Origin of the sequence: Agrobacterium deltaense RV3, assembly GCF_900013505.1 — a bacterium.
In the GTDB taxonomy this organism is placed as follows: Bacteria; Pseudomonadota; Alphaproteobacteria; order Rhizobiales; family Rhizobiaceae; genus Agrobacterium; species Agrobacterium leguminum.
In genome coordinates, this window is the sequence record NZ_LT009745.1 from 2,517,351 (window position 1) to 2,575,021 (window position 57,671).

Below are 57,671 nucleotides of genomic sequence, written 5' to 3' on the forward strand. Positions count from 1 at the left end.
ATCCGCTCATCAACTTGATTTCTTCAGAACGAAAGTCGCCGTCGCCAGCAGCGCCGCCGCCCTCGTTCAGTGAGCGGACTTATAAGAGATCACCCTCAAACAAGTCAACACACCCATCGTCAAAAAACTGACATTTTTATCAAGCTATTGATTTTATTATGTAGTTTCGTATTTCTAACGGGAACCGGAGAAAAAGGCAGCCTTCATGTCGCGACTGGCCCTGTTCCAGGAAACATGCAATAGGAACGGACGAGAGTTTCAGAAGACTTGAGGCGTCCAACGCCTCTTTATAAAGCCAAGAATTGGAGAGCCCGTGCGCATTCTCGATGAAGCCGTCATTTCCGAGCTGCCGAATTATTACCGTGGCAAAGTGCGGGAAAACTACGATCTGCCCGACGGCAACCGCATCATCATATCGACCGATCGCCTTAGCGCCTTTGATCGTATCCTCACCTGCATACCTTATAAGGGACAGGTACTGACCCAGACGGCACGCTACTGGTTCGAACAAACGAAGGATATTTGTCCGAACCACGTCGTGAGCTATCCCGACCCAAATGTCGTCATCGGCAAGCGGCTGGACATATTGCCGGTCGAGGTGGTGGTTCGCGGTTATCTGGCCGGCACCACCGGCACGTCGATCCTGACCCTTTATAAGAAGGGTGAGCGGCAGATGTACGGCATGAGCCTGCCGGACGGGATGAAAGACAACCAGATTCTGCCCGAACCGGTGATCACACCGACGAGCAAGGCCTTCGATGGCGGCCATGACGAACCGCTGACGCCGGCCGAGATCGTGGAGAAGAAACTGCTGACGCAGGAGCAATGGGACACGCTTTCCCGTTACGCTCTGGCGCTTTTCAAGCGCGGGCAGGAAATTGCCGCAAAGCAGGGCCTCATTCTCGTCGACACGAAATATGAATTCGGGACGGATGAAAACGGCACAATCATCCTGGCCGATGAGATCCACACGCCCGATAGCAGCCGCTACTGGATGGCCGACAGTTATGACGAAAGCTTCCGCAACGGAACACGGCCGGCAAGCTTCGACAAGGATTTCGTGAGGGCCTGGGTTGCCGAACGCTGCGACCCTTATAAGGACGACGTTCCCGAAATTCCGCAGGACCTCGTCTTGCAGACTTCGAAGGTCTATATTGATGCTTACGAGCGCATTACCGGACAGAGCTTCGTTCCCGACGATAGCGGCGAGACGCCGCTTGCAAGAATACGCCGGAACCTGGAGCCGTTCTTCCCCGGAGTCTGACCGTGAGCAAAACGATCGAACAGGCGAGAAAGGCCGACAGGAAGAGTGACCGTCCTGTCAGGCGCCGGCCTCGCCGTTCCGCCGAGGAAACGCGGCGGGACATTCTCGCCAAGGCAGAAGAGCTTTTCCGGGAGCGCGGTTTCAATGCGGTGGCGATTGCCGATATCGCCGCGGCGCTCGGCATGTCTCCCGCCAACGTCTTCAAGAATTTCAGCTCGAAGAACGCGCTCGTCGATGCGATCGCCTTCGAGCAGATCGGCGCATTCGAACGGGACATCCAGCCGCTGGATAAAAGCCACGCGCCGCTTTCGAGACTGCGCCATCTCGCCCGCACGCTGATGGAACAGCACCACCAGGATCTAAACGACAATCCCTACATATTCGAAATGATCCTGATGACGGCAAAGCAGGACATGAAGTGCGGCGACTATTATAAAGCCGTCATCGCCAACCTGCTCGCCGAGATTATCCGCGATGGTATCGATGCGCGAATCTACGCGCCGGCCGAGATTTCTCCTCTGGCGGAAACCGTGCTCCACGCGCTGACAAGCGTGATTCATCCCGTCCTCATTGCCCGGGAAGATATCGGCAATTTAGCAACACGTTGCGATCAACTCGTCGATTTAATCGACGCGGGATTGCGCAATCCGCTTGCTAAGTGACGATTCCCAATTTACGTCACCTTCTCGCAATTGCTTGCGAAGCGCAAAAGCCTGCGCTTCTATGCGCGTGGCGGTCCGGACAGAATGAGCGAATCGGGTCCTTCCAAGGCCTTCGCCTGTCGTGTCTGTTTCCGGACGCGCATCCGCCGAGCGACATTGCGCTTATAGTTGAATGCGATCGATACGCAGGGAAGAACAATGAGCCGACGTATTTTACCCCTATTTGCTTCTCTGTGTGTGACCGCTCTTCTGGCAGGTTGCAGCGATGGCGGCGAGAGCAGCCAGAACGCCGCCCAGAGCGCCGAGCGTCCGCCGTCCCCGGTCAGCATCATCCTGATGAAGACCAGCGAATATCCCTTGACCACGGTTCTGCCCGGTCGCGCCAGCGCGTTCCAGACAGCGGAAATCCGCCCGCGCGTCACCGGCATCATCCGCGAAATTCCCTTCAAGGAAGGCAGCGAGGTCAAGCAGGGCGATATTCTCTACCAGATCGAGGACAATACCTATCTGGCGGAAGTGGCGCAGGCCAAGGCAAACGTGGCGAAGGCGGAAGCAAGCATTCCGAGCGCCCAGGCGAACCTTGCCCGTTACGAACGCCTGGTCAACAGCGGCGCGACGCAGATCGAATATGAAAACGCCAAGGTGACGCTTCTGCAGGCGCAAGCCGATGTGGCCCAGACCAAGGCGGCGCTGGAAACGGCGGAAATCAACCTCGATCTCACCAAGGTACGCGCTCCCTTCGACGGCATCACCAGCGCAACCGCTTTCAGCATCGGCAACGTGGTGACGGCCAACCAGACGACGGCTTTGACGACGCTGCGCCGCATCGATCCGATCTATATCGATCTGATGGAATCCAGCATCAATCTTCTGCGTCTGAAAAAGGCGATCTCGTCGGGCCAGCTTGGCGGCGACACGAAGGAGACCGGCATTCACCTGACGCTGGAAGACGGCACGGAATACAAGCATGACGGCAAGATCGACATGTCGGACATGGCCGTAAGCGAAACCACGGGCACCTTCTCCATCCGCGCCCTCTTCGAAAACCCGGACGATCTTCTGCTTCCCGGCACCTATGTCCGCGCCACGCTGACCATCGGCAAGGAAAAAGGCTTCCGCATTCCGCAGCGCGCCGCAAGCCGGAACGCCAATGGCGAACTGACAGCGAAATTCGTGACGGCGGAAAACAAGGTGGAAACCCGCACCTTCCCGTCCAGCCAGCAGTCGGGCAATGCCTGGCTGGTAACTGAGAACGTCAAGGATGGCGACAAGCTCATCGTCGACGGCTTCCAGTGGATCGCCGACGGTGCGACCGTCGCACCGGTTGAAGTGACCATCGACGATCGCGGTATCGTCGTTATGCCGCAGCAAGCTCAGCCTGCCGCCGCCCCCTCGAAATAAGCATGAGCACGAAACCCTCGGTCGAAGCTCGTAAAAGGTAAGGCAGGACTGCCATGGCCCATTTCTTCATCCGGCGCCCCGTGTTTGCATGGGTTATCGCCATCGTCATCATGCTGGGCGGCGCCCTTGCGATCTGGACGCTTTCCATTTCGCAATATCCCGATATCGCACCGACAACGGTACGCGTCAGCGCGACCTATAATGGCGCGAGCGCCGAGACAGTCGAAAAATCGGTGACAACCATCATCGAGGACGGCATGACCGGCCTTGATGACCTCACCTATATGACATCGTCGTCCTCAACCGGCAGCGCCGAAGTGACGTTGACCTTCGGCAATACCATCCTGCCGGACATCGCGCAGGTTCAGGTGCAGAACAAGCTGCAGCTTGTCCAGTCGCAACTGCCTGACACGGTGCAGCAGCAGGGTCTTCAGGTCAGCCGATCCACATCCAGTATTCTGATGGTTGGCGCTCTGATCTCGACCGACGGCAAACGCAACTCGGCAGATCTCGGTGACGTCTTCTCCTCGCGTGTCGAAGACCAGATCAAGCGCCTCGAAGGCGTGGGCAGCATCAACGTCTTCGGTTCCGAATATGCGATGCGCATCTGGCTGGATCCGTTCAAGCTCAACAAGTACCAGCTGACCACGGCCGACGTGACCAGCGCCATCGAGAGCCAGAACACCCAGGTTTCCGTCGGTTCGCTTGGCGCGGTGCCCGCAGTCAAGGGTCAGCAGCTCAACGTGACGGTGACGGCGCAGAGCCAGCTCACCACTGTTGCCGATTTCGAATCGGTCATCCTGAAAGTCGAAAAGGACGGCGCAACCGTTCGCCTGAGCGACGTGGCCCGCATTGAAATCGGCCAGGAAACCTATGGTGGCGATTCCCGTTCGAACGGCCGTCCCTCTGCCGGTTTCGCGGTCAACCTCGCCACGGGTGCCAACGCACTCGATACGGCAGCGCGCGTAAAGTCGGCGCTTTCCGCTGTCGAAGGTTCGCTGCCCGAAGGTGTTTCGATCGAATATCCCTATGACACGACACCCTTCGTGAAGCTGTCGATCGAGAAAGTGGTACACACGCTGATCGAGGCGATCATCCTCGTTTTCGTCGTGCTGCTGGTGTTCCTGCAAAACCTGCGGGCCACCTTCATTCCGATGATCGCGGTTCCCGTCGTGCTTCTCGGCACGTTCGGCGTCCTTGCGCTGACAGGATATTCCATCAATACGCTCACCATGTTCGCCATGGTTCTGGCCATCGGCCTTCTCGTTGACGACGCTATCGTCGTCGTCGAAAACGTCGAACGAATCATGTCGGAAGAGGGCTTGTCGCCGGTCGAGGCGACCGAGAAGTCGATGGGCGAGATCACCGGTGCGATCATCGGTATCGCGCTCGTGCTCACCGCCGTGTTCATTCCGATGGCCTTCTTCGGTGGATCGACGGGCATCATCTACCGCCAGTTCTCGGTCACCATCGTTTCGGCCATGCTGCTTTCGGCAGTGGTCGCCATCGTTCTGACGCCGGCGCTCTGCGCCACGATGCTGAAGCCGATCGACCATCACAAGAAGCAGCGCGGACCGGGCGCGTGGTTCAACCGCGGCTTTGGCAAGACGACGGATGGTTACGTTTCCTCTATCGGTTATCTGCTGAAGCGGCCTCTCCGCGTGATGATTATTTTCGCGATCGTGATCGGCGGCTGCGCCTGGTTCTTCAGCAAGCTGCCCAGCTCGTTCCTGCCGCAGGAAGACCAGGGCGTGCTGCTGACGATCATCCAGACGCCGACCGGTTCGAACATCGAACGGACCAACGAAGTGGTGAAGCAGGTCGAAAGCTACTTCCGTGAAAAGGAAGCCGCCAATGTCGAATCGGTTTTCGGCGTTCTCGGCTTCAGCTTCAGCGGTTCTGGCCAGAACAACGCCATCGTCTTCACCAAGCTCAAGGATTTCGCCGAGAGAACAGCCCCCGACCAACACGCCGGCGCCATCGTGCAGCGTGCGATGGGCACCTTCTTCGGTTTCCGCGATGCGCAGGTGTTCCCGCTTCTGCCGCCGGCAATTCAGGGCATGGGCACATCGAGCGGTTTCTCGATGTATCTCGTGGATAGCGGCCGCAACGGCACCGAGGCACTGACCGCCACGTCCAAGGAACTGATCGCGCTTGCGACCAGCAATCCGAAGGTCAGCTCGCTCAGAAGCGACAGCCAGGACAATGAAACGCAGATGAAGATCATTCTCGATCAGGAAAAGATGGGCGCCATGGGGGTCGATCTCTCCTCCGTGAACCTCATGCTGTCGACGATCTTTGCCGGCCGGGATGTCAACGACTTCACGCTGAACGGCGAGCTCAAACCCGTTTATGTTCAGGGTGATGCGCCGTACCGCATGCAGCCGGACGATCTCAAGTTCTGGTATGCCCGCAACACCAGCGGCGAGATGGTGCCTTTCTCTTCCTTCAGCGAGGTGAAGTGGATCAATGCTCCGCCGTCTCTCGCCCGCTTCAACGGCACGGGCGCCATCTCGCTCGAAGGCACCGCCGGTGCGGGCGTTGCATCCGGTGACGCCATGGACGAGATGGAACGCCTGACGGCAAGCCTGCCGGGCGGTTACACCGTGGCGTGGCAGGGCATTTCCTATCAGGAACGCCTTTCCGGCTCGCAGGCGCCGATGCTCTATGCGCTGTCGGTTCTGATCGTGTTCCTTTGCCTTGCCGCCCTTTATGAAAGCTGGTCGATCCCCTTCTCGGTCATCATGGCCGTGCCGGTGGGCGTCCTCGGCGCATTGACCGCGGCGCATTTCTTCGGGCAGTCGAACGACGTCTACTTCAAGGTGGGCCTGCTGACGACCATCGGCCTTGCGGCGAAAAACGCGATTCTGATCGTCGAATTCGCCAAGGAAAGACAGGAGCATGGACTAAGCCTGATGGAAGCGACGCTCGAGGCGGCGAAGCTGCGCCTGCGTCCGATCATCATGACGTCGCTAGCCTTCATCCTGGGTGTCGTGCCTCTCGCAATCGCAACCGGAGCGGGTTCTGCCGCACAAAATGCAATTGGTATAGGGGTGCTGGGTGGTATGCTTTCTGCAACACTGCTCGGAATTTTCTTCGTTCCGTCCTTTTTCGTCATCATTCGTCGCCTTTCAAGGCGTTAACAAAACAAAAATGGGCTGTGCCAACCGTTAATACGCTGCTAGAAATGTTGCCGATTTGGCAAATGCACGTTTCTACGGCATATCGACCGCGCAGCCCATTTGTCAGCAAGCCGCGCTCGGTAAGCCAACCAGAGAATTGGGAAAATTACATGCTGTCTATTCGCGCTACTCTTCCCCTGACAATGCTGCTGCTCTCAGGCTGCGTTGTCGGGCCCGACCACAAGACGCCGGAAATTCAATTGCCGGGAAAGTTTGCGGAAGCCGGAAAAACCAGTAATGGCGACATCAGCACCGTTGCGTGGTGGACAGCCTTTAACGATAGCCGCCTCAATGGTTACGTTTCCACTGGCCTCAGCCAGAACCTGACCGTGATGCAGGCGATCGAGCGCATCAATCAGGCGGAAGCCCAGGTCATCTCGGCCGGCGCGGGCGGTCTGCCGAGCCTGACGGCTAACGGCAGCCACACGACCAGCGAGACCAAGGGTAGCTACCGTGATGTTCCCGTCACCAACGTGTCCTCAGGCAGTCTCAGCGTCTCCTGGCTGCTTGACCTCTTCGGCCGCTATCGCCGCGCCACGGAAAGCGCCAATGCATCGCTCGATGCCGCTTACTCCACCGTTGATGTTCAGCGCCTGACGCTGATTTCCTCGGTCGCAGCAGCCTATATCGATGTGCGTTATTATCAGGAGCGCCTGGCAATTGCCCGTCAGAACCTGGCTTCCCGCCGCGAAACGCTGGACCTGACCAAGCTGCAGCTTGAAGCGGGCGCGGCCTCCCGCCTCGATGTCGTCCAGTCCGAAGGTCTGGTCAACTCGACGCTGTCCGACATTCCGGGCCTCGAAACCAACTTCCGCAAGGCGGCGCATCGCATCGCCACGCTTCTCGGCCTGCCGGCCTCATCTCTGATTTCCGAATTGCAGAAGGGCGCACGCCAGCCGGTTGCCCGCAGCATTCCGCGCACCGGCATCCCGGCCGATCTCATCCGCAACCGTCCGGACATTCGTGTCGCTGAACGCAATCTCGCTGCCGCAGTCGCCTCAATCGGTGTCGCGGAAGCGCAGCTCTATCCCAGCATCGAGCTCGGCGGCTCGATCACGCCAAGCTACAACTTCCTGAGCGGTGGCGGCAGGGGAACGGCCAATAGCTGGTCCTTCGGTCCGAGCCTCGTTCTGCCGATTCTCGATGGCGGCAGCATCCGCGCCAATATCGATCTGGCCAATTCCCAGGCACGTGAGGAATATCTCGTCTGGAAGCAGACGGTGCTGACCGCTGTGGAAGAAGTCGAAAACGCTCTGGCCGCCGTCACCCGCGATCAGCGCACGGCCGATGCATTGCGCAAGACCGTCGCGTCCTATCAGGAAGCGTTGCAGCTTTCGACAGCCAGTTACCGCGACGGCGCCTCCTCGCTGCTCGACGTTCTCGATGCGCAGCGCCAGGTTTCCACCGCACAGGCGAGCCTTGCACAGGCTGTGCAGCAGACCGCGCAGGACTACGTCTCGCTGAACGTGGCGCTTGGCGGCGGTTATGCCGTTGGCCAGACCACGGCTCCGAAGAAGGCGCCCGGCCCAACCCGGACCGCGGCAAAGGCCATGTAAGATACGCCGCAAGGCAAAGAAAAGCCCGCGTCTCGACGCGGGCTTTTTTATTATTCGTGACACAAAAAAAGCACCGGTCTCCCGGTGCTTTTGTCTAACAGGCCGTCAGGCTCAGTTCTTGGCGCGCTCGACGTAGGAATTGTCTTCCGTCGCGATGACCACGCGGATACCAGCATCGATATGCGGCGGCACCATGGTGCGGATGCCGTTGGAAAGAATGGCCGGCTTGTAGGAAGAAGAAGCCGTCTGGCCCTTAACGACCGGTTCGGTTTCGGTGATTTCCAGCGTGACGTGGCGCGGCAGTTCGACGGCCAGCGGATTGCCTTCATGAATGGAAAGAATGCAGGTCATGCCTTCCTGCAGATAGGCCTTCTGATCGCCCATCGTTTCGGCATCGACCACAACCTGATCGTAGTTCTCCGGGTTCATGAAGTGGAAGCCTTCGCCATCTTCATAAAGGAACTGGAAGTTCAGGTCTTCAACGAAAGCGCGCTCGACCTGCTCGGTGGTGCGCCAGCGCTCGGAGACCTTCACGCCGTCAACGATGCGGCGCATGTCCACCTGCGTGACCGGCGTGCCCTTGCCGGGGTGAAAGTTCTGCGCGGTAAGAACGACGTAAAGCTTGCCGTCCACGTCGAGAACATTGCCCTTGCGGACGGATGAGGCGATAACCTTGACCATATGACTTCCTTGTAACTCGATGAAATGCGTCGTAAAGGACTGCGCGGCAGCACCGGCCCCGGCAGACGTTTTGTCTTTTTTCTGGGGCGCAACTACCTTAAATCCGCACGAATTGCCAGCCTTCTACAGCAATTCGCGGAAGAGTGCCTAGCGGTTTTCCGCCCGGAATAGCTTTAAATGACGCGATAAGGCGTTTTGCGGGCCGTTTGGCCGCAATTGGGCGCCGCAGAGAAGACGGAAAAGAACAGAGAATGCGCGCAAGCAACGAGACAATGTCGCCATGGTGGACGCCGGACGTCCACGCCGACCGCCGCGCATTTCTCATTGGGCGCAATGCGATCCAGTCAGCTTTTCGCGGCTACTTCGCCAGCGCCGATTTTCTCGAGGTCGACACCGCGACGTTGCAGATTTCCCCCGGCAATGAGGCGCATCTGCATGCTTTCGCAACACAGGGCCTGACGCCGGCCGGCGACGCCGTGCCGCTTTATCTGCACACCTCGCCTGAATTCGCCTGCAAAAAGCTGCTCGCCGCCGGTGAAAAACGCATCACCTGTTTTGCCCATGTTTACAGAAACCGGGAACGAGGCCCCCTGCACCATCCGGAATTCACCATGCTGGAATGGTACCGGGTCGGCGAAACCTATGAGAGCCTGATGAAGGACAGCGCCAATCTTCTGGCGCTGGCGGCCGAAACCACAAAGACGAAGAATTTCACCTATCGCGGCCGCAGCGTTGATCCCTTCCTCGAGCCGGAGCGGGTAAGCGTCGCCGAAGCCTTCGAGCGATATGCGGGCGTCGACCTGCTGGCCACCATCAGCCGAAACGGCGAAACCGACGCTCGCCATCTTGCGGCGAACCTCACCGAGGCCGGCATCCGCGTGGCCGATGACGATACCTGGGCAGATATGTTCAGCCGCGTCATCGTGGAGCGGGTGGAGCCGGAGCTGGGTTTCGGCAGGGCGACCATTCTCGATGAATATCCGACCTGTGAGGCAGCCCTTGCCCGCAAGTCACCCAAGGATGCGCGCGTGGCGGAGCGTTTCGAGCTATATGCCTGCGGCGTTGAACTCGCCAATGCCTTCGGCGAATTGACCGACGCCGCCGAGCAGAGGCGGCGTTTCGAAATGGAAATGGCCGAGAAGCAGCGGGTTTACGGCGAAACCTATCCGCTTGACGAGGACTTTCTGGCCGCGCTGGCAATCATGCCGCCGGCAAGCGGCATAGCGCTCGGTTTCGACCGGCTGGTGATGCTGGCAACCGGCGCGCCCCGTATCGATCTCGTCATGTGGGCCCCAGTCGCGGAATATGGACGATGAAAGGGCTTGAGACCATCAAGACAGCCGAAGCACTTCTAGAAGCGGGGCTTATCGAAGCCGAAGCGCTCGAGACGCTGCGCACTGTGACGCAACGTTACGCGCTCGCCATCACGCCATCGATTGCCGGGCTGATCGACAGCCGCGACCCGCAGGATCCCATCGCCCGACAATTCGTTCCTGACCCGGCCGAACTCGTTCATCTTCCTGAAGAACGGGACGATCCGATTGGCGACGACGCGCACAGCCCCGTCCACGGCATCGTCCACCGTTATCCCGACCGGGTGCTTTTAAAGGCAGTGCATGTCTGCCCCGTTTATTGCCGCTTCTGTTTCCGCCGGGAGATGGTCGGACCGCAGGGCAACGGCATGATGAGCCCGGCGGAACTCGACGCCGCATTCGGCTATATAAAGGCCAATCCCGCCATCTGGGAGGTCATCCTGACCGGTGGCGATCCTCTGGTGCTTTCCCCGCGGCGCTTGTCCGACCTGATGACGCGCCTGAAAGACATACCGCATGTCAAGATCGTCCGCTTCCATACCCGCGTGCCGGTGGTCGATCCCGACCGTATCGACGCTGCGCTGATCGATGCGCTGAAGGCCAGCGGCAAAACCACCTATGTGGCCCTGCACGCGAATCATTCCCGAGAACTCAGCGAAGCCGCAAGACAGGCTTCGGCACGCCTGATCGACGCCGGCATCGCCATGGTCAGCCAGACGGTCCTTTTGAAAGGCGTCAATGACGACCCGGCTGTTCTTGCCGAGTTGATGCGCGCCTTTGTCGAGACCCGTATCAAGCCTTATTACCTGCATCATCCCGATCTTGCGCCCGGCACCAGCCATTTCCGGCTGACGATAGAAGAGGGACAGCGAATCGTTTCCGCCTTGCGGGGGCATGTCTCCGGCCTTTGCCAGCCGACCTATGTTCTCGACATTCCCGGCGGCCACGGCAAGGCGGTAATTGGCAGAAATGCGGCCGAAAAAACCCGCGATGGCTGTTATTCCGTTTCCGACTTCAACGGAAACGATCATGTTTATCCACCACCAGCCACCGGCGACGATTAAAAAATACATAAAAAGCCTGCTACAGCGGGCTTTTCGCGGCGGCAGCCGACGAAAACAAAAATTTCACATTTCCGCCCCTCTCCTGTCATCATAAAGAAAAATATTCTACCTATAACAATCAGCATTGATTTTAGTGCTGGTCTGGATTATCAGTGTGGAACTGGAGAACGAGTCTCCTGATTCCGGGCCAACACCAATACAGGGAGTGTGTCATGTCAAAACATATCAACATCAACGCAATCCTTGGTTTTGAGTCCTGGAACGCTGGATTTAAATCCACGTGTTCCCGCTGCTGTCGAATGTGACTTAACGGTCTCAATTTACTGAAAATCAGTTCGACAACATGCTGTGTGAAGTAGCCACAGCGGGAGTATATCTATGCGGAAGCAAGTTATTGAATTCGCTGGCGAACCCGTCGGCATCGTCATCCCGGATAATGACCGGTTGAAGTTCATCGCGGTGAAGTTCCACGTTCACGACCTGGACGAACAGAAGTTCGACAGCGCAGACGACGTGCGGATTGCGATCCGCGATCTCGTGCGCAACCGGAATCTGGCCGCGGTCGCCTGATGCGGGAAAACTTTCGCCCGTTCACAGAACCGTCAAAACCAGAGCGCGCCAAATATCGGACCCCGAACAGCGGCCCGATGGCGCGCTTTTTTCTCGGTTGACAAGCCATCTACCCGCCTGGCACCAGCCATTCAGGGTGTATCAAAAGCTCTGATGCACTAAGCTAACAAAGCGCCTGAAAGTCAGGATTAGAGCCGAACGCCACGTACGCGGTCTTCCTGACGCACCCCACTCTTCCCTCATTCCTGTGCTCGTCACAGAAATCTAGCCAGACCAAGTCATTGGGCTGAAAGGCCTCTCCCTCCGCGCAGACGCGCGTCGACTGGATTCCCCTGACAAGCACAGGGATGAGGGCCGAGCCCGTATCGAAGGTTCGAATTGCGGGTCAGAATGCAGTAAAGGTCAGCGTCGTCAGCGAACGCACGATTCCGGGAATATTGACGATGTTCTGGTTGATGAACTTGCCGATATCTTCTTCCTGCGGCAGATAGATTTTCAGCAGCAGATCATATTCACCGCTGGTGGAATAAAGCTCGGAAACCAGTTCCGTCTTATAGATGGCGTCGGCGACATCATAGGTCTTGCCGGGCTCACATTGAAGCTGAACGAAAATGGGCTTCACGGACATCTCCCGTATTTGAACTTTCGGTACATGGCTGCTCGCGCCACGCGTCATGGCGCACTATTGGCTGAGCAGCGTCCGTCTTGCAAGACCGCTTACCGGTTTACGCCGAAAACTCCGCGGTACTGCCGTTCGCGCCAGTTGCGGCCTCGGAAACGATCCACCGCCGAAAACTTTCGAGCGGCGCATAACCGGCGCGATCCGGCATGCAGGCGAGGTAATAGGCTTCCTCGCTCTCCACTTCCCCCGCAACAGCCGCAACCAGACGACCGCTTCGCAACTCCTCCTCGATCATGAAAGAAGGAATGAGCGAGGCTCCAACCCCGGCGCTCGCCGCCTCGGCAATCGTCGTAAACTGATCGAAAAGCATGCCATGCACATTGTCGAAACCAATGTCATGGCTGCGAAACCATTGCTCCCAGGCATCCGGCCGTGTCGTCATGTGCAGCAACGGGACATGCAGCAGATCGTCCGGCCTTGAAAGTCCGTGTCGCGCCTTGAAGGCGGGGCTGCATACCGGAATGACCTTTTCATGCATCAGGAAAACCAGCTCGGTACCCGGCCAATGCGGCAATCCGAAATGGATGGCCGCATCGACTGTGTCGGTGCGGAAATCGAACAGCGATGACCGCGTCAGAAGATTGACCGAAACGCCGGGGTGTCTGGCGATGAAATCGGGAAGGCGCGGCACAAGCCAGCGCGTGCCGAAGCTCGGCAGAACCCCGAGGTTTAGCGTGCCGCCATCCGGATTGGCACGCAGGTTGAGCGAGGCCGTCGATATGCGCCGCAAGGCCTCGCGGATTTCCCGCGCATACCCCTCCCCCGCCCTTGTCAGCCGGATCGTCTGCCTCTCGCGCAGGAACAGCGCCAAGCCGAGCTGCTCTTCGAGCGCCAGGATTTGACGGCTGACCGCACCCTGCGTCAGCCCCAGTTCCCTCGCGGCAGCGGTGACGCTGCCCGTCCGGGAAGCGGCTTCGAAAGCCGCCAGCAGCGAAAGCGACGGCAGAAAACGGCGTGGCGGCAGGACCATATTCCCTCACGGAATGAACTCTTGACGATATGTCGATATTCAACAGGCAAGTCCGCTTGTAAAGTCTTATAAACAAGGGCTTGTCACTCATACGAAGAACAAATGAACTGGCCCGGAACACGGTGGAACGATGTATAATGACCCCCGCTCGCACGGCCTCTGGGAAAAGACCGCGCCGCAGCCGCCCGTAACGCCCGCCTTGCGGGGCGCAGCGGTTGCCGATGTCGTCGTCGTCGGAGGTGGCTTTACCGGCCAGTCCGCCGCCCTTCATCTTGCCGAACGGGGTGTGGATGTCGTTCTTCTCGAAGCAAGGGAAATCGGCTTCGGCGGCGCAGGCCGCAATGTCGGCCTCATCAATGGCGGCATGTGGGTCATGCCGAAAGAGCTACCCGGCGTGCTGGGCGAGGTTTACGGCGAGCGGCTTCTAGACCTTCTGGGCAATGCCCCGCTTCTCGTGCGTGAACTGGTGGAAAAACACGCAATTCCCTGCGAGATCGAAAAAAACGGCACGCTCCATTGCGCCGTCGGAGAAAAAGGGCTCGCCGAAATCCGTGAGCGCTGCGAACAATGGGCGGAGAGAGGCGCACCCGTCCGCATCCTCGATGCCGAAGAGACAGCGAGACGCACCGGCAGTACGGGCTATTCCGGTGCGCTTCTGGATACACGCGCCGGCACGATACAGCCGCTTGCCTATGTTCGAGGCCTTGCCGCAGCCGCCCAGAAAGCGGGCGTGCGCCTGCATACCGAAAGCCCCGTGGTAGCGACCGAACGCAGCAACGGAAAATGGGTGGTGAAGACGTCGCAAGGGTCTGTAACCGCCAACTGGATCGTTGTGGCCACTGAAGCCTATAGCACCGGCCCATGGCGGATCGTTCGCGATGAACAGGTCTACCTGCCCTATTTCAATTTTGCGACGAGACCGCTCGGCGATAATCTGCAAAAGACCATCCTGCCTGGCCGTGAGGGCTGCTGGGATACGAAGGAGATTCTCTCATCCTTCCGCATGGACAAAGCCGGCCGGCTGGTCTTCGGCAGCGTCGGCGCCCTGCGCGGCACCGGCACCGCCATTCATCGCGCCTGGGCGAAGCGCTCGCTGAAGCGACTTTTCCCGCAACTCGGGGATACGGAATTCGAATGTGAATGGTACGGCCAAATCGGCATGACCGACAATGCCGTGCCCCGCTTTCACAAATTCGCTGAAAATGTCGTCGGCTTTTCAGGCTATAACGGCCGCGGCATCGCGCCGGGCACGGCCTTCGGCAAGGTCATTGCGCAGCATATTCTCGGTGAAATTGCTGAAGCCGAATTGCCGCTGCCTTTGACGGAGCCGAAAGCGCAGACTTTCCGGACGGTGAAGGAAGCCTATTACGAGGCAGGCGCACAGATCGCCCATTTCGCCGGCGAGCGTTTTTGATCGGACACAGAGTCGCTTCTAATGAGCCACATCATCCTTGGGCTTGCCTCAAGGATTTAATCACATTCAATAAAATGAAGACGTTGCTGATGCGCGGGACAAGCCAGAGCATGACGAGGAGGGCTTTTCGAGCTTAGCCACCCCTCTCCGCAGACACACCGGCAGCCTCTTTTCCTCATCCCATCGATATATCCTTGAAAATATAATGATTGCCCTATAGGCCTATCGATATATTCATCGGAATATCTCGAACCGGGGGTAACAGACCATGAGACTTTTGCGTCGCAGCTTCTTCAAAACCATTGCCGCAGCCACATCCTTCTGGATGGCGGCCTCACTCGCGGCCGTTCCGGCCCATGCCGCCGAAAAAGTCACGGTGTTTGCCGCCGCAAGCATGAAAAACGCGCTCGACGCCCTCAACGCCGAGTGGGCGAAGGAAAGCGGTAACGAAGCAACCGTCTCGTATGCAGCAAGCTCGGCGCTGGCCAAGCAGATCGAGCAGGGCGCACCGGCGGATATCTTCATTTCGGCCGATCTCGCATGGATGGACTATATCGCCGAAAAGAAGCTGATCAACGCTGACACCCGCTCCAATCTTCTCGGCAACCGCATTGTTCTCGTCGCTCCCGCAGACAAGGCAAAGCCGGTCGAGATCAAGCAAGGCTTCGATCTTGCCGCTCTGGTGGGCGATGGCCGACTGGCCATGGGTGCGGTCGATTCCGTGCCGGCGGGCAAATACGGCAAGGCCGCTCTGGAAAAGCTCGGGGTCTGGTCCTCGGTGGAACAAAAGGTCGCCGGCGCGGAGAGCGTGCGTGCCGCCCTGCTGCTCGTCTCGCGCGGCGAAGCACCCTATGGCATTGTCTACCAGACCGACGCCGCCGCCGATCCGGGCGTGAAGATCGTCGGCACCTTCCCGGAAGACAGCCATCCGCCGATCATCTACCCGGTCGCCATTCTTTCGGAAGCCAAGTCCCCGGCAGCAAAAGCCTATCTGGATTTCCTGAAATCGGCCAAGGCAACGCCCTTCTTCGAAAAGCAAGGCTTTACCGTTTTGAAATAAACTGCCTTTCGTGGCCCCAACGTATGGGCCACAAGAGATGACGATTGCAGGATATGGCATTGCATTGGTGGACACTCAGCCCTGAAGAATGGACGGCGATCAGGCTCAGCCTGTGGGTGTCGTCCATCGCCATGCTTGCCAGCCTGCCTTTCGGCATTCTGGTCGCCGTGGCGCTGGCGCGCGGCCGCTTCTGGGGCAAGTCTCTCCTCAATGGCATCGTCCACCTGCCGCTCATCCTGCCGCCCGTCGTCACCGGCTTTCTGCTGCTCGTCCTGTTCGGCCGCAGGGGCGCGATCGGGCAGTTTCTCGATAGCTGGTTCGGCGTCGTCTTTTCCTTCCGCTGGACCGGGGCCGCGCTCGCCTGCGCCGTCATGGCCTTTCCGCTGATGGTGCGTTCCATCCGCCTCTCCATAGAAGCGGTGGACCGCAAGCTGGAAGAGGCCGCGGGAACATTGGGGGCAAGCCCGTTCTGGGTGTTCCTCACCGTCACCCTGCCCTTGACCCTGCCCGGCATCATTGCCGGCATGATCCTGGCTTTCGCCAAGGCCATGGGCGAGTTCGGCGCAACCATTACCTTCGTGTCCAATATTCCCGGCGAGACCCAGACTTTGTCCGCCGCCATCTATACCTTCACTCAGGTTCCGGGCGGCGATGCCGGCGCGTTGCGGCTAACAATTGTCTCCGTCGTGATTTCCATGCTCGCTTTGCTCGTCTCGGAGTTTCTGGCCCGCATCGTCGGCAAACGGGTGAGCATCGAATGATGCTTTCGGTCGCCACCCGCCGTCGCCTCGGTTCTTTCGAACTCGATGCGTCATTCACCTCCGAAGGCGGCGTCACCGCGCTGTTCGGGCGCTCCGGCTCCGGCAAAACCTCGATGATCCGCATCATAGCAGGCCTGTTGCGGCCGGATGAGGGACAGGTTTTGCTTAATGGTGAAGTGCTGGCAGATAGCGGAACACGGCTGTTCCTGCCGGCTCATAAACGCCGCTTCGGTTATGTTTTTCAGGAAGCGCGGCTCTTCCCGCATCTCAGCGTGGCGCAGAACCTGCATTACGGCAGATGGTTCGCCGTGAACAAAACCGGGAGCGCGAATGAAGACCGCATCGTCGACATGCTCGGCATCGGCCACCTCTTGCAGCGCCGGCCGGACAAGCTTTCCGGTGGCGAAAAACAGCGTGTCGCGATTGGCCGCGCGCTCCTCTCATCACCCAGGCTGCTGCTGATGGACGAGCCACTCGCCTCGCTCGACGAGGAGCGAAAAGCCGAAATCATTCCCTATCTCGAACGGCTGCGCGACGAGACGAAAATCCCGATTGTCTATGTCAGCCATTCTATTCAGGAGGTCGCCCGCCTCGCCGACCGCATCGTGGTAATGAAGGACGGCAAGGTGGAGGCGCAGGGAAAAGCGGCCGACGTGCTTTCCAGACCGGATTTCAGCACGCATCTCGAACGACGCGAGGCGGGTAGCATTCTTTCCGGGCACATTGAAAGCTTTGATAAGCGGCATGGACTTGCCGCCGTGAGGCTAAAGACCAAGCTGCTGCATGTTCCGGCAAAAAGGGGAACGGCGGGCAGCCCGGCGCGGGTGCTCATACCGGCGCGCGATGTGATGCTGGCAACCGTAAAACCCGAAGGCTTGAGCGCGCTCAACATTCTCGCGGGCCATGTCGCGACTGTTTCGGCCAGCGAAGATGGCATGGTCACAGTTCAGGTGGATTGCGGCGGCGACATCATCCAGTCGCGCATCACCGATCTGTCACGCGAGAGGCTGCAGCTGGAGCCGGGAAAACCGGTGCACGCGATCATAAAGTCGGCGGCTCTCGATCCCTATTGAGGGCAGCATCGGGATTGCGGTTGGCCTCCAGCCAGTCGATATCCGCGCGCAAGGCCTCGTTCATACGTTTTTCCATGCCGCGGTAACGCTCCAGCACTTCAGTGCCGAAAGCGGTCAGCACCGCACCGCCGCCCTGTTTGCCGCCGCGCTGCGATTCGATAACCGGTTCCCTGAACATATGGTTCAGCGCATCCACCAGCAGCCATGCGCGGCGATAGGACATGTCCATCGCCCGCCCGGCGGCAGAGATGGAGCCGGTCTCGACAATCAGCTCCATCAATTCAATCTTGCCATGGCCGAGACGTTCCCCGGCTGGAAAGTCGATACGAAGAACAGGCTTCAATGGAGAAAGGGCCTCACTCATCGTTCAAAGGCTCCGTCCATGAAGATCGCGATAGGCCTTTTGCGCTCCATCCACCGGTAAGGCCGTCGCCTCATAGACGCCACGCGCGACCGCGCGCGCCATCACGATGGTCGCCAGATGGCAAAGCTCGGCGAAATGAACGCCGCCCTCAAGCGGCTTTTCACCGGTCGCGGCCGCGCACATGGTGTCGCCGTCGCTTGGCAGATGGGCGGGCAGAACGGCGCGCGCCAGCCCGTCATGCGCCATGATGGAAAGGCGATGCGCCTGCGCCTTGGTCAGCGCGGCATCCGTCACCACCGCACCGATGGTCGTTGCCGTGAGATTGACCCCCTTGAGGCGCAGCGCGGTATGATCCGGCTCGAAACGCTCGGGAAAACCGCAATCGCCGTATTCACCCTGCACTTCAAACGGCGCGGACCAGAAATGGCGGCCCGTTCCAACGGTTGCCGAGCCGAGCGCATTGACGGCAACGATGGCGGCCACCTTATAACCGCCGGAACTGACAGCACTTGCCGACCCGAGCCCGCCCTTGAAGGTGGCTGTCGTCGCACCCGTTCCGGCCCCGACCGTTCCAAGCGCGAAGGGCTCCGGACGCGCCGCCTTGAAGGCCGCATATCCCATCTCGCGATAGGGCGAATGCAGTCCCCAGTCCTTGTCGCCGCCATTCAGCAGATCCATCAGGATCGCCTGCGGCACGATGGGAACGCGGGTGGAACCCACTTGCAGGCCGCGTCCGATTTCGCGCAGCCCCGCCTGAACGCCGCCCGCCGCATCCAGCCCGAAGGCAGAACCGCCTGACAGCACGAAGGCATCCACCGTTTCCACCGTCATCGTCGGGTCGAGCAGGCCGGTATCGCGCCCGCCCGGCGCACCACCCAAAACAGAACCGGAAGCGATGGCGGGCTTTTCGAAAACAATCGACGTAACACCGGAGCCGAGGGCAAGATCGGTGACATTGCCGACCGAAACGCCGCCGATATCCGTCAGAAGATTGGTGAGTGCTGCCATGCCGTTTCCCTTTTCTCCCGGTATCCCGCCACCATCAGGCACTGTCAACGCAAAACGTGAGGTGCCTTATGTCGACGACAAGCCGCGATCAGGAAAAAACACCCGTTCCGATCACGGGCGTCGAGGGAACGGCCATGTCCCTCGGCTCCAGCGGCTCGGAGAGATATGCCTGATGGCCGGCGTCTATGGCGCGGGCGAAAGCCTCCGCCATGCCGACCGGGTCTCCCGCGCCCGCCACCGCCGTGTTGAGCAGAACGGCATCGTAACCGAGTTCCATCACCGTGACGGCATGCGACGGGCGGCCGATACCGGCATCGACGATCAGCGGCACATCCGGGAAACGCGCCCGCATGGATTTTAGCGCCGTCAGATTGAGCGGTCCCATGGCGCTGCCGATTGGCGCGCACCAGGGCATCAGGACCTTGCAGCCTGCCTCCAGCAGCTTCTCGGCGACGACCAGATCGTCCGTCGTATAGGGAAAGACCTCAAAACCCTCGTCGCAGAGGATTTTCGCCGCCTCGACAAGAGCGAAGACATCGGGCTGCAGCGTGTCGTGATGACCGATGACCTCCAGCTTGATCCAGTTAGTGCGGAACACATCGCGGGCCATCTTTGCCGTCAGCACCGCTTCCTTGACCGTGTGGCAACCGGCAGTATTGGGCAGGATCTGGCGATCCAGCTCACGGATAAGCTCGAAAAACTGACCGCCCTTCTTGCCAGCCGCCGTTTCCCGGCGCAGTGAAATCGTCAGAATATCCGTATTGCTCGCCCGCACGGCATCGGCAAGCACGGCAGGCGACGGATAGCGCGCCGTGCCGAGCAGGAGACGGGACGAGACCTCGCGGCCATAAAGCGTCAGCACGGTTTCAGCCTCCCTGCATCGGTGAGAGGATTTCGATACGGTCGAAAGCCTTCAGCTTATAATCGGCGCGCTCTTCCGAATGCACCAGATCGCCGTTTACCGCCGTCGCCAGCCACTCACCATCGTATTCGAGGCTGGCGAGCAGGCCGGCCAGCGTCTCGGCGGCGAGATCAAGCTCGTCGCCATTCACCAGAAGTTTCATGATCCCGTTCCTTTTGAGAGAGAGTTTGACAGGCGATTTCAGCCGCCTGCCGCGCCATCGCCGGCGATAGCAGAAAGCCGTGCCGGTGCGCGCCGTTGATGAAAATTGTCCGGCCATCCTGCGTGACCTTCGGCAGATTGTCGGGATAGGCGGGGCGCACGCCGGTGCCCGTCTCGATGATTTCCGCTTCCGCAAAAGCCGGATGCACGGCATAGGCGGCGTTCAGGAACTCCATCATCGAGCGGGCGGAAATGGCGCCCGCATCTTCCGTCTCGATCATCGTCGCGCCCACCATGAAACGACCGGGCTTGCGCGGCACGATATAGAGCGGAATACGCGGATGCAGCAGCCGGACAGGGCGAGACAGGGAAACCTCGCGCGTGGCGAGATAGAGCATCTCTCCCCGCACACCGCGAAGATCGGAAATCCCGCCGATTGCCGCAGAACCAGTGCAATCCACCACCCGGTCGAACGGCTCTTCATCCAACGGGATACCCATATGGAACTGCACACCCATGGTGCAGAGCCGTTCATGCAGCGATTTCAGTGCAAGACGCGGATCGAGATGCCCCTCATCCGGAAAATAAAGCCCGGAACGAAACCGCCCGGCAAGATCTGGCTCCAGCGCGGCGATTTCGCCCTCATCCACCCAGCGATAGCCGGCGGTCCGCAATGCGAAACGCGAAAGCTCCGCCTTGTCGCGGGCCGGCGCAACGACCAGCGTGCCGTTACGGACGACAAGGCCGGGTGTCGCTTCATCCCACCAGTCGAGCGCCGCCCGACCAAGCGTCAGAACCGGCTCTTCAGCGTTTTCACGCTCGCACCAGGGCGCCAGCATGCCGCCCGCATACCAGGATGCGCCGCGAGAGGGTTCGGCATTGCGCTCGCAAACCTCGATGGTAACACCGGTCCGCGCCAGCTCGAAGGCCGCCGTCAAACCGGCGACCCCCGTTCCCTTGACCAGAACGCGCATGCTATTCGGCATCCGCAGGGGTCGCGAGCGGCATGTAAAGCTCACCGCCCTCCTTGAAGCGTGCGGCCATGGCCTCCAGCCCCTCCTTCTGCGCCTCGGCGCGGATATCGTGGGAAATCCGCATCGAGCAGAATTTCGGCCCGCACATGGAGCAGAAATGCGCGACCTTGTGCGCTTCCTTCGGCAAGGTCTCATCATGGAAGGAGCGCGCCGTATCCGGGTCCAGTGACAGGTTGAACTGATCCTCCCAGCGGAACTCGAACCGCGCGCGCGACAGTGCATCGTCCCGCACCTGTGCCGCCGGATGGCCCTTGGCGAGATCGGCGGCGTGGGCGGCGATCTTGTAGGTGATGACGCCGACCTTCACGTCGTTGCGATCCGGCAGGCCGAGATGTTCCTTTGGCGTGACGTAGCAGAGCATCGCGGTGCCGAACCAGCCGATCATCGCCGCACCGATGCCGGAGGTGATATGGTCGTAACCCGGCGCAATATCGGTAGTGAGCGGCCCGAGCGTATAAAAGGGCGCCTCACCGCAGGTCTTCAGCTGCTTGTCCATATTTTCCTTGATCTTGTGCATCGGCACATGGCCGGGGCCTTCGATCATCACCTGGCAATCCTTCGCCCAGGCGATCTGCGTCAGCTCGCCGAGCGTCTCCAGCTCCGCGAATTGTGCGGCGTCATTGGCGTCGGCAATCGAGCCGGGACGCAAGCCATCGCCCAGCGAGAAGGAGACGTCGTAAGCACGGCAAATATCGCAAATCTCGTCGAAATGCTCGTAGAGAAAACTCTCCTTATGGTGATGTAGACACCACTTGGCCATGATCGAGCCGCCGCGCGAAACGATGCCGGTGACGCGGTTGATGGTGAGCGGGATGTAATGCAGCCGCACGCCCGCATGGATGGTGAAGTAATCCACACCCTGCTCCGCCTGTTCGATCAGCGTATCGCGGAACACTTCCCAGTTCAGGTCTTCGGCAATGCCGTTGACCTTCTCAAGCGCCTGATAAAGCGGCACCGTGCCGATCGGCACCGGCGAATTGCGGATGATCCATTCGCGGATATTGTGGATGTTGCGGCCGGTAGATAGGTCCATGACTGTATCCGCACCCCAGCGGATCGCCCAGACCATCTTCTCCACCTCTTCCGCCATGGAGGAGGTGACGGCGGAATTGCCGATATTGGCATTGATCTTGACGAGAAAATTGCGGCCGATGATCATCGGCTCAAGTTCCGAATGATTGATATTGGCAGGGATGATGGCGCGGCCGGCCGCCACTTCCTGACGCACGAATTCCGCCGTGACGTAGTCAGGGATATGCGCCCCGAAGCTTTCGCCGTCGCGCACCAACTTTTCCTTGGCCGCCTCGCGCCCGAGATTTTCGCGGATGGCGATGAATTCCATTTCCGGCGTGATGATACCGGCCCGCGCATAGGCGAGCTGGGTTACGGCTTTACCGGCCGTGGCTCTGAGCGGCTGGTGGCGCACGGAAAATTCAGGCGTCAGGCGTTCGCCGGTGGCAAAGCCGTTATCCTCCGGCTTGACGTGCCGGCCGTCATAGGCCTCGACATCGCCGCGCGCCACGATCCAGTCATGACGCAGACGCGGCAGGCCCTTTTCAATCTGAACGGTATGCGAAGGATCCGTATAGGGACCGGAGGAATCGTAAACCGTCACCGGCGGTTCACCCGCCGTCGGATGAACGGCGATCTCGCGCATCGGCACGCGGATATGGGGATGTAAAATCCCGGCTTTGTGGATTTTGGTAGAGGCGGCATGCGGCCCCGTAGTAACCGACAACGGGATATTCTTGGCAGCGATATTCATCTTGAGGCTCCAAAGTTTGACAGTGGAGACCCAGTTCGAGCCGGAATGATGGAAAATACCGCAGCGCCGACAGCGCAATGCACACGCCAGCCGACCTTCGGTCTTTGCACCGTCCCTACGCCAGTATGAACTGGATCAGGTTCAACGGGTCACTGCGCATGAAAGCAGAATCTCAGCCCCTTGACGGGACACCCCTGGTGAATGGCCACAGCAAAAAACACCGACCGGCATTTGTCAAGGCCGACGATCCATGCTTGGCAAAGGTGCGGGAATGGCGCATGCTGCCGTTAGTTGTAATTAACCTAACGGTTTAGGCGAATATTATCGTTTGCAACGTAACGATAAGCACAAACCATCCTGATGTGAAATTCATGGGAGATACGTCGGAATGAACGCGACTATTCGTGAAATACTGGCCAAATTCGGCCAGCTTCCAACACCTGTCGATACGATTGCAGATGAAGCCGATCTTTATGCGGCAGGCCTTTCTTCCTTTGCATCCGTGCAATTGATGCTCGGCATCGAAGAAGCATTCGATATCGAATTCCCCGACAATCTGCTGAACCGCAAGTCCTTCGCCAGCATCAAAGCCATTGAAGACACCGTTAAGCTCATTCTGGATGGTAAAGAGGCAGCCTGATGAACGTCACCGTAGCGCCGCAGGATGAAACGCTGTCCGCGCGCGCGGGCCGTGTCGCGGCAATTGCCGCCAAACACGCGGATGATGTGGATGTCACCGGCCGCTTTCCGCAGGAAGCCGTTGATGCGCTGCGACAGGAACGCCTGCTCGGCATCCAGGTCCCCTCTTCGCTGGGCGGCGAAAGCGCTTCCTTACAGGAGATCGCCGATATCTGCGCCCGGCTCGGCCAGGCCTGTTCGGCAACCGCGATGATTTTCGCCATGCACCATATCAAGGCATCCAGCCTGGTGGAACACGGCGAGACGAGCGCATGGCATGCCGGCTTCATGAGCCGCATCGCCGGCGAACAGCTTCTGCTCGGCTCCGCCACCACCGAAGGCGGCATTGGCGGCAATCTGCGCAACTCCATCTGTGCAATCGAGGTCGAAGGCGATTTCTGCCGGCTGGAAAAGGACGCCACCGTCATTTCCTATGGCAGCAATGCCGATGCGATCCTCATCACCTCGCGCGCCCACAAGGATGCCGCGCCCGCCGATCAGGTGATGACGGTCTTTCTGAAAAACCAGTACACGCTCGAAAAGACCCATGTCTGGGATACGCTCGGCATGCGCGGCACCTGTTCGGACGGCTTCCTGTTTCGTGGCGAAGCGCCGGCGGCGCAGATATTCCCGAAACCCTTTGCGGAAATCGCCGCACAATCCATGCTTGCAAGCTCGCATCTCCTGTGGAGCGCCGTCTGGTATGGCATCGCCTCGGATGCGGTGCTGCGCGCCCAGTCATTCGTCAGAGCCGCGGCGCGCAAATCGCCCGGCACCGCTCCTCCCGGCGCGATCCGCCTTGCCGAGGTCTCCACCAAGCTGCAGGTCGTTAAATCCAACATCATCGCCGGCATAAAGGCTTACGAGGACACCAAGAGCGACCCCGAAAAACTGATGTCCATGGCCTTTGCCGTCGCCATGAACAATGTGAAGATCTGCTCTTCGGAAACCATTCTCGAGATCATCGACCATGCCATGCTGGTCTGCGGCATCATGGGCTACAAGAACGGCACGCCCTATAGCCTCGGTCGCCACCTGCGCGACGCGCATTCCGCCCGCCTGATGATTTCCAACGACCGCATTCTCGGCAATTCCGCCAATCTCCTGCTGGTTCACAAGCAGGACACCAGCCTCTTGGGATAAAACCATGGACATGCAAACATCGTTTCTCGATCGACTGTTCGAAGAAGGCCTGCTGATTGAAACCGGTGTGGACGGTCTTTATGGACGCAGCGGCCAGTTCGAGGATGTCATTGCCGCATTCGAGAGGCTGATCGACCGCACGGGCGGCGCTGACGGCGCCGAAGCGATCCGCTTTCCGCCCGGCATCAACCGCGCCTATTTTGAAAAGAGCGGTTATATGAAGAGCTTCCCACAGCTCGCCGGCACGGTCCATTCCTTCTGCGGCTGTGAGCTTGACCATGTCAGCCTGCTGAAAACCATGGACGAGGGCGGCGACTGGACCAAGGACCAGAAAGCGACAGACATCGTGCTGACGCCGGCGGCCTGCTATCCGCTTTATCCGACGATTGCCAAGCGCGGCGCACTGCCTGCCGGCGGCGGTCTCTATGACATCCAGTCCTATTGTTTCCGCCATGAACCCTCCAAGGACCCGGCCCGCCAGCAGCTTTTCCGCATGCGCGAATATGTTTGCATGGGCACCGAATCCGACGTCACCGAATTCCGCCAGACCTGGATGGATCGCGGCGTGCAGATGATGAAAGCGGTCGGGCTCGACGTCACCATCGATGTCGCCAACGATCCCTTCTTCGGCCGCGCCGGCAAAATGCTGGCCAACAATCAGCGCGACCAGAACCTGAAATTCGAGCTCTTGATCCCGGTCACATCCACGACCAGCCCGACGGCCTGCATGAGCTTCAATTATCATCAGGATGCCTTCGGCCAGAAATGGGGCCTCAACCTCGCCAATGGCGATGTCGCCCACACCGCCTGCGTCGGTTTCGGCCTTGAGCGCATCGCGCTGGCGCTGTTTGCCCATCATGGTCTCGACGTGAAGAAATGGCCTGCGAAGGTCGTGGAAACGCTCTGGGGCTGATCATTCATGCGGCAGATTTTTCCCGGTCTCGATCCCAAAAACTATGTGCAGCATCCGCTCCATTCCTCCGAGAGAATGTGGCCGGAGACCAATTGCTACATCGATTTGTGGATCGAGGTGCTGGCCTCGAAAGGTCTGCCGCCGGAAGCCATGTTCGGTTTCACGCTCACGCAGGATTTCGAAGGCGACCAGTTCACCTTCTTCAAGGTGCCGCTGGAAGACCTCGAGGCGCTTTATGGCGTTCGCGCCACCGAACTTGCGATCTTCGACAGCGTGGAAAACCACATCGAGGCGCAGCTCGCACGCGGCCGCATCTGCCTGATCGAGATGGACAGCTTCTATATGCCGGATACCCATGGAGTGGGCTACCGGAAGGAACATGGCAAGACCACCATCGCCATCAACCGGCTCGACCTCGCGAAGCGCGAACTCGACTATTTCCATAACGCCGGCTTCTTCCACCTTTCAGGCGAAGATTTTGACGGCCTGTTCCAGCATCATCTGGCCGAGACCGACCCGCCTTTCCTGCCCTATACCGAATTTGCAAAATTCGCGGATAGCAGCCCCTCGCCCGCACATATTCGCAAGACGGCCGAACGGCTCCTGAAGTTTCATTTTTCCAGACGGCCCTCCGCCAACCCGGTCCGTGCTTTTGCCGGCGTTTTTCCGGCGCAGGTGGAAAAGGTCGCTGACCGACCCTTCGGCTTTTTCCACAAATATGCCTTCAACACGCTGCGCCAGCTCGGCGCCAATTTCGAACTGGCGGCAAGCCACTTCGAATGGCTGGACGCGGAGGGTTTTTCTGAAGCAAGAGACCACGCGCTCAAGATTTCCGAGGTTGCCAAGACCGTGCAGTTCCAGCTCGCCCGCGCCGTCACGCGCCGCAAATTTGATGCGCTGGCCACCGTGCTCGATCCGGCAGCGGATGCGTGGGATGGTGTGATGGAAGCGCTTTCGACTAAACTCACTGATGCCAGCGAGGCCGCGTGAGGACTTATCTTCCCGGCGAAAGCGAGGAATTGCTGAGCGAAGGCTGGACGCTGACGCTGACGCCCGCCGATGCCTGCGAGACGCCGTCCGATATTCCCGCATCGCTTGAAAGCCTTCACGTCTCCGTTCCCGGCACGGTGGCGCAGGCTCTGGAAGCGGCTGGAAAATTTGACCGCCTTGCCCCGGCGCCTCTCAATGACAGGGATGCCTGGTATCGGCTGACGATGATTTCCGAAACGCGCGAACGCGCCACCCTGCGCTTCGACGGTCTCTCCACCATTGCCGAAATCTTCTTCAACGGCGAGCTGATCACCGCGAGCCAGAGCATGTTCGAAAGGCTGGAAGTGCCGGTCGAACTCACAGGCGCGGACGAGCTTTGCATCTGCTTCCGGGCGCTTGCGCCGAGGCTTGAAAAAACCGGTCCACGCGCCCGCTGGCGGCCGCAGATGATGAATACGCAGGGGTTGCGGCTGATTCGTACCACCGCACTTGGTTACATGCCCGGCTGGTGCCCGGAAATCCACGCCGCCGGCCCATGGCGACCCATCAGTCTGATCAGACAGGACGCGGTGCTTTGCACGCTCCGATCTTCGCTGGACGAGGCAGGAACGGGAACGGTCGCCATCTCGCTGGAAACCAACCGGCCCATAAAATCGGCACGGCTTGGCTGCGCGGGTTACAGCGCCGATCTTTCCAGGGATGAGAACGGCAAGTTTTCCGGCGAACTCCATATACCCGAAGTCGAAACATGGTGGCCGCACACCCATGGCAGGCCTGCGCTGCACGACACGCTTTTGGAATTGGACGGCGAACAACATAGGCTGGGGCGTACCGGCTTCCGGCGGGTCGAGATCGATCATGGCGAAGACGGTGAGGGTTTCGGCCTCACGGTGAACGGTCAGCCGGTCTTCTGCCGTGGCGCGGTCTGGACAACGGCCGATATTGTGCGCCTGCCGGGAACCGGGGCGGATTATGAGCCATGGCTTCGAAAAGCCGCGGAAGCCGGCATGAACATGATCCGCATCGGCGGCACCATGGCTTATGAGACTCCGGAATTTTTCGCGCTTTGCGACGAACTCGGCATCATGGTCTGGCAGGACGCCATGCTCGCCAATTTCGATTACCCGGCAAAGGACGAGAGCCTGCGCCAGCATATCGTCACGGAAATCTCGCAGTTCCTCGAAGCCACCGCGCTTTCTCCATCGCTCACCGTCTTCTGCGGTGGCAGTGAAATGTACCAGCAGGGCGCGATGCTTGGTCTGCCGGAACAGATATGGAAGGGAACGCTCACCGAGGAGGTTCTTCCGGAACTCCTTGCCGAGAAGCGGCCGGACACAGCCTATGTCGCCAATTCCCCCTCCGGCGGCGCATTGCCCTTTTTTCCCAACGTCGGGGTCGGCCATTATTACGGCGTGGGCGCCTATTGCCGCCCGCTGGAAGATGCGCGCCGCGCCGATCTGCGCTTCGCCGCCGAATGCCTCGCCTTCGCCAATATTCCCGAACAGGAAACGCTGGACAGATATCTACCCGGCGTGGCCGTGCACGATCCGCGATGGAAGGCACGCGCACCGCGCGATCGCGGGGCGTCCTGGGATTTCGAGGATGTTCGCGACCATTATCTAAAGCTGCTCTACGACGTCGAACCGGATGTTCTGCGTCGCGAAGACGGCGGCCTTTATCTCGACATGTCCCGGGCCGCCACGGCCGAGGTCATGGAGGCGACTTTCGCCGAATGGCGGCGCAGCGGCTCCTCCTGTCAGGGCGCTCTGGTCTGGACCCTGCAGGATCTCGTTCCCGGCGCAGGCTGGGGTGTCATCGATGCGACCGGCAGGCCCAAATCCGTCTGGCACGCGTTGAAAAGGGCGTTCCGCCCCATTCAGGTTACTTTTTCCGATGAGGGCACGAACGGGCTGGATATACACCTCGTCAACGAGACCGGCGGCGGCCTCGAAGCCATGCTGGAACTGACCTGCCTGCGCGAAGGTGTGCAACCCGTCGTCCACGCCAAACGACCGCTCACGCTTTCGCCGCGAAAGAGCAAGACCATTGCCGCAACAGATTTGTTCGGCGCCTTTTTCGATACGACCTATGCCTATCGTTTCGGCCCTCCGTCCCATGATGTAACGGTCGCCCGGCTTCGCGACGTTGCGACAGGACACGTGATCGCCGACGCATTCCATTTCCCTCTCGGTCGGAAAAAGGCGCTGCACGCCGCGAACCTTCAGGTCGCGATCGGTGAAACGAGCGGCAACTGGTCTCTTGAAATCGGCACGGACCGGCTGGCGCAGTCCGTCCATGTCGAGGTGCAGGGTTATTACGCCTCGGAAAACTGGTTCCATCTCGGCCCCGGCGAAACGAGAAAGATCAGCCTCCTGCCGGAGACCCCGGCGACGGAAGCCCCTCCTTCCGGAGAGGTCGAGTCACTGGGTTCCAGCCGGCGATTTTCCTTCTAGGGCATGACGGCCAGGCATTTTTACCGCAAATGCTCGAGAGCCAGCCGCTTCACCGCGTCGATATAGATTTGTCTGGCTTCCGGCGTTGAAAGATTGTGATCGGCATCGGGAATAATGGTCAGCGACACGTTCTTATAGGCGGCCAGTCCTTCGCCATTGGCGTCGAAGTAATATTGGAAATGTTCCAGACCATCGTCGTTGTCGCTGTAGAGCAAATGAACGGCGGTATCATTCGCCTTCAATTTGTCGAACGCGCCATAGACGGCACGCCCTTCCTCGCTGCCCCTGCGGAACAGCCTCGCCGTTTTTGTCGAAAGCCTCTTGATCGTCGCCTTGACGATGTTCAGCCCCGCACTTGCCACATCGACATCGCCGCTGATGAGACGCTTGAATGTCGCGCCCTGACGAAAACGCTGGCTGTACTCCCCGAAGGAACGCGGGCGTTTATGCAGGGCCTCATCCACCGAGCGGCCTTTACGCCAATGGAAGACGACCGGATTGACCGCGACCACGGCGCCGATCCGCTCATCGGCGATTGCGCCGTTGAAAGCGAGATAAGCGCCGCTGCACCGGCCCGCCGCAATGAAAGGCCCCTTGCCGCGCTTGCCGAGAAAATCGAGCGCGGCAGCCACGTCGTCGTTCTGCGCGGCATCGTAAAGAACCTGCTCGGGCACGTTTTTAACCGGAGGGCTGTCGGCAATATTGGCCGCATCGAAGCGAAGCGATGCCACCCCCTCACGCGCCAATGCACGGGCCATCTGTACGGAAAGCCTGCCCCAACCCGCATGCCGGTCATAGGCGGCGCCAAGCAGAAGAACCGAAGAAACCACCTCCCGGTCGTCAGGCCCGCAAAAAATACCGAAAAGCCGCCCGCCTTCTCCAAATTGCACCGGCTGCTCGACAAAACCGCGCCCACGCTGCGGGGCATTGACTGTGAAATCCTCCTGGGGGATCGCCGGACTCTCGGCATGGGTCTGGGAGAGAACCCAATCGACCAGCCGGTTGACCACATCGTCGGATATTTTCGAAAGCGTAGGGCTGGAAACGAGATCGTCGTAACCTGAAAACTCCGCCTCCTCCACCGCACCGCCCATCGCAACGAGATGCCTGGCGAAATCGGCATCGGTTACGCGGCCCGGCCGGGAAAGCGCCAGAATGCTGCGCGCCGGAGCAGCGGTCAGATTTGAAAGATTGGCCTTCCTGATCGCATCCGCAACACCGGCAGGCATGGCCATACCGGCAATCGATCCCGCCTCCGTCATCCGTTGCGCGGGCCGGAGACCGAGGCCATCGTCGATCATGGAGGACCACATCGCCAGCTCACGCAGATAGGCGCGGCCGGAAACCACAGGCGCCAGAAGCGCCATGGAACCCACTTCAGCCACATCGGCAAACGCCTTTGCAGCAATCAGGCAGCCAAGGCCCTGAGCGACAACGACCACTTCGGCGCAGCCGGAAAGACGCTTCAGACAGTTGAGCGCCGAGCGCGCGTCGGAAATCCAGTCCGCTGCACGGCCCGCATCGTCAGGGTCGAAGGCGTCACCCGCGCCCAGATAGTCGAATCGCAGGCTGGCGACACCGCAAGCGGCCAGCCGCTCGGCCAGTACCCGTTGAAACTTGCGGCTGCACAGCTCCTCCATGCCCCATGGGCTGACGAAAAGAACGGCGTGGCGCTGTCTGACGTCCTTGCGCGCCGGATGGAAAATCCCGGTGAGTCCATCAAAAGAGACCGGATGCGCAACCGTCCCATTCGAGGCAATGCCGGAAAGCGACAATGCATCAAGAGACGGATCGCTGCCTGTACGCTCTGAAATATCTATCGCCATCCGCCTTGCCATCATTGCGCCAGTGCCTGGCTCAACCATTACGGGATCATTGTATCGAAGCGTTTTACCGCCTGATCTACAATAAAAACAACAACATTAGAGAAGTCTAAAAATATAGTCGCATTTATATCCATTGCCGCCCGCACGTTGCAAAAACGAACGCCGAGATGGCGGGCAAGTCCAGGCGGGGCCGCTATTTTACTCGAAACCGCTTGAATATACTGATAAATAGCGAGTCCCATACCTATTTGCAGGAGGAGGTTGCGCCACCCGGCCACCGGATCGTCTAGACACCGCGCAAACCAACACGCCGGGCCACGCCCGACAGGTCATAGAAGTTTTATATGGAACAAAGCCTTACGCGTTATATCTGGTCGCACACGAGGCGGCAGCAGCTTTTCATTCTGCTGATCGTGGCCCTGTCGATGATCCCCTATTTCCTCGCCTTCGATCTGCCCAAGCAGATCGTCAACGGCCCAATTCAGGGGGACGGTTTCGAAGGGGCGAATGCGACGCAGCTTTTCATGCATCTCACGGTCGATATTCCCTACTGGGGCACCGTGACATTATTCCCCGGGCTCGAGCTCAACCGCATGTCGATGCTGATGGCGCTCAGCCTGACGTTCCTTGCGCTTGTCATCATAAACGGGCTCTTCAAATATTACATCAATACCTATAAGGGCCGCCTTGGCGAGCGGCTTCTGCGGCGCATCCGCTTCGAACTCATCGACAAGATTCTGCGGTTCCCACCCTCCCATTTCAAGCGGGTCAAAGGCGCGGAAATCTCCAGCATGGTGAAGGACGAGGTGGAGCCGCTCGGCGGATTTACCGGCGACGCCTTCGTGCAGCCGGCCCTTCTCGGCGGCCAGGCGCTCTCCGCGCTCTTCTTCATTCTCGTTCAGAATTTCTGGCTGGGCCTGATCGCGGCTTTCATGGCTGCCATTCAGGTGGGCATCATTCCCAAAATGCGCCGCCGCCTCATCGAGCTTGGCCGCCAGCGGCAGCTGAGCGCCCGCCAGCTTGCCGGACGCATCGGCGAAATGGTTGACGGTATCGGCACCATCCATGCCTATGACACGTCGAATTACGAGCGGGCGGATGCCTCACACCGTCTCGGCGACATCTTCAAGATCCGCTACGATCTCTACCAGTGGAAGTTTCTGGTCAAGTTCATCAATAACTTCCTCGCACAGCTCACTCCCTTCTTCTTTTATGCGCTCGGCGGTTATCTCACACTGAAGGGCAGCCTCGATGTCGGGCAGCTGGTCGCCGTCATCAATGCCTATAAGGAACTGCCCGGACCGCTGAAGGAACTGATCGACTGGGATCAGGCGCGTCAGGACGTGCAGGTGAAATACGAGCAGGTCTTCGAGCAGTTCGATGCCCCGAACATGATCGACGAGAAGGTGCAGAAACTGTCTCCAGGCGCAGTCGCGGCGATCAGCGCCCCGATCGTCGTCGCCAATCTGACGCTGGAGGACGACAGCGGCAGCCGGCTTCTGGAACAGGCATCGCTGAAGGTCGAGCCGGGCGAGGTGATCGCCATCGTCGGCGGCTCGGGGGCCGAGGCGCTGGCGGATGCAATCGGCCGCACGCTCTGGCCAACCTCGGGCAAGATCAGCATCAACGACGTCGACATATTGGAACTGCCGGAATCGCTGACCGGGCGGCGCATTTCCTATGTGTCCTCGGACAGCTATTTCTTCCACGCCAGCCTGAAGGACAACCTGCTTTACGGCCTCAAACACGCCCCGCTCGCGGACAGGAACTATGAGGGGGCAGCGCTGGAACATCGCAAGTGGGAAATCCGCGAAGCAAAGATGGCGGGCAATCCGCTGATCGATATCAACAGCGAATGGATTGACTACGCTTCGAGCCCGGCCGGCGACGGCAGGCCGGAAAATCTCATCCAGGCCATTCTGGCTGTCCTCGACAGCGTGGAACTGTCGCAGGATATTCTGGAGTTTGCGCTGCGGTCCTCGATCGACCCTTTGACCGACCTGCATCTTGCCGCGCGCATCGTTGAGCTGCGGCATGTGCTGCGTGCGGAGCTCGAAAAGGAAAATCTGAGCGGCCTCATCGCACCCTTTGAACTGGAGAGCTATAACAGCGAGGCGACGGTCGGCGAAAACCTGTTGTTCGGCACCATGCGGGATTCTTCCCAGACAATCCGAACCGTCATCGAAAGCGACTATTTCCGCTCCCTGATGCGCGAAACCGGCCTCGTAAAAACCCTGTTCGAGATGGGTTACACGATTGCCGAAAACATCGTGGAAATCTTCGCTGACCTGCCGGGAGACCACCCCTTCTTCCAGCAGCTCACCTTCATGACGCCCGACGACATTCCGGTCTATCAGCAGATGCTGCAACGTCTTCAGAGCCGGAGTTTCGACGAGGCCAATGAAAGCGAAAAGCGCGCAATGCTGCGGCTCAGCTTTTTCTACATCGAGCCTCGCCAGCGTTTCGGCCTGCTGTCGCCGGAGATCATGAAGCGGATCGTCGAAGTCCGGCACATGTTCCATGAGAACCTGCCCGACAGCCTGAAAAACGTGATCGAAATCTACGATCCGACCAAATATATGAGCGCTACCAGCCTGCTGGACAATATCCTGTTCGGCAAGGTCAGCCATCGCTACACCGACGCCTCGCGGCGCATCACCCGCATCGTCGCCGATGTCATGCGCAAGCAGGGTGTCTATGAACGCGTGCTGGCGGTGGGCCTGGACTTTAACCTCGGCGCGGGCGGCAAGCGGCTTGGCCCGCTCCAGCGCCAGAAGCTCAATCTCGCACGGGCGCTGATCCGCAAATCCGATTATTACGTCTTCAACCGCCCTCTTCCCGGCCTCGATCCCCGACAACAGGAGGAAATTGTCGAGCGGGTCATCACACTCCTGAAACAGAACAACAATAACCCGTCGATCATATGGGTTCTGTCGAACGCGACGCTCTCCCGCATGTTCGAGCGGGTGATCGTTGTTCACCAGGGCCTGATCACCGCCGACGGAAGTTACGAGACTCTCGCCGAGGAAAACGGTACATTCAAGGACATGGTCGCAACATAAATCCAAGAAGGTGACCGAGGTGGAACAAGAACAGGGTAAGTCAATGCTGTTTAAAGACGAAATTCAGATGCTGAAAAGGGTGCCGTTTTTTTCGGAAATGGAACCGTCAAAGCTCAAACTACTGGCATTCGCATCCGACCGGGTGTCCTATCATGCTGGCGACGTGCTGTTTCGTCAGGGAGATGTCGGCGATGCGGCCTATGTCGTCTTGACCGGAAAAGTCGATGTTCTGGTCGATTCCCCTTCGGGCACGCTGAAAGTGGCCGAAATGACCGGCAATGCCATTGTCGGCGAAATCGCTATCCTCTGCGATAGCGTCAGAACCGCAACCGTTCGCGCCTCCACCAATGTGGAAGCCCTGCGCATTGGCAAGGAACAGTTCTTCAAGCTCATGTCCGATTTCCCCGACATCACGATCAAGGTCATGCGCGTTCTGGCCGAACGCCTTACCCAGACGACGGCGGAACTGAGCAAAGCGCGGGCAGGTGCCCGGACATAAACGACGATTCCTTGCTACCTTGAATGGCGATATTGGAAAAATAAATGTCGTACTATTGCAATATAAATGAAATGCTGACTGAATAAGGGGTAAAGGCGTCCGCCAGAAACGAGCGGATATAAGAATCTATAGAGACAACGGGCTTCATGGGAGGAAAGCGTGCAAGATTCCGTTGTTATTGGGGTGTGTCATGGCGTTCGATTCCGACACAGCAAGTCGGGAAAGTAATAGAAATTTTCGGGTAAAGATCTGGGGTGCGCGGGGAACGCTTCCTGTTTCAGGTGAAAACTTCCGAAAATACGGCGGAAATACCATCTGCATCGAGGTGAGATGCGGCGATCGCGTTCTTTTGTTCGATGCGGGTTCGGGCTTGCATCCCGCTGGCCTTGCGCTGCGGGCGGAAGGCATTACCGACGTCAACCTGTTCTTCTCGCATTGTCATTACGACCACATTGTCGGCTTCCCCTATTTCAAGCCCTTTTATAACAGCTCCAACGATGTCGCCATCTGGTCGGGCCACCTCGCCGGCACGATGACCACCCGGGAAATGCTCAAGGACTTCATGAGCCCGCCGTGGTTTCCCGTGCCGCTGGAAATCTGCTGCGCAAAAATCGACACGCGGGACTTCATGCCGGGCGATACGCTCGATGTGCATCCCGGCCTTTCGATCAGAACAGGAATGCTCAACCATCCCGGCAACGCCATCGGATATCGGCTGGACTGGGAAGGAAAGTCCCTCGCCATCATCACCGACACCGAACATGAGCCGGGCGATATGGACGAAACCGTGCTCGACCTGATCAGGGATGTCGACCTTTTCCTCTATGACGCCATGTTCACCGATGAGGAAATGAGCCTTTATCGCGGCTATGGCCATTCGTCCTGGCAACAGGCGATCCGCCTCGCCAAACACGCCGGCGCCAAAAATGTCGGCTTCATCCACCACGCCCCAAGCCGCAGCGACGAAGAACTGGACACTATCGAAAAACAGGCGAAAGCCCAGTTCAGTGGCGCCTTCGCGGCCATGGACGGCCAGATCATCGAGCTCTGACGCAATCTGGCTCCGGCGAGGTCGACCTGTCCGACCGCTTTTTTGAAACCCTGATTTCGACAACTCTTGCCATGCGGGCGTTCGAACACGCACAATTGACCGTTTCCGATCGATTGCTCCACGATATTGCCACGAGACAGCCTGCAATAAGGGTGCCACCGCATACTACATGATGATTCTGCGCTGAATGACCACATGATGGGATTTGCATGATCCGTTTCTTTTCGGAGACCAATTTGAGACGCGCCCGGATTTTATCCGGCCTCATCATATTTGCTTTCGTATTTTCCCATCTTTTCAATCACTCCCTCGCACTCATCTCCATCGATACCGCCGAACGGGCGCGAAAATGGTTCAGCCTGATCTGGCTTAACCCCGTCAGCAGCCTGCTTTTTTATGGTTCGGTTCTGGTGCATGTCTGTCTTGTTCTGCGCTCGCTTTATCTGCGCAGAACGCTGCGCATGCCGCTCCGCGAAGCGCTTCAGGTTATCTTCGGCCTGTCCATCCCGTTCCTGATCATCGGCCACGCCGTCAATATCCGCGTGTCGCACATGCTTTATGGCATCGATGTCGGCTATTATTCGGTCATCCGCAGGCTGTGGATCAACAACCCGATACAGGGCGCCTGGCAAAGCCTCGCCTTGATCGTGATCTGGGTCCACGGATGCATTGGCCTCTATTTCTGGCTGCGCTACCGGGACTGGTATCCGCGGATAGCCGGGCTGTTCATGACGGTGGCCGTGATGCTGCCGCTCCTGGCGCTGCTGGGCTTCAGCGATGCCGGCCGCTGGCTGGCGGAAATCGATGAAAAATACGCGCTGCCGCCTGGACTTGCCGACAATACGATTCAAAAGGACGAGCTGCCACTGCAGCGGGAAATGGAAACACGGATCCGTTTCATCACCGGCACGGCGGAGACGTTGTTCGTCGGCGCGGTAATGCTGGTTTTCGCCATGCGTGGCCTACGCAGCTTTCGGCAACGATTGACGGCAATCGAAATCCGCTATGAACATGGCGCGCAGGCACATGTACCTGCCGGGCTCAGCATTCTGGAAGCCAGCCGCCTTGCGGGAATTCCGCATTACTCCGTCTGCGGCGGCAAGGGACGCTGCTCAACCTGTCGGGTCAAGGTTCTGAACAGCAAAGGCCCGTTACCGCCACCGGGAGACATCGAGCAAACCACATTGAGGCGCATCCATGCCGATTCGGATGTCCGGCTCGGCTGTCAGCTACGCCCCACCAGCGATATTGATATCGCCCTTCTCGTTTCGCCGCCCCAGCAAAGCGACCTGCCGGCCGATGCACAACCGGCCCGCCCCGGCCGGGAAGAAGAAATCGCCATCCTCTTTTGCGATCTGCGCAACTTCACCACGCTTTCCGAAGCGAAGCTGCCCTATGATGTCGTCTTCCTTCTGAACCGCTATTTCACCATCGTCGGCCAGGCCGTCGAACAGGCGGGAGGCCATCTCGACAAATTCATCGGCGATGGCGCCATGGCGCTTTTCGGACTTGGTGAGGACGCGGAACATGCCTGCCGCAACGCCATGAAGGCGGCCGCGACCATATTGCGGGATATAGCAATCCTGAACGAGGGGCTGGAGAAACAATTCGCCGTCCGTCTGGAAGTCGTCGTCGGCATTCATTCCGGTCCGAGCATCGTCGGCGTCATGGGATATGGCGCGGCCAAAACCCTGACGGCCATCGGCGATACCGTCAACGTGGCAAGCAGGCTCGAATCCAAGGCCAAGGAATTCGGTGCAGCCATCGTTGTTTCCGAACCGGCCATCATTCAGGCGGGACAGGAGATTGCCGATCTCAGAAGCGAAGAAATCGCCATTCGCGGCCGCAACTCGCAAATGAAGGTCTTCCTGCTCTCGAAAGAAGAGAGTGAGCGCTATTTATGAGATAGCCCCGACACATCTGTCGGGGTGTCCGATCTCAAATCTTGCGATAGAGAAAATAGCGGTCCGTCGGCACGCTTGCCGGCACCGGCAGCGGCTTCAACATGGGATGATCCAGAGGCAGACCGCTGACCGCGAGACCGCCTTTCGCCAGCATGCCCGCCGCAAGATCGGGCAACCATGTGAGGGTAACCGCATCCTTTTCCGGATAGCCCGTGCCGATATCGGCATGCACGAACGCCGCTTCCGTGCCGACGAAAGCCGGAGCGGTTTGCGATATTTCACCGATCACCAGATCTTCCTGTGCCGGAACGGAGGAAGCATGCGCACCCATGGCCCTGTCGAAAGCGATGATGCGGCGGTTGGGGAACAGTTCCCGCAGGTGATTGAAGGTGCGCCCGTTGCCAAGGCCGATTTCCATGAGCGCGCCTTCATCCGGCAGATCGAGATCGGCTGCGACATGGTTGAGGATATCGCGCTGCGCGGTCAGTCGGCGAATGAAACTATCGAGTCTGCTCATGTTATCAGGCCTTGATGATGTGTTTTGCGGCTATATCCCGACGCGCGAAAACATTGCGCGTGTCGATGATAAGCGGCGCCCATTCGCTTAGAGCGGCATAATCCACATTGTCATGATCGGTCGCAACGAGAACGGCGTCGAAAGCGCCGATCGCCTGCCTGTCCCACGGCACGGATTTCATGCCCATCAGGTGGCTATATTCCCGGGTTTTCGGGATTTCGGCTACGTGAGGATCGAAATAGGCCGCTTCGCCGCCACGCTCCTGAATAAGCTCGATGAGCTTCAGAGAGGGGCTTTCGCGAATATCCGGCACATTCTTTTTATAGGCGAGGCCGACGACCAGCACCTTCGAGCGGCTGAGCGCCTTGCCGGAATGAATATCGAGCGCCTCCGCGACCCGTCCGATGACGTGACGCGGCATGCCGGTATTGATCTCGCCGGCCAGTTCGATGAACCGCGTCGGCAATTCATATTCGCGCGATTTCCAGGTGAGGTAAAAAGGATCGATCGGTATACAATGGCCGCCAAGGCCCGGGCCGGGATAAAACGGCATGAAACCGAACGGCTTGGTCTTCGCCGCATCGATCACTTCCCAGATGTCGATACCCATCGCCTCGTAAACGACCTTGAGTTCGTTGACGAGCGCAATATTGACGGCACGGAAGACGTTTTCGGTGATTTTCACCGCCTCGGCGGTGGCATTTGTCGAGACGGGGACGATCTTTTTGACCACCGAACCGTAAAATGCCGCCATCAGCTTTCCGGCCGCCTCGCCATCGCCAGCGACAACCTTCGGAATGGTCGAGGTCTCGAAATCGCGATTGCCGGGATCTTCCCGTTCGGGTGAAAAGCCGATGAAGAAATCAACGCCGGAGACAAGCCCCGTGCTTTCCAGAATGGTCTTCACCACCCCGTCAGTCGTGCCGGGATAAGTGGTCGATTCCAGAACCACGAGCTGGCCCTTGCGCAGATATGCCGCAATATCGCGACAGGTCTTTTCGACATAGGAAAGGTCCGGCTCGCGATATTTCGTGAGGGGTGTGGGCACGCAGATGGCAATGACATCGCATTCGGCCAGCCTGGAGAAATCCGAGGTGGCGACAAAGCCGTCATCCTGCCTCACACTCGCCAGCACCTCGTCGGAAACGGCCTCGATATAACTGCGCCCAGTCTCGATCGCGGTAATTTTACCGGGATCGATATCGAAACCGACAACCTTAAAACCGCCCCTGGCGATCGTCATGGCAAGCGGCAGACCGACATAGCCGAGGCCTATCACCCCCGCTTTGGCGCTTTTGTTTTCAATGCTGGAAAGCAGGTTCCGGGAAATGTCTGGGGAAGTCAAAGCGTGTCACGCTCCGCGCATGTGCAAAAGATGCCTTTCAGTTGGGCAAGAATGACGGACCTGTCAAGGCTCGGCCCTTTCAAATTCCGGTTGACGCCCTAGCCACCGCCAACGCACAACCGTCGCCATGAAGATCGCCTTTTATGCGCCGCTCAAATTTCCCAACCATCCCGTTCCCTCCGGTGACCGGCTGATGGCCCGTTTGCTGATGACGGCGATCACGATGGGCGGTCACGATGTTTCCGTCGCTTCGGAACTGCGCAGCTTCCTGAAACAGCCCGATGACCCGGCAAGGGCGTTGGTCGCCGATGAGGCCGAGCGCGAAATCGAGATCGTCACACGGCGCTGGCGACGGGATGGCGTGCCGGATCTCTGGTTTTGTTACCACCCCTATTACAAGGCGCCGGACTTGCTCGGGCCGGAACTAAGCAAACGTTTCGACATCCCCTTTGTCAGCGCTGAAGCGTCCTATTCGCCGAAACGGAATGGCATGGGATGGCAGGCGGTTCAGGATGGGTTGCTGGCCGCGTTGAACGCCGCCGCCATCAATATCTGCTTCACCGCGCGGGATCGTGAAGGGCTTGTGCGGGCCTCGCCCACCCTTCGCTGGGCCATGCTGCCGCCTTTCATCGATACTGGGGCTTTTCTCAAGAACACGCCCCAGCCGACACCCGCGAGGCTCATCACCGTCGCCATGATGCGGGCGGGTGACAAACTCGACAGCTATCGCGCCCTTTCCGAAGCGCTCGCCCTGTTGCCGCAGGATCTCGACTGGACGCTGGATATCGTCGGCGACGGACCGGAACGCACGGCCGTGGAAGCCATGTTCAGCACGTTTCCCAACCACCGTCTCGTCTGGCACGGGGAAAAAACCGCAGCCGAGATCGCAATGCTCCTTTCAAAAGCCTCTCTCTATGTCTGGCCGGGCCATGGCGAGGCCTATGGGCTTGCCTATCTCGAAGCGCAGGCTGCCGGCCTGCCCGTTGTGGCCGAAAAAGTGGCTGGCGTCCCCGAGGTGGTAAAATCCGGCGTCACAGGATTACTGACACCAGAAAATGATAGAGCCGCCTATGCCGACGCGATTAAAACCCTGCTCGGCGACGACAGACAGCGCGAAGAACTGGCACGGGCGGCCCGGCAATTCGTGAGGAACGAACGGTCTCTGGAAAATGCCGCAAAAGAACTGAACCATATCCTGCTGCAAGCAAAGGCGCGAAGATCATGAGTCTGGAAAAACTCGTTGCGGCACTGGACGAATGCGGGCGGCGCGGCATATCCGCCGATCTCTGGCTTCGGGACGACGATGCGGTGGAGCCGACGCCCGCGCTCGACACGTTGCTCGATCTTTGCGGCGGCTTCTCCGCTCCGGTCACGCTCGCGGTCATCCCCGAGATGACGACCGATAAGCTCGCACGGCATCTGGATGTGTCGGACATTGCCCAGGTCGCCGTGCATGGCTGGTCCCATACGAATTATGCCGGCGAGAAGGAAAAGAAACAGGAACTCGGATCGCATCGCGATCCCGCTGTCGTTCTCGATGAATTGCAATCCGGACTGGATAAACTCCACGACCTGCATGGCGGGCGTTTGGTGCCGATGCTCGTGCCGCCGTGGAACCGCATAGATGCCGATATCGTGAAGGCACTGGCGGGCCTCGGATATCGCGCCCTATCCGTTTTCGGCCCGGAGAAAAGCACCCTGCCGCCCTGCCTGAACACCCATGTCGATGTAATCGACTGGCACGGCAGTCGCGGTGGCCGTAACGACGACGTGCTCTTCGCCGAGACCGCCGCCCGCATCCTGACGACCGCCGAAAACGGCGGCACCACCGGCATCCTCACCCACCATCTCGTCCATGACGACAATGTCTGGCGCTTTCTGAGACGGCTTTTCGAGGTGACCGCCGAACATACCGCCGCCCGCTGGCGTTCTTCGAAAGACCTCGTCGACGACATCTCACCATGATTTCCAGGCGATCAGCAACCCGCTCGCCTTGGTGGAAAGTTCCCGCCTGACCGCTTCCACCGTCTCAAAGGGGGCGCGGTCGGGAAGGGACGCGGCAACGAACCCCGCCGGCGCAAGGCTGATACTTCCCGCGCGGGCGACGATGGTGAAGATCAAGGGGCCGGTCGACCACCAGGCAGGCGCGCGCGGCATGTCTTCGATAATCCCGGGAAAGGCTTCCAGCATCCTGCTGAAAACCGGATGTCCGGCAGGCGCAGCGATGAAGGAATTGGCAAGCAGCATGCTGCCCTGCCCCGTGTCCCGCGGCGTTTTTTTCGTCAAACACCGTCAGCCCCGCCAGAGGCAGGAATGTATCGAAACTCACATCGTCCCGCGCCGGATACCAGTCGCAATCGAGATAGATACCGCCAAACCGCTCCAGCAGAATATAACGGGCCACGTCCACCGCGCCCGGATAATCGCCCTTGTCCAGCATGGTTTTGAAGACGCCGTTCGAAAACACGCCCTCCCGCTCAAGATCGGCCTCCCGCCAGAGCCGATAGTCGTAACCATGGTTCGAAGCGTGGGCGGCCCATGCCTCAACCGATACCGGCGGGGCTTTTTCCCCGATCCATATCTGATGGATGAGCCTTGGCACATCTTCACGGCTTTTGACGCTGATCGTGCGACGTTCTTCCGTGGAAAACCGCGCATATTTCTCCAGCACCTGTGGGGGTGGAACAAGCGTATATTGATAACCGATCTTCGCGACCATATCGCCCTCGGCCTTGGCGAGGCGCAGCCGTGCCGCGTGCAGCCGGCGCGGCAGGCCGAGCACCGTTTGCTCACCCATCAGGTGGCCGTCCTTTGCTGCAACCAGCGATAAGAGAAGCGCATTGGCTTCCGCATACTGACCGCCATTTTGCAACTGCCGGGCCTTATCCAGCTGGGCATCGTAATATTTCTTGTCGGACATGGATCCTCATCCAGAAACGCTCGTTAACATATCGCCAAACAAAAGGCGTCAGGCAAGCCGTCGTGTTTCGGAAGCCGGCTTTGAATTCGCTAAACAATTCGATGTTTCAGAGGCATAGACAGACAACACACCCTGCGATAACGTGGATTTAAGCCCTCCTGAGCAAATTGTCACAAGGCAACGATAAAGAGACGGCAAGGAACCCTTTGGCATGAGCGCAGGCGCAGATTTGCTTCGTATTGAAAATCTGCGGGTCTCGTTTTCTCTCATGGGCGGCACCATAGATGCCGTCAGGGGCGCGAGCCTTCGCATTCTTCCGGGAAAAGTCACGGCTCTCGTCGGCGAGTCCGGCTCGGGAAAATCCGTCATCGGCCAGACCATCATGGGCATCCATCCCAAGACGGCGCGCGTGAATGGCCGCGTGCTGTTCACCGATCCGGAAAATGCCGCGGCCGGCCCTGTCGATCTGCTGCAATTGCCGAAGGACGGCCGGGAAATCCGTTCGATACGCGGAAATCGCATCGGCCTGATTTTTCAGGAGCCCATGACCTCCTTTTCGCCGCTGCACACCATCGGCAACCAGATCGACGAGGCGCTCAGGATTCACAGCATCCTGTCACCGGCCGAACGTGCGGAAAAAATGCATGAAACGCTCGACCTCGTGGGGTTTTCCAAACCCAAGAAGGTCGTGAACATGTATCCCTTCGAGCTGTCGGGCGGCATGCGCCAGCGCGCCATGATCGCCATGGCGCTGATCTGTCGCCCCGCACTTCTGATCGCCGACGAGCCGACGACGGCGCTGGATGTGACCATACAGGCGCAAATCCTCAAGCTGCTGCGCGATCTGCAGAGCCGCCTGAACATGAGCATGCTGCTCATCACCCACGATCTCGGCGTGGTGGCCAATATCGCCGATGAGGTTGCCGTGATCTATCAGGGCGAGATCATGGAGGCCGGTACGGTCGACGACATTTTCAAGTCGCCGAGCCACCCCTACCTCAAGGGCCTGATGGCCGCCGTGCCGCATTTCGACATGAAGCCCGGCGAAAGGCTGAAGGCGCTTCGCGAAATCAACATTGACCACGAAAGCCTCGTCGGCAAAAAAAACGCCGCGGTGAACAAGACCCCCGGCCCGCTTCTGACCGTGAACAATATCAGCAAGACCTTCACGACCCGGAAGTCCAGCTGGTTCCGCAAAGGCGATGCCAACGCCACCAAGGCGGTCAATAGCGTCAGTTTTGAAATTCGCCGCGGAGAATGCCTCGGGCTGGTGGGTGAAAGCGGCAGCGGCAAAACCACCGTCAGCAAAATCCTCATGCGCGCCGTTCGCCCGGATGAAGGCTCGGTGACCTTTCACCGGCCTGAGGGCGACATCGACGTCCTCAATGCCAGGGACGGAGACCTGAAAGAGCTGCGGTCGAAGATACAGATGGTCTTCCAGGACCCGATATCGTCTCTGTCGCCACGCATGACCGTGGGCAACATCCTGAGCGAGCCGCTGGAAATCCACGGACGGGGGGATGCGAAATACCGCGCGGAGAAAGTCCGGGGTCTCGTCAGGGCCATCGGCCTGGGCGAAAGCGCGCTGAACCGCTATCCCCATAGTTTCTCCGGCGGCCAGAGGCAACGCATCGGCATTGCCCGCGCCTTGGCACTCGGCCCCGAATTGTTGATCTGCGATGAGCCGGTCTCCGCCCTCGATGTCTCGGTGCAGGCGCAAATTCTCAATCTGCTGAAGGATTTGCAGCAGGATCTCGGGCTGACCTATCTCTTCATTTCGCATAATCTGGCGGTGGTGGACTATATGGCCGACCGCGTGGCGGTGATGTGCGAGGGCCGTATCGTGGAGCTGGCGCCGCGCGAAATCCTGATGCGCTCTCCGGTTCATCCCTATACGAAATCCCTGCTGGCCGCCGTGCCTTTCCCCGATCTCGACCGCCCGCTCGATTTCCGCACCATCGGCAAGATCAGCGCGACGGGCAAATTCGACTGGGGCAAACAGTTCCGCGACGAGGGTGATGGCGACATGATCTCCGCCGATCTCGGCGAAGGCCATTTCGTGCTTGCAAACGGCAATGCCGATATCCGGGAGCTTCGCCCTTGATCACGCGTCGCACCACCCTTGCCCTCTTGGCCTCCGTCTTCCTGCCGGCCCATGCCCGGGCCGCTTATACCGACCCCGCCTATTTCAAAGAAAAACGGGAAAAGGGCGAATTGCCCGAGGTGGCCGAACGCCTGCCGAAAAACCCGCGCGTCATCGACATGAAAGCGCTTGGCCGCGAGCCGGGAAAACATGGTGGCTCGGTGCGTATGCTCATTGGCGGCCAGCGCGACATTCGCCTGATGCCGATCAGCAGCTATGCCCGCCTTGTCGGTTATGACGAGAAATTCGAGCTTCATCCGGATATTCTCGAAAGCTACGACCTTCAGGAAGAACGCATCTTCACCTTCAAGCTGCGCGAAGGCCACAAATGGTCCGACGGCAGCGATTTCACCTCCGAGGATTTCCGTTATTTCTGGGAGGACGTTGCCCTCAACAGGGAAATCCACAAGGGCGGCCCGCCGATAGAGCTTCTGGTCAACAGCAAGCCGCCGCTTATCGAAGTCATCGACCGGTTGACGGTGCGCTATACCTGGGATGGTCCGAACCCGGATTTTCTGGCGAAGCTCGCAGCGGCCTCACCGGCGCGGCTGTTCCTGCCCGCCGCCTATATGAAACAGTTCCACGTCAAATATCAGACGGCGGAAAAACTCGCCAAGCTGATCAAGAAAAACAAGGCGGATGACTGGAGCGGGCTGCATATCAAGATGTCGCGGCAGGTTCGTCCAGAAAATCCCGATCTGCCGACGCTGGATGCCTGGCGCAACACCACCGCGCCGCCAGCCGAACAATTCGTCTTCGAGCGTAACCCCTATTATCACCGGGTCGACGAAAACGGCCTGCAACTGCCCTATCTCGATCGTTTCCTGCTCAACGTCACTTCGTCCGACATCATCTCGGCCAAGACGGCGTCCGGCGATAGCGATCTGCAATATTTCGGCCTCGATTTCGCCGATTACACCTTTCTCAAAGATGCCGAAAAGCGCTTTCCCCTGAAGGTGAACCTCTACAAGCGCTCTCAGGGTTCGCGCATCGCGCTGCTGCCCAACCTCAATTGTGCCGACGCAGTCTGGCGCAGCGCTTTTCAGGACGTGCGCGTGCGCCGGGCGCTGTCGCTCGCGATAAACCGGCACGAAATCAACATGGTCTGCTTTTACGGGCTGGCAAAGGAAAGCGCCGACACCGTTCTGCCGGAAAGCACGCTTTACCGGCAGGAATTTGCGGACGCCTGGAGCGCTTTCGACCGTGCGGCGGCCAACAGGCTGCTCGATGAAGCCGGTCTCGACAAGCGCGACAATGCCGGCCTTCGGCTCCTGCCGGATGGTCGCCCGGCCTATATCATCGTCGAAACGACAGGCGAAAGCACGCTTGAAACCGACGTGATGGAACTGGTGACGGATCACTGGCGGCATATCGGCATTGCCGTTTCCGTCCGCCCCACCCAGCGCGATGTCTTCCGCAAGCGCGCCATGGGCGGCGAGGTGCTGATGTCGGTATGGATGGGCATGGACAACGGTGTGCCGACGCCCGACATGCTGCCTTCCGGCCTCGCGCCCACCGGTGACGACCAGCTGCAATGGCCGGTCTGGGGTGTGCATTATCTTTCCGGCGGCCGCGAGGGCAAGGAGCCCGATCTGCCGGAGGCGGCGCATCTGCTCGATCTCCTGAAAAAATGGCGCAGAAGCGTCACCGAACAGGAGCGCGAAGCCATCTGGCTGGAAATGCTGGGTATTTATACGCAGCAGGTGTTTTCCATCGGCATCGTCAACGGCGCGCTGCAACCCGTCGTTCATGTCAAACGCATGCGAAACGTGCCGGACAAGGCGCTTTTCGGTTACGAGCCCACATCCTATCTCGGCGTCTATATGCCGGATGCCTTCTGGTATGACGGAGACGCCTGATATGCTGCGGTATATAATCAAGCGCATCCTCGTCATGATCCCCACGCTGATCCTGATCTCGATGCTGGTCTTCACCATCATCGAACTGCCGCCGGGCGATTATTTCGAAAGCTATGTCGCCGAGCTGCGCGCCATGGGCGAGACGGCGAACCTTGCCGAAATCGAGGAGCTGCGTGTCCGCTACGGTTTCGACCAGCCAGCCCCGATCCGCTATTTCCGCTGGGCGACAGGTATGCTGGTCGGCGATTTCGGTTATTCCTTCGAATATCAGCTGCCGGTCAGCGATGTGGTGGGAGACCGCCTGTGGCTGACGGTGCTGGTGTCGTTCCTTACAATCATCGTAACATGGCTCATTGCCTTCCCGATCGGCATCTACTCCGCCACGCATAAATACAGCTGGGGCGATTACGGCCTCACCTTCCTCGGCCTGCTCGGCATCGCCATTCCCAACTTCATGCTGGCGCTGATCCTGATGTATTTCGCAAATATCTGGTTCGGCATTTCCATCGGCCATCTGATGGACCGGGAATATCTGAACCAGGCGATGAGCTGGGCGAAGTTCAAGTCGATCCTCGAACATATCTGGATCCCTGTCCTCATCATCGGAACGGCGGGCACCGCCGGCATGATCCGCCGCCTGCGCGCCAATCTGCTCGATGAATTGCAGAAACAATATGTGGTCACGGCCCGCGCCAAGGGGCTACACCCCTTCAAGGTGCTCACCAAATATCCGCTGCGCATGGCGCTGAATTTCTTCATCTCGGACATTGGCTCGATCCTGCCGGCCATCATTTCCGGCGCGGAAATCACCGCCGTCGTGCTGTCGCTCGAAACCACCGGTCCCATGCTCATCAGGGCGTTGCAGAGCCAGGATATGTATCTGGCCGGCTCATTCCTGATGTTCCTCGCATTCCTGACGGTGATCGGCGTTCTGGTATCGGATATCGCCCTTGCCATACTCGACCCGCGAATCCGCTTCGGAGGTGGTAACGTCAAATGACTTCATCCATTCCGAAACCCGGCGAAGCGCTGCCCCATTATGTCTCGACCGCGCCCTTCGACCCGTCGCTGATCGAACCCAACACGTCAGGAATGGCGGCCTTCAGCAAGGCCTCGCAGCTGCGTCTCATGTGGTGGCAGTTCCGTCAGCATAAGATCGCGGTGTGGTCCGGCGCCTTTCTGGTGGTGCTTTATCTTTCGATCCTGATCAGCGAATTCCTCGCCCCCTATAATCTCCACACCCGCAATATCGAACATATCTACGCCCCGCCGCAGGCCATTCACCTCTTCAACGACGGAAAATTTGTCGGCCCCTTCGTTTATGGCCGGGAAATGACGCTCGACATGGACAATCTGAGACGGGTCTACCGGGATGTGCCGACGGATATCCAGCCGCTGCGTTTCTTCTGCAAGGGCGATACCTATCGCTTCTGGGGCATGTTCGAGGGCAGAACCCATCTCGTCTGCCCGGCGGAGGGCGGTGAATTGTTCCTGCTCGGCACGGATCGTCTCGGCCGTGACGTGCTGTCCCGCATCATCTATGGCGCGCGCATTTCGCTGACCATCGGTCTCCTCGGCGTCGCCATGAGCTTCGTTCTCGGCATTGTGATCGGCGGTCTGGCCGGTTACCGCGGCGGCACCTTCGATCTGATCGTTCAGCGCATTATCGAGGTGCTGCAATCCATCCCGAGCATTCCGCTCTGGCTGGCGCTTGCGGCGATCATGCCGGTGACCTGGAGCCCCATCCTCGTCTATCTCGGCATCACCATCATTCTCGGCATGCTGGACTGGACGGGCCTTGCGCGCGCCGTGCGCTCAAAACTTCTGGCGCTTCGTGAAGAAGACTATGTTTTGTCTGCACAATTAATGGGTGCCGGAACGCCGCGCATCATCGGCAGACACCTTATTCCCGGCTTCATGTCACACTTGATCGCATCCGCCACCCTGACGATACCGGGCATGATTCTCGGCGAAACCGCGCTGAGCTTCCTCGGCCTCGGTCTCAGACCACCGATCACAAGTTGGGGAATTCTGCTCACGGAGGCGCGCAGCGTCAGCGTCATTGCGCTATATCCATGGCTTCTCATCCCGACGATCCCTGTCGTTCTCGTCATTCTGGCCTTTAATTTCTTCGGCGACGGACTACGTGATGCTGCGGATCCCTTCAGATAAAATGGAACACCCTTTGATAAACTGCCCTTTCGCCATCGCCTTTTTTGTGAAAGGCAAAAAGAGGTGTGGCCCATGACCTCCCGTTTGAACGACGCGCGTATCCTCATGTACAGCCACGATTCCTTTGGGCTCGGGCATCTGCGGCGGTGTCGCACCATCGCGCATGCTCTGGTGGAGGATTATCGCGGCCTCAACGTACTCATCATTTCAGGCGCGACGATTGCCGGCGCTTTCGATTATCGCGCCCGCGTCGATTTCGTGAAAATCCCGAGCGTCATCAAGCTGCGCAACGGCGAATATACGTCCATGGACAGGCATATCGATCTTCAGGAAACGCTGAAGATGCGCCGCTCCATCATCTACCACACCGCCGAAAGCTTCCAGCCGGATATCTTCATCGTCGACAAGGAGCCCATGGGCCTGCGCGGCGAGGTGGAGGAAACGCTCGCCTATCTCAAGGGACAGGGCACCAAGCTCGTCATCGGCCTGCGCGATGTCATGGATGCACCGCAGCTGCTCGAAGCGGAGTGGAAGCGCAACAATGTCATGACCAAGATCGGCCAGTTCTATGACCACGTCTGGATTTATGGCCCACCCGATTTCCACGATCCGCTGACGGGGCTCGACGTTCCGCACACCGTTCGCGACAAGATGGATTTCGTCGGTTTCCTGCAAAGATCGAAGACGCAGGCCGAAACCGTAGCGCATCGGCCGGAAGGCGATTACCTTCTCGTCACCACCGGCGGCGGCGGCGATGGCAGCGAATTGATCGACGACGTCATCAACGCCTATCGCCATGACAGCGAACTGACGCACAAGGCGCTGGTGGTGCTCGGCCCCTATATGCCGGCGGATCAACGCCAGCGCTTCACGAGCAGTGTTGCCGATATTCCGCATATCGAAATCATCGAATTCGACAACCGCATGGAAGACCTCGTCGCTGGCGCGCAGGCCGTCGTCTCCATGGGCGGTTACAACACCGTCTGCGAGATATTGTCCTTCGACAAACCCGCCCTCGTCGTGCCGCGTACGGTGCCGCGCGAAGAGCAGCTTATCCGCGCCAGCCGTGCCTCGGAGCTTGGCCTTTTCGACATGCTTCTGCCGGAAGATGCCGAGAACCCGGCAAAAATGGCGGCTGCTCTCAAAGCGTTGCCGAACCGCGCGCCGCCTTCCGTCAATGCGCGCGAGTTGAAGCTGGACGGTCTGGAAAACATATCGCGCCGGATAGCCGAATGGCTGCCGTCAGAGGGCGACAAGGCGCCGATCACGCTGACCGCGTGACCGGTTCCCCGACAAACACCGCTTCAAAAGAGACACGCGCAACGTGACCGATACAAAAAAAATCGTGGTGCTCCTCAAGGGCTATCCACGCCTGTCCGAGACTTTCATCGCCCAGGAACTTCTGGGGCTGGAAAAGGCAGGGCTGAAACTCGAACTCATGTCGATGCGCCGGCCCACGGACAAGAAGCGCCACCCCGTTCACGATGAAATCCGCGCGCCCGTCACATATCTTCCGGAATATCTGCACGAGGAACCGCTGCGGGTTTTGAAGGCATTGTGGGCGTGCCGAAAAAAGCCGGGTTTCACCAAGGCGCTTCGCCGGTTTTTCAACGACCTGCCGCATGATCTCAGCCGCAATCGCTTCCGCCGTTTCGGGCAGGCTGCGGTGCTCGCGAATGAATGGCCGGCGGATGCCGAATGGCTGCATGTCCATTTCATCCACACACCCGCCTCGGTCGCCGCCTATACCCACCTCATCACCGGCACGCCCTGGACGATTTCGGCCCACGCCAAGGACATCTGGACCTCCAGCGACCGCGACCTTGCCGCCAAGCTGCAAAGCGCCCGGTGGGCCGTGACCTGCACTGCCGGCGGCTTCCAGCATCTGCAGACCCTTTCCGGGTCAAGGCAGAATGTGCATCTGAGCTATCACGGCCTCGATCTCACCCGTTTCCCGCATTTCGAAACGCCACGACCGGCAAGAGACGGTTCAGATGCCGATGATCCGGTCAGGATTTTGAGCGTCGGCCGGGCGGTCAAGAAAAAGGGCATCGATATTCTCCTGCGTGCGCTCGCCTCGCTGCCGCAGGATATCCACTGGCGTTTCACCCATATCGGCGGCGGCGATGAACTGGCCTCCCTGAAGAAACTTGCAGACGAACTCGGCGTTGCCGACAGGATCGTCTGGACCGGCGCCATGGACCAGAAGCAGGTGCTGGAGAACTACCGGGAAGCGGACCTCTTCGCCCTTGCCTGCCGCATCACCAGCGATGGCGACCGCGACGGCCTGCCAAATGTGCTGGTCGAGGCCGCAAGCCAGGCGCTGACCTGCATCTCCACCAATATTTCCGGCATTCCGGAGTTCTTCGTCAGTGGTGAAAACGGCCTGCTGACGGAACCGGAAAATCCGGCCGCCTTCGCAGAGGCCCTGCGCACGGCCATCACCGATCCGCGATTGCGCCAGCGTCTTGGCAGTGCCGCCGAAAACCGTGTGCGCACCGCCTTCGACCATCGCACCAGCATTGTCGAGCTGAAGGCCCTGTTCGAGACCGAGTGGGAAAAAACGCCATGACCGATACGGAAAAACGCCCCTGCGTCTTCTTCTACGTTCAGCACCTTCTCGGCATCGGCCATATCGCCCGCGCCAGCCGCATTGCCAATGCCCTTCAGGCGAACGGTTTCGATGTCGTGCTGGTCACGGGCGGCACGCGGGTTCCGGGCTTTCCGGGCGAGGGCATCCGCCATGTCGAATTGCCGCCCATCGCCGTCAGCGACGGCAGCTTTGCCGGCCTGGTCGACAGTTCCGGCAAACCGGTGGATGACGACTTCAAGAGGCTGAGAACCGATATGCTGATCGGCGCCTATCACGGTGCCAAACCCGATATCGTTATCATCGAGGCGTTCCCGTTCGGTCGCAGGCAGGTGCGTTTCGAATTGTTGCCGCTTCTCGATGAGATAGAAGACAGCGAACCGCGCCCGCTCGTCATGGCGTCACTGCGCGACATCTTGCAGGAAAAGACCAAACCAGGCCGGGACGAAGAGACCGTGTCACTGGTGAAGAAACATTTCGATGCGGTGCTCGTCCATGGCGATCCGGATTTCGCCCGGTTGGAAGACACGTTTCCCCTCGCAGGCGAGATCAGCCAGCGCATCGTCTATACCGGCCTCGTCGCCCCTCTTCCGCCGGCGGAACCAGCGGAAAAATTCGATATCGTGGTTTCCGCAGGCGGTGGCGCCGTTGGGGCCGCACTCATACGGGCTGCTCTCGAGGCTGCCCCCCTCTTGGATGGCATCAAGAGCTGGTGCCTCGTGACCGGTCCAAACATGCCGCAGGCGGATTTCGATGCGATATCCGCGCGGGCGGCGGGCAATGTGTCCGTCTTCCGTTTCCGCAAGGATTTCGCAAGTTTGCTCGCCGGCGCACGGCTTTCGATTTCACAGGCCGGTTACAACACCGTCTGCGATATTCTTCAGGCAAAATGCCGCTCGCTTCTGATCCCCTTCGCAGCCGGGGGCGAAACCGAACAGAGCGCCCGCGCCGAACGGCTGGCGCGGCTGGGGCTGGCGCATGTGCTGGAGGAGAAGGATATTTCTGCGCAAGCGATGGCCGATGCCATAAAGGCCGCATTGTCCCTGCCGGCGCCCGGCACGATCACGCTCGATCTCGATGGCGCGGCCGGAACGGCTAGAGCGCTGCGCCATCTTTATGATGAGCGGTGAGGATCGTCTTCAACTCGCGAACCGCCGCCTCATCGGTAACCTTGCGCCCTGCGCCGGTGAAACCGAGCTTCGCCACCCTGCTTTCCGGATCATAGGATGGAACGGCGGAACAGGATGCGTGAATCTCCGTGATCGGAAAGCGATCCAGCAAGGTCTGAACGCTCTGGGGACGCACGCCGGCACCGGGCATGATGACGATCCGCCCTGCCGCCATCTCAGACAGGTGGGCCAAAGCCTCGATCCCTTCAAGCGCCGAACGCGCGCCGCCTGAGGTGAGAATTCTTGGGAACCCCAATGCGATGGCGGCTTCCAGCGCCTCGTCCATATCAGGCACGACATCAAAGGCCCGGTGCAGCGTCACATCCAGCCCGTCGGCATGGCGGCGCAAATCCTCGAGCAGGACAATGTCGAGCGAACCATCGCCGCGCGATGCGCCGAGCACCACGCCGGAAAGACCGGCGGCACGCGCCGCGTCGATATCGCGTTTCATCACATCCGCTTCGTCGCGCGTGAAGACGAAATCACCGGCGCGCGGCCTGATCATGACGCTCACCGGCAACCCGCAGGACGCCGCGCGCTGCATGAAACCCGCCGATGGCGTCACACCGCCGCCCGAAAGCGCCGCACAGAGCTCGATCCGATCGGCCCCGCCGCTGACCGCCGCTTCCAGACCGGCGACATCGTCCACGCAAATTTCGAGAATCATCGTAACCTCTTTCATTTGAGTGGCCGTTACCTGCGGCGGCCCTTTCCATCAAGCGCGTAAAGCATATAAACGCCGCCAAGCCCCACGATCGCCCCCAATATGGAGGTTCCCGAATAGCTGGAAACCAGGGTTCCAACGGCAAAAATCAACGCACCCAGACCAGCGCCGAGAAAGATATTGACCGCAATCAGCGAGCTTCCGAGTCCCGGCCGGTCCGCGATCAGTTCCTGCAAGTAGGTAATTGGAATGCTGATGATCGCGGCGGCGCCCAGCGCACTGATGACCGTTTGGGCGTAGATATGCCACGGCGCTGAAGCAAGCCCCTGCAGAATGAGATAGATGGCGTAAAGCCCCGCTCCCGCCGCAAGTGTCAGCGTCTGCGGAACCTTCTTCTCGATCCAGCCCCACAGGAGAATGAAGACGATTTCCAGCGCAGCGACGATACCCGCAACAATGCCGATATCCGCCACCGTGCCCCTGGCCTGTCCGGTTATGATGAGCGAGCGCACCGAATCGTTGAGATGCAGCATCGAGCAGATGAGCGCAATGGCGATGATCCGGAGCAGCACCCGCCGTGATCCGATTTCCGCAAGCGAGGCGCGCAGGCCAAACCGCGCTTCGGTATTTGCCGATGCCGGCGTGGCGGCGCGTGGCAGACAGAAGGCGACGAGCAGAAAGCAGACAAGCGCGCAGATGCCCGAAAACAGGAAAGCCATCAGCATATTGCCGGAATTCACCAGAAAAACACCGACAATGCCCGGCACCAGCACCCAGGAAAGAGAGATGGTTGCCCGCATGATCGAATTCACCGCGATCATCTCACCCGTCGAAAGGTTGCGCGCATCGGCGCGCACATGGGCGAAGATCAACGAATTCATCGCTCCGAAAATCGGCAGAAGCACCAGCTTTGCAGCGACAAACGCGGTGGCGTTGCCTGCCAGATAGACCAGCAGATAACCGCTGACGCCGAAGAGCGCGATATAGAGCATTGGCTTGCGATATTCACCCAGCCTGTCTGCGACGATGCCCATCAACACGCTGGCGCTGACATTGATGACGGCGGCAAACAGCATCAGCAGCGAATAGACGCTGTTGCTCAGCCCGATTTCGCGAATGCCGATGACCGCCTGATAGGGGGCGGTCGCCGCGTTCGAAAACCCGAAGAATAGGATGGCGAGCGCCCCGATGCGGATCGACGGATTGTTGATGACGATGGAAAGAGCCGACGGCATGGATATTCGCCTGAGATGATCCGGCACCGCCGGATCGCTGGGTAAAAGCTACCGAACCGCTGTCATCGCCAGCGGGCCGAAAGGATGGGCTGAGGGGTATAATCGAAATGCGGCTTCCATGGGTAAAAATCGCCGTCCCGGCGGCGATTGGGAAGATTTTCGATATCCTGATTGATGACCCCTTCCGTCAGCGCCATGAGGTTGGGATTGGCGATAGGCGCAAGCTCCGGTGAAAGATAACCGGACTTGACGACCAGTAGCCGCACTTCCTTTGGATTGAAGCCGAGACGGGTGAAATCGGAAATCATGTGATAAGGCCTGCGCCGCGCCGCCAGAATGACCGTGATGCCGCCGATGGCGACCACTGCCTGCCGCTGGTCAGCAGCACCTGGATCATCCAGTTTCACAACACGGGCCTCGACGGTCACGGACGGGCTCTGCGGATCGAGACTGCCGCCGATTTTCAGGGAAAGCGCAGCACCTTCGCCGGCCGCAAAACAGGCTTCGACCGCCGGCCTGTCGGTGATGCCGCCCAGCAACGCGCCCTGCCAGTTGCGCGCAATCAGCGCAGCCAGAACATCGGCGCGATCGCCAACCCCACCGCCGGTCGGGTTATCGCCGGAGTCGGCCAAGATGATTGGCCGCGTTGCCGTGTTTTCGGCGATATCCAGAATGGCCTCGAGCGGCTCTGTCACGGGGCCGAACCGAAAATCCTGCCGGGCATTCCAGTAGGATTGCGCGATCTCAGTCGCGACCGCCTGTGCGGCCGCTTTGTCCGTTCCCGTCACCACCGCGCAGGCCGTCGCCCGGGGTTCGTCCGCCCAGACGTAGCCGATCATGAAATTCGCATCCCAAATGCCGGGCCGCGCATCGTGATCCGGTAGAACGGCATAAAGGCTTTTAGTGGGTTCGTCTTCCGTGGAGGTCTTCTCACCCGGCAGCAGAACCGGAATTTTCGCCCAGGCGACGCCGGGCTTTTCGCCCGTCTTCAGGGTCTTCAGCAGCATCGTCCACGCCCGCACCATCGTCTCCCGCACATCGATATGCGGCGCAGTTCGGTAGCCGGCAAATATGTCGAGCTGATCGATGATCGTCTGGCTGACATTGCCGTGCAAGTCATAGCTCGCAGAGACCACGACATCCGGCCCGACGACGGCGCGGGCGCTGGAAATCCAGTCACCTTCCGCATCGTCCATGCCTTCGACATTCATCGCGCCGTGCATGGCGAGATAAAGCCCGTCCAGCGGCAGGCAGGCCTTCAGGCGTTCGAGAAACTCCGCCTTGAACGCCTCATAGGCCACGCGCGAAACCGGTCCGCCCGGCACTGCCCGCGCATGCAGAAGCGGCAACACGTCCGCCCCGCCTTCACCGAGGAAATTGAAATACTCGGTCTCCAGCAGTTCCGCGCCGCGAAAGACACGAAAATCCTGCTCGCCCATCAGCACCGGTGAATAGGTGCTGCATTCGGTATGAATTCCACCCACGGCAATACGCATGTCGGTTTCCCCTCAATAAACCGGGCTCAAGGGGACGATGGCCGCAAAACGCAGCCAGTCCTTTTGCGCCTTTGGCGTCCACGCCGCCTCGGCAATCGCCGGCAGACGGGGGAAAACCAGATGGTTGAAATAGGCGCGATTGAGGAAATGTTCAGACCAGATGCAGGCCTGAACGCCCTTCATCCGCTCCTTCAACTCCTCGGGAAATTCGCCGACTGCCTCATAGGCATAAGTATGCGACGGCGGAACCGTGCCGGCCCAGCTTGCGCCCGGCTCCTGCCAGGCTTCATCCTGCACCATGTCGAGATAATAGGCCTGACCCGGTGTCATCACCACGTCATAGCCTTGGCGTGCAAGCTCAAGCCCGACTTCCGGCTTCTGCCACGCCATCAGCAACGTTCCGGCCGGATCGACACCGCCGCCGTGGGAAACCTCATCCCAGCCAGCAAGCTGGCGGCCGCGCTCATGCAGCATTCCCTGAATGCGCTTCATGAAATAGGACTGGATGCCGAAGGTGCCATCGAGCCCCTCCTTTTCCATCAGCGCCTTGGCAAGCGGCGAGGCCAGCCACGACCCATCCGCAACCTCATCGCCGCCAATATGGATCAGCCGCGACGGGAACAGCTCCACCATCTCGTCGAATATCTTGCCGAGGAATTCATAGGTCGGCTCGATGGCCGGGTTAAGCGCATTGTTCGGGTATCCCTGCACAGAGCGGTAGCTGTCCGGCGCCTCCTGCCCGTCCGTCAGCTCCGGATAGGCCACGAGAGCCGCCGTGCTGTGGCCGGGAATATCGACTTCCGGCACGATTTCGACGTTCAATGCCGCCGCATGCGCGACGACCATGCGCACCTCATCCTGTGTGTAATAGCCCGACACCGGCTCAGCCCCGTTACCGAGCTGCGGCAGAAGCGGCGCATCCGGGCCGCGCGTGGCGCCAACGGTGGTCAGCAGCGGATAGGCCTTGATTTCGAGCCGCCATGCCTCGTCATCCGTCAGGTGCCAATGGAAGCGGTTCATGCGCAGCCATGCGAGAATATCGATGAGCCGCAGGACATCGCCTGTCGGATAGAATTGCCGTGAGACATCGAGATGGCAGCCACGCCAGCTATAACGGGGCGCATCGCTGATGGCGCCGGAGGCCGGGAAGCGGAATTGAGGATCGATGCGCGCGCCATGCAGCAGCTGCGCCAGAACCGTCAGGCCATATTGCAGACCGGCAGCGGCCGAATATTCCACAACCACCGCTTCTTTTGAAAAAGTGAGGCGATAACCTTCCGCTTCCAGCCCGCTGTGGCGCTTGAAACGAAGCGGTTTTCCCTCATGAACCGGCGCAAGGCTAAAGGGCACGTGCCCGACGGCAAAGAGCCGGCGGAACAGCGAAAGCACGGTTTCCACCGCAAGCACTTCTTCTGCACCCGCATCTTCCGCGGGGAAGAGCGCGACGGGAAAACCGTCGCCCGGTTCGGCGTCGATTTCAGCGGGCCAGGGCTGGATGGAAAAGGGCAGATCGAGCTTGCCTTCCGGAAGCAGAACCGGCGCCGGCTCGCTGTGACGCCCATCCAACATCAGGTCACCGACATCGACGGCGCGATGCGTTCCATCGGCAAGGCTGACATAGGCGGATTTCGCGCCATCCGTGCGATGTCGAGCCGGCCGCAGCAGGCCATCGACGGTGAAGCGCCAGGATTTCCCCGGCTCGAGCACGAAGCCCGGCGGCGGTGCAAACTCATGGAAATTGGCGTTGCGGCGCAGGTAAACGGCATTGTCGCAAGCGGGCTTGTCTACCGTCCGCGTCAACGACGTGTAGACGATGCGAAAATCCTTCAGCGGCTCGCGGGAAAGATTGACCAGGGTAAAGGTAAAACCGCCGGAGGCGGAATCTTTGAGCGGATGCCAGGAATTTTCGAGACGATAATGTGCGAGCGCCATGATGCTCCCCTTTATTGCGCATTGAGCCCTCAGAAGGGCTTCGGTCAGTAATGTTCGGATTGCGAGAAGGTCCGGGCCAGCGGCGCCTGCCCCGCCGTCAGTCCGCAATCGACCGGCAGGCACACGCCGCTGATCGCCTCCGCCTGCGGGCCGGCCAGAAAGGCGACGGCGTTGGCCACATCTTGGGGCCTCACGATGCGTTGCAGCGGATACCAGTGCTTCG

48 protein-coding genes, 1 pseudogene and 1 riboswitch (1 of these 50 only partly in view) are annotated in these 57,671 nt (G+C 59.5%); of the genes and pseudogenes, 30 read left to right on the top strand and 19 right to left on the bottom strand.

All coding sequences use genetic code 11. The features are described from left to right. The first annotated feature begins 313 nt into the window (after positions 1-313). The 5 genes from AGR7B_RS12760 (at position 314) to AGR7B_RS12780 (ending at position 8,065) form a co-directional block, all read left to right on the top strand. Positions 314-1,264: a phosphoribosylaminoimidazolesuccinocarboxamide synthase gene (locus AGR7B_RS12760; protein WP_065657018.1), complete on the top strand. Its 951-nt coding sequence runs from the start codon at positions 314-316 to the stop codon at positions 1,262-1,264. A gap of 2 nt (positions 1,265-1,266) precedes the next feature. Then, the gene (locus AGR7B_RS12765) at positions 1,267-1,926 is read left to right on the top strand and encodes a TetR/AcrR family transcriptional regulator (protein ID WP_065657017.1); all 660 of its coding nucleotides are present in this window, start codon (positions 1,267-1,269) and stop codon (positions 1,924-1,926) included. Positions 1,927-2,124: 198 nt separating this feature from the next. Beyond that, entirely contained in the window at positions 2,125-3,327 is a 1,203-nt protein-coding gene (locus AGR7B_RS12770; protein WP_065657016.1) for an efflux RND transporter periplasmic adaptor subunit, read from the top strand. 53 nt (positions 3,328-3,380) lie between these two features. After that, positions 3,381-6,470, top strand: coding sequence for an efflux RND transporter permease subunit (locus AGR7B_RS12775; RefSeq protein ID WP_035261240.1), 3,090 nt, complete (start codon positions 3,381-3,383; stop codon positions 6,468-6,470). A 149-nt stretch (positions 6,471-6,619) separates the two neighbouring features. Beyond that, positions 6,620-8,065, top strand: a complete 1,446-nt coding sequence (locus AGR7B_RS12780; RefSeq protein ID WP_065657015.1) for an efflux transporter outer membrane subunit — start codon at positions 6,620-6,622, stop codon at positions 8,063-8,065. Positions 8,066-8,176: 111 nt separating this feature from the next. Here the strand turns inward: AGR7B_RS12780 and efp are convergent, their stop codons facing one another. Beyond that, entirely contained in the window at positions 8,177-8,746 is a 570-nt protein-coding gene (efp, locus tag AGR7B_RS12785; RefSeq protein WP_003504809.1) for an elongation factor P, read from the bottom strand. Positions 8,747-8,997: 251 nt separating this feature from the next. On the opposite strand from efp, the gene epmA reads away from it, so the two are divergent. From epmA to AGR7B_RS12800, 3 genes are all read left to right on the top strand, one after another. Next, complete coding sequence (gene epmA / locus AGR7B_RS12790) at positions 8,998-10,062, top strand: EF-P lysine aminoacylase EpmA (RefSeq protein ID WP_078052430.1); 1,065 nt, start codon at positions 8,998-9,000, stop codon at positions 10,060-10,062. Further along, positions 10,059-11,123 carry a lysine-2,3-aminomutase-like protein gene (locus AGR7B_RS12795; protein ID WP_080856786.1) on the top strand — a complete coding sequence of 355 codons (1,065 nt, stop codon included), beginning with the start codon at positions 10,059-10,061 and terminating at the stop codon, positions 11,121-11,123. Before epmA ends, AGR7B_RS12795 begins: the two co-directional genes overlap by 4 nt. A gap of 378 nt (positions 11,124-11,501) precedes the next feature. Then, the gene (locus tag AGR7B_RS12800; protein ID WP_080856787.1) at positions 11,502-11,693 is read left to right on the top strand and encodes a hypothetical protein; all 192 of its coding nucleotides are present in this window, start codon (positions 11,502-11,504) and stop codon (positions 11,691-11,693) included. A gap of 385 nt (positions 11,694-12,078) precedes the next feature. On the opposite strand, the gene AGR7B_RS12810 is transcribed toward AGR7B_RS12800, so the two are convergent. Further along, the gene (locus AGR7B_RS12810; protein WP_003521320.1) at positions 12,079-12,315 is read right to left on the bottom strand and encodes an Lrp/AsnC ligand binding domain-containing protein; all 237 of its coding nucleotides are present in this window, start codon (positions 12,313-12,315) and stop codon (positions 12,079-12,081) included. A 103-nt stretch (positions 12,316-12,418) separates the two neighbouring features. After that, entirely contained in the window at positions 12,419-13,345 is a 927-nt protein-coding gene (locus AGR7B_RS12815; protein ID WP_065657012.1) for a LysR family transcriptional regulator, read from the bottom strand. A 130-nt stretch (positions 13,346-13,475) separates the two neighbouring features. Between AGR7B_RS12815 and AGR7B_RS12820 the strand changes: the two genes are divergently transcribed. The 4 genes from AGR7B_RS12820 (at position 13,476) to modC (ending at position 17,653) form a co-directional block, all read left to right on the top strand. Beyond that, positions 13,476-14,759, top strand: a complete 1,284-nt coding sequence (locus tag AGR7B_RS12820) for an NAD(P)/FAD-dependent oxidoreductase (protein ID WP_078052427.1) — start codon at positions 13,476-13,478, stop codon at positions 14,757-14,759. Between the two features lie 268 nt (positions 14,760-15,027). Next, positions 15,028-15,819 carry a molybdate ABC transporter substrate-binding protein gene (gene modA, locus AGR7B_RS12825; protein WP_078052426.1) on the top strand — a complete coding sequence of 264 codons (792 nt, stop codon included), beginning with the start codon at positions 15,028-15,030 and terminating at the stop codon, positions 15,817-15,819. A 53-nt stretch (positions 15,820-15,872) separates the two neighbouring features. Beyond that, complete coding sequence (gene modB, locus AGR7B_RS12830) at positions 15,873-16,580, top strand: molybdate ABC transporter permease subunit (RefSeq protein WP_080856789.1); 708 nt, start codon at positions 15,873-15,875, stop codon at positions 16,578-16,580. Next, positions 16,577-17,653 carry a molybdenum ABC transporter ATP-binding protein gene (gene modC / locus AGR7B_RS12835; RefSeq protein WP_080856790.1) on the top strand — a complete coding sequence of 359 codons (1,077 nt, stop codon included), beginning with the start codon at positions 16,577-16,579 and terminating at the stop codon, positions 17,651-17,653. The genes modB and modC overlap by 4 nt, the downstream gene beginning before the upstream one ends. On the opposite strand, the gene AGR7B_RS26095 is transcribed toward modC, so the two are convergent. The 6 genes from AGR7B_RS26095 to thiC all read right to left on the bottom strand — a co-directional run bounded on the left by AGR7B_RS26095 (position 17,622) and on the right by thiC (position 22,887). Beyond that, on the bottom strand, positions 17,622-18,017 hold the full coding sequence (locus AGR7B_RS26095) for a winged helix-turn-helix domain-containing protein (protein ID WP_080856791.1): 396 nt from the start codon (positions 18,015-18,017) through the stop codon (positions 17,622-17,624). The genes modC and AGR7B_RS26095 overlap by 32 nt on opposite strands. 3 nt (positions 18,018-18,020) lie before the next feature. After that, positions 18,021-19,025 (bottom strand): P1 family peptidase, encoded by a 1,005-nt coding sequence (locus AGR7B_RS12845; protein WP_080856792.1) that lies wholly within the window; start codon positions 19,023-19,025, stop codon positions 18,021-18,023. An 88-nt stretch (positions 19,026-19,113) separates the two neighbouring features. Continuing rightward, the gene (locus AGR7B_RS12850) at positions 19,114-19,887 is read right to left on the bottom strand and encodes a thiazole synthase (RefSeq protein WP_080856793.1); all 774 of its coding nucleotides are present in this window, start codon (positions 19,885-19,887) and stop codon (positions 19,114-19,116) included. Between the two features lie 4 nt (positions 19,888-19,891). Beyond that, the gene (gene thiS, locus AGR7B_RS12855; protein ID WP_078052421.1) at positions 19,892-20,089 is read right to left on the bottom strand and encodes a sulfur carrier protein ThiS; all 198 of its coding nucleotides are present in this window, start codon (positions 20,087-20,089) and stop codon (positions 19,892-19,894) included. Next, positions 20,058-21,062: a glycine oxidase ThiO gene (gene thiO, locus AGR7B_RS12860; protein WP_080856794.1), complete on the bottom strand. Its 1,005-nt coding sequence runs from the start codon at positions 21,060-21,062 to the stop codon at positions 20,058-20,060. Before thiO ends, thiS begins: the two co-directional genes overlap by 32 nt. 1 nt (position 21,063) lies before the next feature. Continuing rightward, on the bottom strand, positions 21,064-22,887 hold the full coding sequence (gene thiC / locus AGR7B_RS12865) for a phosphomethylpyrimidine synthase ThiC (protein ID WP_080856795.1): 1,824 nt from the start codon (positions 22,885-22,887) through the stop codon (positions 21,064-21,066). Between the two features lie 94 nt (positions 22,888-22,981). Then, positions 22,982-23,093, bottom strand: a riboswitch (TPP riboswitch). A gap of 182 nt (positions 23,094-23,275) precedes the next feature. Here thiC and AGR7B_RS12870 point away from each other — a divergent pair. From AGR7B_RS12870 to AGR7B_RS12890, 5 genes are read left to right on the top strand one after another with little or no spacing between them, the layout of a single operon-like run. After that, a complete protein-coding gene (locus tag AGR7B_RS12870; protein ID WP_003504852.1) occupies positions 23,276-23,527 on the top strand; it encodes an acyl carrier protein in 252 nt (83 codons plus the stop codon). Then, a complete protein-coding gene (locus AGR7B_RS12875) occupies positions 23,527-24,708 on the top strand; it encodes an acyl-CoA dehydrogenase family protein (RefSeq protein WP_065657002.1) in 1,182 nt (393 codons plus the stop codon). The genes AGR7B_RS12870 and AGR7B_RS12875 overlap by 1 nt, the downstream gene beginning before the upstream one ends. Before the next feature lie 4 nt (positions 24,709-24,712). After that, positions 24,713-25,621 carry an amino acid--[acyl-carrier-protein] ligase gene (locus AGR7B_RS12880; protein WP_065657001.1) on the top strand — a complete coding sequence of 303 codons (909 nt, stop codon included), beginning with the start codon at positions 24,713-24,715 and terminating at the stop codon, positions 25,619-25,621. Positions 25,622-25,627: 6 nt separating this feature from the next. Continuing rightward, positions 25,628-26,611, top strand: coding sequence for a DUF1839 family protein (locus tag AGR7B_RS12885; protein ID WP_080856796.1), 984 nt, complete (start codon positions 25,628-25,630; stop codon positions 26,609-26,611). Beyond that, a complete protein-coding gene (locus tag AGR7B_RS12890) occupies positions 26,608-29,064 on the top strand; it encodes a glycoside hydrolase family 2 protein (protein ID WP_080856797.1) in 2,457 nt (818 codons plus the stop codon). Before AGR7B_RS12885 ends, AGR7B_RS12890 begins: the two co-directional genes overlap by 4 nt. 20 nt (positions 29,065-29,084) lie before the next feature. Here AGR7B_RS12890 and AGR7B_RS12895 read toward each other — a convergent pair whose 3' ends face one another. After that, complete coding sequence (locus AGR7B_RS12895) at positions 29,085-30,890, bottom strand: serine aminopeptidase domain-containing protein (RefSeq protein ID WP_208616030.1); 1,806 nt, start codon at positions 30,888-30,890, stop codon at positions 29,085-29,087. Positions 30,891-30,928: 38 nt separating this feature from the next. Then, positions 30,929-31,132 carry a hypothetical protein gene (locus AGR7B_RS12900; protein ID WP_080856799.1) on the bottom strand — a complete coding sequence of 68 codons (204 nt, stop codon included), beginning with the start codon at positions 31,130-31,132 and terminating at the stop codon, positions 30,929-30,931. 102 nt (positions 31,133-31,234) lie between these two features. Here AGR7B_RS12900 and AGR7B_RS12905 point away from each other — a divergent pair, with 102 nt between their 5' ends. The 4 genes from AGR7B_RS12905 (at position 31,235) to AGR7B_RS12920 (ending at position 37,406) form a co-directional block, all read left to right on the top strand. Then, positions 31,235-33,952, top strand: coding sequence for an ABC transporter ATP-binding protein (locus AGR7B_RS12905; RefSeq protein WP_065656996.1), 2,718 nt, complete (start codon positions 31,235-31,237; stop codon positions 33,950-33,952). Between the two features lie 43 nt (positions 33,953-33,995). Continuing rightward, positions 33,996-34,451: a cyclic nucleotide-binding domain-containing protein gene (locus AGR7B_RS12910; protein WP_065656995.1), complete on the top strand. Its 456-nt coding sequence runs from the start codon at positions 33,996-33,998 to the stop codon at positions 34,449-34,451. Positions 34,452-34,641: 190 nt separating this feature from the next. Further along, positions 34,642-35,502 carry an MBL fold metallo-hydrolase gene (locus tag AGR7B_RS12915; RefSeq protein ID WP_080856800.1) on the top strand — a complete coding sequence of 287 codons (861 nt, stop codon included), beginning with the start codon at positions 34,642-34,644 and terminating at the stop codon, positions 35,500-35,502. Between the two features lie 209 nt (positions 35,503-35,711). Further along, a complete protein-coding gene (locus tag AGR7B_RS12920) occupies positions 35,712-37,406 on the top strand; it encodes an adenylate/guanylate cyclase domain-containing protein (protein ID WP_080856801.1) in 1,695 nt (564 codons plus the stop codon). Positions 37,407-37,440: 34 nt separating this feature from the next. On the opposite strand, the gene AGR7B_RS12925 is transcribed toward AGR7B_RS12920, so the two are convergent. Together AGR7B_RS12925 and AGR7B_RS12930 are read right to left on the bottom strand one after the other, a co-directional pair. Then, positions 37,441-37,923: a class I SAM-dependent methyltransferase gene (locus AGR7B_RS12925; RefSeq protein WP_078052412.1), complete on the bottom strand. Its 483-nt coding sequence runs from the start codon at positions 37,921-37,923 to the stop codon at positions 37,441-37,443. 4 nt (positions 37,924-37,927) lie between these two features. Next, positions 37,928-39,268, bottom strand: coding sequence for a nucleotide sugar dehydrogenase (locus AGR7B_RS12930; RefSeq protein ID WP_161987758.1), 1,341 nt, complete (start codon positions 39,266-39,268; stop codon positions 37,928-37,930). A 127-nt stretch (positions 39,269-39,395) separates the two neighbouring features. On the opposite strand from AGR7B_RS12930, the gene AGR7B_RS12935 reads away from it, so the two are divergent. Both AGR7B_RS12935 and AGR7B_RS12940 read left to right on the top strand, forming a co-directional pair. Then, complete coding sequence (locus tag AGR7B_RS12935) at positions 39,396-40,493, top strand: glycosyltransferase family 4 protein (RefSeq protein ID WP_080856802.1); 1,098 nt, start codon at positions 39,396-39,398, stop codon at positions 40,491-40,493. Next, positions 40,490-41,233, top strand: coding sequence for a polysaccharide deacetylase family protein (locus AGR7B_RS12940; protein ID WP_080856803.1), 744 nt, complete (start codon positions 40,490-40,492; stop codon positions 41,231-41,233). Before AGR7B_RS12935 ends, AGR7B_RS12940 begins: the two co-directional genes overlap by 4 nt. Here AGR7B_RS12940 and AGR7B_RS12945 read toward each other — a convergent pair. Continuing rightward, positions 41,225-42,188: pseudogene (locus tag AGR7B_RS12945) on the bottom strand (glycosyltransferase family 32 protein). The gene AGR7B_RS12940 and the pseudogene AGR7B_RS12945 sit on opposite strands and share 9 nt — an antisense overlap. Before the next feature lie 211 nt (positions 42,189-42,399). On the opposite strand from AGR7B_RS12945, the gene AGR7B_RS12950 reads away from it, so the two are divergent. The 7 genes from AGR7B_RS12950 to AGR7B_RS12980 all read left to right on the top strand — a co-directional run bounded on the left by AGR7B_RS12950 (position 42,400) and on the right by AGR7B_RS12980 (position 52,082). Beyond that, positions 42,400-44,292, top strand: a complete 1,893-nt coding sequence (locus tag AGR7B_RS12950) for an ABC transporter ATP-binding protein (RefSeq protein ID WP_080856804.1) — start codon at positions 42,400-42,402, stop codon at positions 44,290-44,292. Beyond that, positions 44,289-46,190 (top strand): ABC transporter substrate-binding protein, encoded by a 1,902-nt coding sequence (locus tag AGR7B_RS12955; protein ID WP_080856805.1) that lies wholly within the window; start codon positions 44,289-44,291, stop codon positions 46,188-46,190. Before AGR7B_RS12950 ends, AGR7B_RS12955 begins: the two co-directional genes overlap by 4 nt. 1 nt (position 46,191) lies before the next feature. Further along, entirely contained in the window at positions 46,192-47,190 is a 999-nt protein-coding gene (locus AGR7B_RS12960; protein ID WP_080856806.1) for an ABC transporter permease, read from the top strand. Further along, positions 47,187-48,362, top strand: a complete 1,176-nt coding sequence (locus AGR7B_RS12965) for an ABC transporter permease (protein WP_065656984.1) — start codon at positions 47,187-47,189, stop codon at positions 48,360-48,362. Before AGR7B_RS12960 ends, AGR7B_RS12965 begins: the two co-directional genes overlap by 4 nt. Positions 48,363-48,434: 72 nt before the next feature. Then, entirely contained in the window at positions 48,435-49,643 is a 1,209-nt protein-coding gene (locus AGR7B_RS12970; protein ID WP_080856807.1) for a glycosyltransferase family protein, read from the top strand. Between the two features lie 43 nt (positions 49,644-49,686). Then, positions 49,687-50,934 (top strand): glycosyltransferase, encoded by a 1,248-nt coding sequence (locus AGR7B_RS12975; RefSeq protein WP_162934129.1) that lies wholly within the window; start codon positions 49,687-49,689, stop codon positions 50,932-50,934. Further along, a complete protein-coding gene (locus AGR7B_RS12980; RefSeq protein WP_080856808.1) occupies positions 50,931-52,082 on the top strand; it encodes a glycosyltransferase family protein in 1,152 nt (383 codons plus the stop codon). The genes AGR7B_RS12975 and AGR7B_RS12980 overlap by 4 nt, the downstream gene beginning before the upstream one ends. On the opposite strand, the gene AGR7B_RS12985 is transcribed toward AGR7B_RS12980, so the two are convergent. From AGR7B_RS12985 to AGR7B_RS13005, 5 genes are all read right to left on the bottom strand, one after another. Continuing rightward, a complete protein-coding gene (locus tag AGR7B_RS12985) occupies positions 52,048-52,788 on the bottom strand; it encodes a copper homeostasis protein CutC (protein WP_080857098.1) in 741 nt (246 codons plus the stop codon). The genes AGR7B_RS12980 and AGR7B_RS12985 overlap by 35 nt on opposite strands. Before the next feature lie 26 nt (positions 52,789-52,814). Continuing rightward, positions 52,815-54,020: an MFS transporter gene (locus AGR7B_RS12990; protein ID WP_080856809.1), complete on the bottom strand. Its 1,206-nt coding sequence runs from the start codon at positions 54,018-54,020 to the stop codon at positions 52,815-52,817. Positions 54,021-54,082: 62 nt separating this feature from the next. Next, entirely contained in the window at positions 54,083-55,516 is a 1,434-nt protein-coding gene (locus AGR7B_RS12995; protein ID WP_080856810.1) for a M81 family metallopeptidase, read from the bottom strand. A 12-nt stretch (positions 55,517-55,528) separates the two neighbouring features. Further along, positions 55,529-57,448: a beta-N-acetylhexosaminidase gene (locus tag AGR7B_RS13000; RefSeq protein ID WP_080856811.1), complete on the bottom strand. Its 1,920-nt coding sequence runs from the start codon at positions 57,446-57,448 to the stop codon at positions 55,529-55,531. A 44-nt stretch (positions 57,449-57,492) separates the two neighbouring features. Beyond that, positions 57,493-57,671: the final stretch of an SDR family oxidoreductase gene (locus AGR7B_RS13005; protein WP_080856812.1), read on the bottom strand. Its footprint extends 604 nt past the window's final position; the window shows 179 of its 783 coding nt (coding positions 605-783); its start codon lies off the right edge, out of view — the gene reads right to left on this strand; it ends in the stop codon at positions 57,493-57,495.

Coding starts and splice junctions, on each gene's coding strand:
- AGR7B_RS12770 (WP_065657016.1), top strand. CDS start 2,125: ATGAGCCGACGTATTTTACCCCTATTTGCTTCTCTGTGTGTGACCGCT.
- AGR7B_RS12775 (WP_035261240.1), top strand. CDS start 3,381: ATGGCCCATTTCTTCATCCGGCGCCCCGTGTTTGCATGGGTTATCGCC.
- AGR7B_RS12780 (WP_065657015.1), top strand. CDS start 6,620: ATGCTGTCTATTCGCGCTACTCTTCCCCTGACAATGCTGCTGCTCTCA.
- efp (WP_003504809.1), bottom strand. CDS start 8,746: ATGGTCAAGGTTATCGCCTCATCCGTCCGCAAGGGCAATGTTCTCGAC.
- epmA (WP_078052430.1), top strand. CDS start 8,998: ATGCGCGCAAGCAACGAGACAATGTCGCCATGGTGGACGCCGGACGTC.
- AGR7B_RS12795 (WP_080856786.1), top strand. CDS start 10,059: ATGAAAGGGCTTGAGACCATCAAGACAGCCGAAGCACTTCTAGAAGCG.
- AGR7B_RS12800 (WP_080856787.1), top strand. CDS start 11,502: ATGCGGAAGCAAGTTATTGAATTCGCTGGCGAACCCGTCGGCATCGTC.
- AGR7B_RS12815 (WP_065657012.1), bottom strand. CDS start 13,345: ATGGTCCTGCCGCCACGCCGTTTTCTGCCGTCGCTTTCGCTGCTGGCG.
- AGR7B_RS12820 (WP_078052427.1), top strand. CDS start 13,476: ATGTATAATGACCCCCGCTCGCACGGCCTCTGGGAAAAGACCGCGCCG.
- modA (WP_078052426.1), top strand. CDS start 15,028: ATGAGACTTTTGCGTCGCAGCTTCTTCAAAACCATTGCCGCAGCCACA.
- modB (WP_080856789.1), top strand. CDS start 15,873: ATGGCATTGCATTGGTGGACACTCAGCCCTGAAGAATGGACGGCGATC.
- modC (WP_080856790.1), top strand. CDS start 16,577: ATGATGCTTTCGGTCGCCACCCGCCGTCGCCTCGGTTCTTTCGAACTC.
- AGR7B_RS26095 (WP_080856791.1), bottom strand. CDS start 18,017: ATGAGTGAGGCCCTTTCTCCATTGAAGCCTGTTCTTCGTATCGACTTT.
- AGR7B_RS12845 (WP_080856792.1), bottom strand. CDS start 19,025: ATGGCAGCACTCACCAATCTTCTGACGGATATCGGCGGCGTTTCGGTC.
- thiS (WP_078052421.1), bottom strand. CDS start 20,089: ATGAAACTTCTGGTGAATGGCGACGAGCTTGATCTCGCCGCCGAGACG.
- thiO (WP_080856794.1), bottom strand. CDS start 21,062: ATGCGCGTTCTGGTCAAGGGAACGGGGGTCGCCGGTTTGACGGCGGCC.
- thiC (WP_080856795.1), bottom strand. CDS start 22,887: ATGAATATCGCTGCCAAGAATATCCCGTTGTCGGTTACTACGGGGCCG.
- AGR7B_RS12870 (WP_003504852.1), top strand. CDS start 23,276: ATGAACGCGACTATTCGTGAAATACTGGCCAAATTCGGCCAGCTTCCA.
- AGR7B_RS12875 (WP_065657002.1), top strand. CDS start 23,527: ATGAACGTCACCGTAGCGCCGCAGGATGAAACGCTGTCCGCGCGCGCG.
- AGR7B_RS12880 (WP_065657001.1), top strand. CDS start 24,713: ATGGACATGCAAACATCGTTTCTCGATCGACTGTTCGAAGAAGGCCTG.
- AGR7B_RS12885 (WP_080856796.1), top strand. CDS start 25,628: ATGCGGCAGATTTTTCCCGGTCTCGATCCCAAAAACTATGTGCAGCAT.
- AGR7B_RS12895 (WP_208616030.1), bottom strand. CDS start 30,890: ATGGCGATAGATATTTCAGAGCGTACAGGCAGCGATCCGTCTCTTGAT.
- AGR7B_RS12900 (WP_080856799.1), bottom strand. CDS start 31,132: ATGGGACTCGCTATTTATCAGTATATTCAAGCGGTTTCGAGTAAAATA.
- AGR7B_RS12905 (WP_065656996.1), top strand. CDS start 31,235: ATGGAACAAAGCCTTACGCGTTATATCTGGTCGCACACGAGGCGGCAG.
- AGR7B_RS12910 (WP_065656995.1), top strand. CDS start 33,996: ATGCTGTTTAAAGACGAAATTCAGATGCTGAAAAGGGTGCCGTTTTTT.
- AGR7B_RS12915 (WP_080856800.1), top strand. CDS start 34,642: ATGGCGTTCGATTCCGACACAGCAAGTCGGGAAAGTAATAGAAATTTT.
- AGR7B_RS12920 (WP_080856801.1), top strand. CDS start 35,712: ATGATCCGTTTCTTTTCGGAGACCAATTTGAGACGCGCCCGGATTTTA.
- AGR7B_RS12925 (WP_078052412.1), bottom strand. CDS start 37,923: ATGAGCAGACTCGATAGTTTCATTCGCCGACTGACCGCGCAGCGCGAT.
- AGR7B_RS12935 (WP_080856802.1), top strand. CDS start 39,396: ATGAAGATCGCCTTTTATGCGCCGCTCAAATTTCCCAACCATCCCGTT.
- AGR7B_RS12940 (WP_080856803.1), top strand. CDS start 40,490: ATGAGTCTGGAAAAACTCGTTGCGGCACTGGACGAATGCGGGCGGCGC.
- AGR7B_RS12950 (WP_080856804.1), top strand. CDS start 42,400: ATGAGCGCAGGCGCAGATTTGCTTCGTATTGAAAATCTGCGGGTCTCG.
- AGR7B_RS12960 (WP_080856806.1), top strand. CDS start 46,192: ATGCTGCGGTATATAATCAAGCGCATCCTCGTCATGATCCCCACGCTG.
- AGR7B_RS12965 (WP_065656984.1), top strand. CDS start 47,187: ATGACTTCATCCATTCCGAAACCCGGCGAAGCGCTGCCCCATTATGTC.
- AGR7B_RS12970 (WP_080856807.1), top strand. CDS start 48,435: ATGACCTCCCGTTTGAACGACGCGCGTATCCTCATGTACAGCCACGAT.
- AGR7B_RS12980 (WP_080856808.1), top strand. CDS start 50,931: ATGACCGATACGGAAAAACGCCCCTGCGTCTTCTTCTACGTTCAGCAC.
- AGR7B_RS12985 (WP_080857098.1), bottom strand. CDS start 52,788: ATGATTCTCGAAATTTGCGTGGACGATGTCGCCGGTCTGGAAGCGGCG.
- AGR7B_RS12990 (WP_080856809.1), bottom strand. CDS start 54,020: ATGCCGTCGGCTCTTTCCATCGTCATCAACAATCCGTCGATCCGCATC.
- AGR7B_RS12995 (WP_080856810.1), bottom strand. CDS start 55,516: ATGCGTATTGCCGTGGGTGGAATTCATACCGAATGCAGCACCTATTCA.
- AGR7B_RS13000 (WP_080856811.1), bottom strand. CDS start 57,448: ATGGCGCTCGCACATTATCGTCTCGAAAATTCCTGGCATCCGCTCAAA.